Here is a 57,671-nt window from a genome sequence, read left to right as displayed (position 1 = left end):
GCGGGCATCATCGCCTTCCTCGCCGGCTTCTTCATCCTCGCGCAGTATCCGACCTCGGGCCTCTGGGTCCCCGGCACGCTGGCTGGCATCTCGCTGATCTTCACGGGCTGGAGCTACATCGCCCTCGCACTGGCCGCGAAGCGCACGCTTGCATGAACGAGGCCGAGTGGCGTTCGCGCTACGGGGTGAGCGGCGGCACGAAGCTGCCGCTCGTCTCGATCATCCTGATCAACTGGAACTACGTCTCCTATCTGCAGACCGCCCTCGATTCGGCGGCAGCGCAAGATTATCCAGCGCTGGAAATCATCACGCTCGACAATGCTTCGGACGATGGCAGCGCTGATCTGATGGAAGCTTTCAGCGCGAGCCATCCCGAGGTCCGCTTCATCAGTCTGCCCGACAATCTGGGCCAGCTTGGCGCGGCGCATCACGTCTTCACCCAGCATCAAGTCGCTGGAGACTTCATTTGCATTCTCGATGCCGATGATGTGCTTTTTCCGAATTTCGTCAGCCATCACGTTCGCGCCCATCTGGCGCTCGGCGGCGAACTCGGCGTATCGAGCAGCGAAGCCATCCAGATTGGCACCGACGGCGCCGTCATTGCATCCGGCATCCCGCATATTCGCCTCACCATGACCGAGTCCTGGCCGAGAATCCCGATCGCGAAGGAAACAGCCGACGAACCGCCCACGACGGCCATCCGAGTGCCGGCCGACGTCGAGGGCTGGATCTGGAGCCCCGGCACATCCAACGTGATCCGACGCAAGACAATTGACGCTTTCATCGCTGCCATGCCGCGGAACATATTGCCCGCCTACTGTTTCGACACCGTAGCGCTGCCCTTCGCCCATGAAGATGCAGGCAGCCTCCTCATCGAGGTGCCGCTCTCGGCTTACAGAACCCATGGCAGCAATGCGAGTTCATCCATGCCGCGGCTGCAGCACTTCAACCCCCATCGGCCCACATCATCCGCGGGCTCCGAGATCCAGCATGCATGGTTCCAGTCCGGCCAACGGAGTATGCCTGGCCGGGCCAAAGTCCGAGTGTAGCGCCGGAAATCCGGCGAGCGTTCATTCGCCCTAGATTGCGCCGTTTTCCTACTCACCACTTTTCAGGGCACCCAAGTGACAGCCACCTTCACCGGCGACACGTCGGCGCAATTCACATTGGGGGGGATTCCATCGACGCGGCTTGCGGCCCCAGGCGAACTGAAGCTTCCCCTCGTCTCGTTCATCGTCCGAAACTGGAACTATGCGGGCTTCATCGACGCAACGCTTCAGTCGATCCAGGGCCAGGACTATCCCCGCTTCGAGGCGATCGTCGTCGACAATGCCTCCACCGATTCAAGTCGGGACGTCATCCGGAAGACCGTCGGCGACGACCCTCGCTTCACGGTCATCCACTCGCAAACCAACCTCGGACCACTCGGCGGCGCGCTGCGCGGCTTGGAGGCGGCCCGGGGCGAGTTTGTCGTGTTCGTCGATTCCGACGATACCTTGCTGTCAAACTTCGCCTCCATGCATGTCCAGGTTCATCTCGCTGGCCGCCTGAACATCGCGTTCACCTCCTGCTGCGCCCTCGAAACGACCCGCGACGGCGTGATGGTCAACGGCCACCGCGAGCGGACCATGCTAGCACGACCGGAAGCCCAACAGGATCTCAGACCAGCGGCATTCGTCCCGCGCCTGGCAACGATCGACGACGCCACCTACGCGCAGCTCGCGCGCGGCACGACCATTCTCGATCCCCGCATTTCGATCTGGCACTGGCCCTGGTCGCCTGGCACGTCGAACATGTACCGACGCTTCATGGTCGACCTCGTCGCGCCGGTCTGCGACGATCCCGATCGGTTGCGGCGGCTGGCGGCCGATGGGCACTACAATCGGCTGTGCCACTTGCTCGGCGGCTCTGCCATCATCGACGTGCCGCTTTCGACCTATCGGGTTCACGACCAAAATTTCTACGCTTCCGCACCCAGCCTCCGCTACATGGGCACGAATGGCGGTCCGGCGTCGAATTTCGGCGGACTTCGTATCCGCGAGTTGATCCGGGTCCTAGTGACGCATGCGGAGGATTTCTCGTGGCGGATCGGCGCCGACCGCTACTGGAATGCGCTCGGGATGCTGCTCCAATATCCCCGCCATACGAGCGACCCGGACGATGGCACCAAGGCCACGGCGTTCCTCGCAGAGCAGTTGCCGCGACTGAACGCCGTCTTCGGCGAAAAGCAAACCCTGCGCCAGTTGGCGAAGCGCACGTCGCCCCGCCTGCTCGGCGCCGCACTCCGACAATGCCATGGCAGCAACATGCCGTTCGGAACCCGCCGGGAGCTTCCGTTCCTTGGTCTCAGGCGGCTCAAGGGTCGGATCCGCGAAAAGCTCCGGAAGTGGCGCGGGCGTGGAGGCAATGCCACTCATTCGTAACGCTCCTTCCCGGGCTTCCCGCCTTTGCGGGGTTTGAGCGCGATGCTATAGGGGTGCCCGCACCATCCTTCGGCGCTGTCCTGCCGCACGCGGCCTTGCCGCCGGCAGCCAGGGTCGTCCAACCCAGAAGCGAGGCCTTCCTCCATGGCGAAGATCAAGGTAGCCAATCCCGTCGTTGAACTCGACGGCGACGAGATGACCCGGATCATCTGGCAGAACATCAAGGACAAGTTGATCCACCCCTACCTCGATCTCGACCTCCAGTATTTCGATCTGGGCATCGAGCATCGTGACGCCACCAACGACCAGGTGACGATCGAGGCAGCCGAGGCGATCAAGAAGGTCGGCGTCGGCGTCAAGTGCGCCACCATCACGCCGGACGAAGCCCGCGTGAAAGAGTTCAACCTCAAGGAGATGTGGAAGTCGCCGAACGGCACCATCCGCAATATCCTCGGCGGCGTGATCTTCCGCGAGCCGATCATCTGCCAGAATGTGCCGCGCCTGGTGCCGGGCTGGACGCAGCCGATCATCGTCGGCCGTCATGCCTTCGGCGACCAGTACAAGGCGACGGACTTCCTCGTCCCCGGCAAGGGCCGGATGACGATCAAGTTCGAAGGCGAGGACGGCACCGTCATCGAGAAGGAAGTCTTCAAGTTCCCGGGCGCCGGCGTCGCCATGGCGATGTACAACCTCGACGAGTCGATCCGCGAGTTCGCCCGCGCCTCGCTGAACTACGGCCTGATGCGCAAGTACCCGGTCTACCTGTCGACCAAGAACACCATCCTCAAGGCCTATGACGGCCGCTTCAAGGACCTGTTCCAGGAAGTGTTCGATGCCGAGTTCGCCGCCGCCTTCAAGGCAGCCGGCATCACCTATGAGCATCGCCTGATCGACGACATGGTCGCCTCGGCCCTGAAGTGGTCCGGCGGCTATGTCTGGGCCTGCAAGAACTATGACGGCGACGTGCAGTCCGACACCGTCGCCCAGGGCTTCGGTTCGCTCGGCCTGATGACCTCCGTGCTGCTGACGCCCGACGGCAAGACCGTCGAAGCGGAAGCCGCCCACGGCACCGTGACGCGCCACTACCGCCAGCACCAGCAGGGCAAGGAGACGTCGACCAACTCCATCGCCTCGATCTTCGCCTGGACGCGTGGCCTCGCCCATCGCGCCAAGCTCGACGACAATGCCGAACTGGCCAAGTTCGCGCTGACGCTCGAGAAGGTCTGCGTCGACACCGTCGAAGCTGGCGACATGACCAAGGATCTGGCGCTGCTCGTCGGCCCCGACCAGAAGTGGCTGTCGACCACCGGCTTCCTCGACAAGGTCAGCGAGAACCTGACCAAGGCGATGGCATAAGCCAAGGCCCGTTCGGGGAGCCCAGCTCCCCGATCAAGCTCAGGACAAGGGCGGCGCTCCGCCCTTGTCCCCTTCCTTGCCGATTGCCTTCCCCGGTCCTGAATAGGATGTCCGCATGCGTGTCGTGATCCGCCCACTCGCCAGCACCGACCGCGAGGCGTGGCGGCCGCTCTGGCAGGGCTATCTCGATTTCTACCAGCGGCCGCTGGCGCCCGAGATCTCCGATCTCACCTGGGCCCGCCTGAACGATCCGGCCGAGCCGATGTTCGCCCTCGGCGCCGAGATCGACGGCGACCTCGTCGGCTTCGCCCATGCCGTGATCCATCGATCGACCTGGCTGGCCGGCCATTCCTGCTATCTCGAAGACCTGTTCGTCAGCCCCGCCAGCCGCAGCGGCGGCGTCGGCCGAGCGCTGATCGAGGCCGTGGCTCAGGAGGCCGGCGTGCGCGGCTGCGACCGGCTGCACTGGCTGACCCACACCGACAACGCCACAGCGAGACACCTCTACGACAAGGTCGCCGCGCATCTCGGCTTCGTCAGCTACCGCCGCAGCCTGCTCGACAGCTGACCTGCGCCTCGCCGAAGCCGCCAGCGGCCGGGTGCTACAGGCGGGACAAGACGACGATCGAATTGCCTCGCCCGTCGAGCAGGATCAGCTTGCCGCGAGCCGGATCGACGCGCCAGCGACGCACATCCTCCAGTGCAGCGATGAATTTCCGTTCCTGGTTCATGGCAGCCGGCGTGCAGGCCATCCGCGTGCTGGCGATCGCGCCAAACCGGATCGTGTCGCCGGCGATCTTCGCCTGGCCCGACATGCGATTGCAGCCGCCAGTGCCGCTGACCCGGCCATTCGGGCCGATTTCAAGCACGGTCTGCAGATAATCGATGACGCCGCCCCGGCGGATATCCTCGGCGAGCCAGCGCCCGGCCGGGCTGCCGGCGGGACGCGGGGCCGCCTGGCCACCGAGGCGCTGGACGGGAATATCGATCCGGTCCGGCCCGCCGATCTCGACCGAATGGCGGCTGGTCGAGGTGAACCACAGCCTGTCGCCGACCGAGATCGTCGCCCGCAACCCATAGCTGTGACGCGGCTTCAGCCTGGCCTCGTCGAAACGGAGGCGGTAGGGAATCGGCACCGGGCCGCGCGGCCGGAAGCTCGTCCGGGCGATGGTTCGCGACGGCGCGTCGGCCAGGGAGACATCCAGCAACTGGACCTCGACCCGCGCGTCCGGGGGCAACGCCATCCGTTCGCGATCGATGACGGAGCCATGCAGGGTCCGCGTCGCGGCAACGGCAGCGACCGCGTTCGCCCCGACGAGAAGCAATGCGACGGCGATCGCCGCCAAACGGAAGCCGATCTGGCGCATGACGCTTTCTCCCGACACAGTCCCCATCCGACTACCTGACACGAAAGCGCCGCCGAACCACAAGCCCTCTTCGGCTCAGGCTTCCTGCGGTATCGCTCCGGGAACGGACGCCGACCGGCCATCGCGGTGGTCGACACGCGCGGATGCGATCGCGATATCGAAGCGATCGACGAGCGGGAAGACGTCAAAGAAAGTCAGGGCGAGGATCGATAACACGATTACCCTTTACGCGAACGTCAGCACGTACGTGGCGGACGAAATCTACGAGCGATCGATCCAATATGTCAAAATATCGATAGTTTACCATCGCAACGCGGGCAAAAAATGAACAAATCAATTTCCATATTGCATCGCAACAAATGCACAGTCTCACACGTTATTTGAAACAGACAGTTGGCCCGATGTTGACCGGAGAGAAGAACTTTGCGTAGGATCCAGTGGACTGTGCGGCATACCACTTGGTCAGGCAGAGGGAGAGACTGTCTAGGATGCGTTGCCGGAGCTCACGCCAGGGTGTGAGCGGTGGAGGATGGCTATCTCTGGAGCGGTATTTGCCACGACGACGCATGGAGGTGCGCGTTGTCCGTGAGCCCATCGGCAAGCCTTGCGACGCGACTGGATCAGCCCGAAGTGGCTGGGCGTTCGTTGCGGCCAAGCCTGAGTTTTCTCCTGCTACTCACAACCACCGCGGGTTGAGACTGGCGCCACCAGACGTCCCGCGAGCTTTTCGCAGGCGAATACTGGCGGCCGGCATGAAGACACCGTCACCAAGCGTGACACGCATTCGATGCCTGCAGGACATCCATCTCGGCGCCGCGTTTTCTCGGCGCATGACGTCCATGCAGCGCATCAATCGCCGCCGGATTCCATCCGAAGGCGGCATCGGATCTAAGTTCTGGGAGGACGTGTATGGCGTCAGTAGAATTCGTTAACGTGAAGAAGTCGTTCGGCGCACAACCGATCATCAAGGGCGTCGACGTCCAGATCGATGACGGCGAATTCGTCATCCTCGTCGGCCCGTCCGGCTGCGGAAAATCGACCCTGCTGCGCATGCTCGCCGGGCTCGAGAACATCACTGCCGGCGAAATCCGCATTGGCGACAAAGTCGTCAACCAGATGCCGCCGAAGGAACGCGACATCGCGATGGTGTTCCAGAACTATGCGCTCTATCCGCATATGACGGTCGCCGACAACATGGCCTTCTCGCTCAAGCTGAAGGGCGCCAGCCAGGCGACGATCGACGAGCGCGTGCGGCCCGCGGCCGAGATCCTCGGCCTTACCCATCTGCTCCAGCGCTTTCCCCGGCAGCTCTCGGGCGGCCAGCGCCAGCGCGTCGCCATGGGCCGCGCCATCGTGCGCGATCCGCAGGTCTTCCTGTTCGACGAACCGCTCTCCAACCTCGACGCCAAGCTGCGCGTGGCGATGCGGGCCGAGATCAAGGAGTTGCACCAGCGGCTGAAGACCACCACGGTCTACGTCACGCACGACCAGATCGAGGCCATGACCATGGCCGACAAGATCGTCGTCATGCATGACGGCATCGTCGAGCAGATCGGCGCGCCGCTCGAACTCTATGACCAGCCGGTCAACCTGTTCGTCGCCGGCTTCATCGGCTCCCCGTCCATGAACATGATCAAGGGACGGGTCGACACCGCCGACGCATCCCGCTTCATTGCCCAGGATGGCACGGTCCTGCCGGTCCGCAATCCGGCCGACAGCATGAAGGGCCGGGATCTCGTCTACGGCGTCCGCCCGGAGGCCATGCGGCTCGATCCGGCCGGCGTTCCCCTGCAGGTCCTGGTCGTCGAGCCGACCGGCTCGGAGACCCAGATCATGGCCAAGCTGGCCGGCGCCGACGTCACCTGCGTCTTCCATGACCGCGTCGCAGCCAGGCCAGGCGACACGCTGCATGTCGCGATCGACACCAATTCGACGCACATTTTCGATGCCGCAAGCGGACTTCGGCTCTAGGACGCCGCCGGACTCATCGGCGTAGCGATCCCGGCTGCATCCGCCGAGATCGCAGTTGTAAAAAAAGAAAATCGCGAGTTAGCAGGAGGAAACAATGACCCTGAATAGACGAGACCTTTTCGTAACGACCGCCGGCCTGGTGGCCGCGGCTGGCTTCGGCAAGCTCGGCATGTCGCCGGCCTTTGCCCAGGCCGCTGCGCCGGTCTACACGCCGGAAGCCGGCGCCACGCTCCGCCTTCTGCGCTGGGTGCCGTTCGTGGCGTCGGAAGAAGCCGCCTGGCTCGAGAACACCAAGAAGTTCACCGAAGCGACCGGCGTCGAAGTCCGTATCGACAAGGAAAGCTGGGAGGACATCCGTCCGAAAGCCGCCGTCGCCGCCAATGTCGGCTCAGGCCCCGACATGGTGATGAGCTGGTTCGACGATCCGCAGCAGTATCCGGACAAGCTGGTTGACGTGACCGAGCTCGGCGAATATCTCGGCGCTACCCATGGCGGCTGGTATCCGGGCCTGGAAGGCTATGCCAAGCGCGACGGCAAGTTCATCGCCCTGCCGCTCTGCGCCATCGGCAACGCGATCGTCTATCGCGACAGCCATATGAAGGCAGCCGGCTTCAACGAGTTCCCGACCGACACCGCTGGTTTCCTGGAGCTCTGCAAGGCGCTGCAGGCCAAGGGCACGCCCGCCGGCTTCCCGCATGGCAAGGCCGTCGGTGACGGCAACAACTACGCCCATTGGCTGCTCTGGAGCCATGGCGGCCAGATGATCGACGACAAGGGCGCCGTCGTACTCAACAGCCCGGAGACGCTCGCCTCCGTCAAATACGCCCAGGAACTCTACAAGACCTTCATTCCGGGCACGGAAAGCTGGCAGGACGTCAACAACAACCGTGCCTTCCTGGCCGGCCAGGTATCGCTGACCGCCAATGGCGTGTCGGTCTACTACGCTGCCATCAAGGATCCGAAGATGAAGGAGATCGCCGAGGACATGCGATCGACGAACCTGCCGATCGGTCCCGTCGGCAAGTCGATCGAACTGCACCAGGCGTCGACGCTTTCGATCTTCCAGCACACGAAGTACCCGGAAGCCGCGAAGGCCTATCTGCAGTTCATGTATCAGGCCGATAGCATGAACCGCTGGATCGAGGGCGCCAGCGCCTATTGCTGCCAGCCGCTCAAGGCATTCGCCGCCAACCCGGTCTGGACCAGCAACCCGATCCACGAAGCCTATGCCAGGGCTTCGGAGTCGCTCCGTCCGAACGGCTATGCCGGTCCGCTCGGCAGTGCTTCGGCGGCAACCATGGCGGACTACGTCCTCGTCGACATGTACGCCACTGCGGTCACCGGTCAGATGTCGCCGGAAGACGCCATCGCCCAGGCCCAGCGCCGCGCCGAGCGCTACTACCGCGCCTAAGTCGATACCGATGTCACCCGCCGCTCCGGCGGCGGGTGACATCGGGCCAAAGCCCGGATGCGGAGACGTCCATGAGTACTGCCCCTATCGCAAAACCGCAGACATTCGCCGGCGCATTCTTCCAGAGCAAGAATGCGCTCGGGTTGATGTTCATGCTGCCTGCCGCGGTTTTCCTTCTCTGTTTCCTGACTTACCCGCTCGGTCTCGGCGTGTGGCTGGGTTTCACCGATACGAAGATCGGCCGCGACGGCATCTTCATCGGCCTCGAGAACTACGCTTTCCTCTGGGATGACCCCGTCTTCTGGACCGCGGTCTTCAATACCGTCCTCTACACGTTCATCGCCTCGGTGCTGAAGTTCGTGCTGGGCCTCTGGCTCGCGCTGCTGCTCAACGAGAAACTGCCCTGCAAGTCCTTCTTCCGCGCCATCATCCTGCTCCCCTGGGTGGTGCCAACGGTTCTTTCGGCGCTCGCCTTCTGGTGGATCTTCGACGCCCAGTTCTCGATCATTTCCTGGTCGCTGATGAAGATGGGCTGGATCGATCAGCCGATCAATTTCCTCGGCGATCCGACCAATGCGCGCGCTTCGGTGATCGCCGCCAATGTCTGGCGCGGCATTCCCTTCGTCGCCATCTCGCTCCTGGCCGGATTGCAGACGATCCCCGCCTCGCTGCAGGAGGCCGCCTCGATCGACGGCGCCACCAGCTGGCAGCGCTTCCGTCTCGTGACCCTGCCGATGCTGACCCCGATCATCGCCGTGGTCATGACTTTCTCGGTGCTGTTCACCTTCACCGACTTCCAGCTGATCTACGTGCTCACCAAGGGCGGTCCCGTGAACGCGACCCATCTGATGGCAACGCTGTCGTTCCAGCGCGGCATTCCCGGCGGACAGCTCGGCGAAGGTGCCGCCATCGCAGTCGCCATGATCCCCTTCCTGCTCGCGGCGATCATGTTCAGCTTCTTCGGCCTGCAAAGGCGGAAGTGGCAGCAGGGTGGTCAGGACTAAGGAAAAAAACATGGCCGCTACCGCGCGCAACACGACACAAGCCAACGCACCGCTCGTCGACGACGTCGAGGGCATGAGCTATCTAAGCAGCCTGCCTCGGCGGGTCGTGACGATCTATCTGCCGCTCGCCGTCTTCGTCTTCGTCCTGCTCTTCCCGTTCTACTGGATGGGCATCACGGCGGTGAAGCCGAACGAGCAGCTCACCGACTACGACCAGTACAGCCCGTTCTGGGTCGTCTCGCCGACGCTCGACCACATCAAGTACTTGCTGTTCGAAACCTCCTACCCGGGCTGGCTCTGGAACACGGTCCTGGTCGCTTTCGGCTCGACCATCCTCTCGCTGGCAGCGGCGGTCTTTGCCGCCTACGCCATCGAGCGGCTGCGGTTCACCGGATCGCGTCCAGTGGGATTGCTGATCTTCCTCGCCTATCTCGTGCCGCCATCGATCCTGTTCATCCCGCTCGCCGTCATCGTGTTCAATTTCGGCATCTATGACAGCAAGCTGGCTCTGATCTTCACCTACCCGACCTTCCTGATCCCGTTCTGCACCTGGCTGCTGATGAGCTACTTCCGCTCGATCCCCTACGAGCTGGAGGAAAGTGCCTTGGTCGACGGCGCCTCGCGCTGGCAGATCCTCAGCAAGGTCATCCTGCCGCTGGCGGTTCCGGGATTGATTTCGGCCGGCATCTTCGCCTTCACCCTGTCCTGGAACGAGTTCATCTACGCGCTGACCTTCATCCAGTCCTCGGAGAACAAGACCGTGCCGGTCGGCGTGCTGACGGAGCTGGTTCGCGGCGACGTGTTCGAGTGGGGATCGCTGATGGCGGGCGCCCTGTTCGGCTCGCTGCCGGTCGTCATCCTCTACTCGTTCTTCGTCGATTATTACGTATCGTCGATGACGGGTGCCGTGAAGGAATGACGGCGAGCCCGTTGCACTGTCGGCCTGGCCCCGTTCTCCGCTAGAACCAGCCCCGCCGACAAGAAGCCGCCCTGCCCGGGCGCCGCAGCCTTCCGCCGCGGCGCCCGTTTGCCTTTCACGACGCTCGCGGACTCGCAGAACGGCGTGCCGGACGCTACGCTTCCTCGACAGTCGAGGGAGGAATCATGTCTGAGTTCACGGGTAAGCGCATTCTGGTAACCGGCGCCGGCAAGGGCATCGGCCGCGCCACAGCCGAACTGCTGGCCGAGTATGGCGCGACGGTCGTGGCGCTCTCGCGCGATCCGAGAGATCTGGAAAGTCTCGCCGCGGCGATTGGCTGCGAAACCATCGCCGTCGATCTCGCCGACCCGGTCGCAACCCGGATCGCCGCGCGCTCGGCACAGCCGATCGACCTGCTGGTCAACTGCGCCGGCACGACCATTCTGGAACCGTTTCTCGAGACCAGCGTCGAGAGCTTCAACCACCTCTATACGGTCAACGTCATCGCCGCGGCGATCATCGCCCAGGAAACGGCGCGCAGCATGATCGATCGCGGCGTCAAGGGCGCGATCGTCAATGTCTCGTCGCTGTCATCCTGGATCGGCTTCGCCGACCACGCCGCCTATTGCGCGTCAAAGGGCGGTCTCGACGGCTTGACCACCGTGATGGCGAACGAACTGGGCCGCCAGGGCATTCGCGTCAACGCGGTCAATCCCTGCGTGACGCTGACGCCGATGGCGGTGAAGGCCTGGAGTGATCCCGCCAAGGCGGACCCGATGCTGTCGCGCATCCCGCTCGGCCGCTTCATCGAACCGCGCGAGGTAGCGGAGACAATCGCCTTCCTGCTCTCGGACCGCGCCTCGATGGTGAACGGCGTGACCCTGCCGGTCGATGGCGGCTTCTTGATCAACTAGTCCGAGTCGGGGCTGCTGTCGGGCGGCAGGTTCGGCCCGATCGCATCGGGATCGTCGCCGCAGCGAAGCCTGGCGTGGACGATCTCGCGCGCCATCGCCAGCCGCTGTTCCACCGCGTCGCCCGGCAATCCCATCGTCGCGAGCAGGTCGCCGGCCAGCTGTAGACTGGCCTCCAGAGCCTCGGGCACCACGTGGGTGGCACCGAGATCCAGCAATTGACGAGCGTGGCCCACACTGCGGGCGCGCGCGTGCACCACCGCCTGCGGCCAGTTCTCCAGCACTACACTGATCATGGTTTCAGCCACCTTGCCGGCGTCCGGGGTCACGACGAAGGCAACTGCCCGATCGCCGCCGACCTTGGCGAGGATCTCCGGCCGCGTCGCATCGCCGAAGAAGACTGGTTGCCCCTCCTTCTTGCCCCGCTCGACATTCGCGACATTGAGATCGAGAGCGACGAAGGGAATGTCTTCCGCCTGGAGCAGGCCGCCGACCATGCTGCCGAAGCGGCCAAACCCGCCGATGATGACGTGTCCGGAATATTCCGCGTCGGCATGGACACCGTGCAAAAGGGAATGGCGGCGGTGGTCCAGCTGTCGACCGATGCGGGCGCCGATGACGCCGAGCATGGGCGTGAACAGCATGGAAAGCGCCGCCACTGTCGTAGCAAAATGCGCGACGTCACCGTCGATGACGTGTTCGCGATAGGCAAGCGCGAACATCACGAAGGCGAACTCGCCGGCGCCCGCCAGCAGGAAGGCCAGCTCGATTGCGACCGGGACCTCGACCCGATTGAGGCGGGCCGCGACATAGGCCGTCACCATCTTTACGGCGAACAGGACCGCCAGCGCGGCGAGGACCATCGCCCCGTGATCGATGACCATCACCAGATCTATGGTCATGCCGACTGTCATGAAGAACAGCCCGAGCAGCAGGTCCTTGAACGGCTCGACCTCGACATCGAGCTGATGGCGATATTCGCTTTCGCTCAACAACAGGCCGGCGAGGAAGGCACCAAGAGCCGAGGACAACCCGGCCGCGGATGTCAGCGCGCCGGACCCGACGATGATCAACAGGGCGATGGCGATCAGCAGCGTCCGGTTGCCCGTCGCGCCTGCCAGCCGCATCAGCGGCCTGACCAGGAAGCGCCCGAGCGCCAGAACGGCGACGACGACGGCGATGGCAATGCCGATACCCTGTATCAGGGCAAGACCGACGCTGGCACCCTCCGTCGCCCCGGCGTTGCCGAGGATGCCGACGACGATGACGATCGGCACAACCGTCAGGTCCTGCAGGATCAAAACACCCAGCGTCGTACGGCCTGCCGCAGCGCCGAGCCGCTTATGTTCCACCAGCGACTGGGTGACGATGGCCGTCGACGACAACGCCAGCGCCATACCGAGAACGAGCGCATCGTCGAACTGATAGCCGGCGAGCGCCGCCAGACCGTAGATGACGGCGGTGGCGAGGATGACCTGCAGGCCGCCGACACCGACCATCAGTCGTCCGATCGCCCGCAGGCGAGTGAACGACAGCTCTAGCCCGATGGTGAAGAGCAGGAAGAGCACGCCGAGGTCGCCCAGCATCTGCAGGCGCGAGACGTCGGAGATCGCCGCATAGCCGAAGATCGGCCAAGTCGCGGCCAAGTGGCCGAAGCCACCGGGACCGACCGCGACGCCGGCGATCAGGAAGCCCAAGACGACGCCGAGCTTCATATACTGGAACAACGGGACAATGACCCCCGCGGCGACCAGGAAGACCAGAAGTTCCCTGCCCGCCGCGACCTGTTCCACAGCGTCGTCCTTTTCCGGGGGCGCTGCCCCCTCAGCTGTTAACCGGCCAGAACGGCCTCGATCGCCGCGAGCGCGTCGTCCGCCTTGGCGCCATCCGGACCGCCGGCCTGCGCCATGTCCGGCCGGCCGCCGCCGCCCTTGCCGCCGAGCGCGTCCGACCCGGCGCGAACCAGGTCGATCGCGCTGTAGGTACCGACCAGATCCTCGCTGACGCCGACGACCAGACCGGCCTTGCCGTCATCCGAGACGCCGACGATCGCCACGATGCCAGAGCCTACCGCCTTCTTGGCGTCGTCGACGAGCCCCTTCAGATCCTTCGGCGCGATGCCCGAGACGACGCGGCCGAGATAGCGGACCGAGCCGACTTCGCGCACACCGTCGCCGGCCGCCTGGCCCGCTCCGCCGCCGCCGAGCGCCAGCTTCTTCTTCGCCTCGGCCAGTTCGCGCTCGAGCCGGCGCTTGTCCTCGACGAGCGCTTGAACACGATCGGCCGCCTCGTCCGGACGCACCTTCAGCGCCGCGGCGACCGCCTTCAGGCGCTTGTCCTGCAGCTCGAGATGATCCCGCGCCGCCTTGCCGGTCAGCGCCTCGACGCGCCGCACGCCGGCCGCCACCGCGCTCTCGCCGATCAGCGTCACCAGGCCGATCTCGCCGGTGCGGCCGACATGGGTGCCGCCGCAGAGCTCGACCGAATAGGCCTTGTTGCCGTCCTCGCCCATCGAGACGACGCGAACCTCGTCGCCATACTTCTCACCAAACAGCGCCATGGCGCCGGAATGCATCGCCTCGTCGCGATCCATCAGACGGGTGACCACGGGCGCATCCTGCAGCACCACCGCGTTGGCGATGTCCTCGATCGAAGCGAGCTCGCTCTCGTCGATCGGCTTCGGATGGCTGAAGTCGAAGCGCAACCGCTCCGGCGCGACCAGCGAACCCTTCTGGGCGACGTGATCGCCGAGCACGCGGCGGAGCGCGGCATGCAGCAGATGGGTCGCCGAATGGTTCGAGCGGATCGTGCCGCGGCGGTCATGATCGACGATCAGGCGCACTGCATCGTCCGTCTTGACGGTACCGCTCTCGACCTGGCCGATATGCACGAACAGGCCGTCGGCCCGCTTCTGCGTGTCGGAGACGCGTACCACGGCGCCGCCCTCGGTCTCGATCCGGCCGGCATCGCCGACCTGGCCGCCCGATTCGGCGTAGAACGGCGTCTGGTTGACGACGATCGACACCGGCTCGCCGGCCTTTGCCTCGCCGATCTCGGCGCCGTCGCGCACCAGCGCCAGCACCTTGCCCTCGGCGGCCTCCGCCGAATAGCCGAGGAACTCGGTGGCACCGAGCTTGTCGCGCAGCGAGAACCAGACCGTCTCGGTCGCCGTGTCGCCAGAGCCCGCCCAATTGGCACGAGCCTCGGCCTTCTGCCGCTCCATCGCCGTCTGGAACGCGTCGGTATCGACCGCGATACCGCGGGCGCGCAGCGCGTCCTGCGTCAAGTCGAGCGGGAAGCCATAGGTGTCGTAGAGCTTGAACGCCGTCTCGCCGTCGAGCGTGGCGCCGCTGGTCAGCGTACCCGTCGCGTCATCGAGCAGCGTCAGCCCGCGCGCCAGCGTGCGGCGGAAGCGGATTTCTTCCAGCCGCAGCGTCTCGGTGATCAGGGCCTCGGCGCGCAGCAGTTCCAGATAGGCCTGGCCCATCTCGCGGATCAGCGCCGGCACCAGGCGCCACATCAGCGGCTCGGCCGCGCCGAGCAGATGCGCATGCCGCATGGCGCGGCGCATGATGCGACGCAGCACATAGCCGCGGCCTTCGTTCGACGGCAGCACGCCGTCGGCGATCAGGAAGCTGGTCGCGCGGAGGTGGTCGGCGATGATGCGGTGGCTGGCGCGGTTGGCGCCTTCCGCCGGCACGCCGGTGGCCTCGACCGAGGCGCGGATCAGCGCCTTGAACAGGTCGATGTCATAGTTGTCGTGCACGCCCTGCATGACGGCGGCGACGCGCTCAAGGCCCATGCCGGTGTCGATCGACGGGCGGGGCAGCGGCACGCGGTTGCCCGGCGCGATCTGCTCGAACTGCATGAAAACGAGATTCCAGATCTCGATGAAGCGGTCACCGTCCTCGTCCGGGCTGCCCGGAGGGCCGCCGGGGATGTGATCGCCGTGGTCGAAGAAGATTTCCGAGCACGGGCCGCACGGACCGGTATCGCCCATCTGCCAGAAATTGTCGGAGGTGGCGATGCGGATGATCTTGTCTTCCGACAGGCCGGCGATCTTCTTCCAGAGGCCGAAGGCCTCCTCGTCATCATGGTAGACGGTGACGCAGAGCTTCTCCTTGGCGAGGCCGAACTCCTTGGTGACCAGCGTCCAGGCGAGCTCGATCGCCCGCTCCTTGAAATAATCGCCGAAGGAGAAATTGCCGAGCATCTCGAAGAAGGTGTGATGCCGGGCGGTGTAGCCGACATTGTCGAGATCATTGTGCTTGCCGCCGGCGCGCACGCATTTCTGCGAGGTCGTGGCGCGCGGATAGGGCGCGGCCGAGCGGCCGGTGAAATAGTCCTTGAACTGGACCATGCCGGCATTGGTGAACATCAACGTCGGATCATTGCGCGGCACGAGCGGGCTCGACGCGACGATCTCGTGACCGTTCTTCTGATAGAAGCCGAGATACGCCGACCGGATGTCGTTGACGCTGCTCATGAACTGACCCGCCTGCTACAGAGGGCAGCGCGCGTGGTTCCGCGCCCTGCCGAAGGAATTGTGCGGGCGTTTGTAGCGATCGCTAAGCGGACTGTCCAGAAAGCGCGTGAGCCGTGCTTAACGCCGCGCCGGCCGGGCTGGATCAGACGCTGCGACCGTCGAACGGAGTGACCGTCACCGTCGAAAGATCGATGTCATCGAGACAGCGGACATTGACCGCCACCATCGCGGAACCGTCCGGAGCGGTGCCCCGCCCGAAGGAGCCGACGCCGCAGCGTGAACAGAAGAAATGGTGGATGCGGCGATGGTTGAACTGGTAGTCGGAGATAGACTCGGCGCCCGTCTCCAGGTCAAAATCCGAGGCCGGCACGAAGGCGAGCCAATGGCCGCGTTTCTGGCAGATCGAGCAATTGCAGCTGATGGCGGCATCAAAGGCGCCGCGCGCCGTGAAGCGGACATCGCCGCAATGACAACCGCCGCTCCGGATCTCGCGCTCCGCCATCCCTGCCATCCTCTGTCGGCCGCCGCGTGTCCGGTGAAGGGATCGCTACGCGCATAGAGATTGCCTGAAGACCGGGGAGCGCGCCGCCCTCCCCGGTCGATTTCCGTCTACGCCTCGAGCGCGTCGTCGCCGTCGCTGTCGTCCTCGGGGCCACCCTTGGTCAGCTGCTCGGAGATCAGACCGGCATTCTGCCGGATCGCCAGCTCGATCGTCGCCGCAACCTTCGGATTGTCGCGCAGGAAGCCCTTGGCGTTCTCGCGGCCCTGGCCGAGGCGCTGGCTGTCATAGGAGAACCAGGCGCCCGATTTCTCGACGATGCCGGCCTTGACGCCGAGATCGACGAGCTCGCCCATCTTCGAGACGCCTTCGCCATACATGATGTCGAATTCGACCTGCTTGAACGGCGGCGCCAGCTTGTTCTTGACCACCTTGACGCGGGTCTGGTTGCCGACAACCTCGTCGCGCTCCTTGATCGCGCCGATGCGGCGGATGTCGAGGCGGACCGAAGCGTAGAACTTCAGCGCATTGCCGCCCGTCGTCGTCTCGGGATTGCCGAACATGACGCCGATCTTCATGCGGATCTGGTTGATGAAGATCACCATGGTGTTCGACTTCGAGATCGACGCGGTGAGCTTGCGCAGCGCCTGGCTCATCAGACGAGCCTGCAGGCCCGGCAGGCTGTCGCCCATCTCGCCTTCGATTTCAGCGCGCGGCGTCAACGCCGCGACCGAATCGACGACGAGGACGTCGACGGCGCCGGAGCGGACCAGCGTATCGGTGATCTCCAGCGCCTGCTCGCCCGTATCCGGCTGCGAGATCAGCAGATCATCGAGATTGACGCCAAGCTTGCGGGCATAGATCGGATCAAGCGCGTGCTCGGCATCGACGAAGGCGCAGATGCCGCCATTCTTCTGGGCCTCCGCGATGGTGTGGAGCGCCAGAGTGGTCTTGCCCGACGATTCCGGTCCATAGACCTCGATGATACGCCCGCGCGGCAGGCCACCGATTCCAAGCGCGATATCGAGACCGATGGAACCGGTCGAAACCGTGCCGATCTCGACGGCCTTGTTCTGGCCGAGGCGCATGATCGAACCCTTGCCAAAGGCTCGCTCGATCTGGGAGAGCGCTGCATCCAGCGCCTTCGACTTGTCCATTGTGGCCCCTTCGACGAGACGGAGAGAAGATTGAGACATTCCGGCGCTCCTTATTCCACACCGCTCGGACGTGAGCAAACACGGACAATGTACACGTTTTGTTCTCATTCGCAAGGCCCACATTGTCGTGTCGCTCGCGGGCAATCGCCAGTGGCGACAAGCCCGGTTTGGGGGCTAGTATGAGACCTCCGACGTAACGCCCTTCCGGAGACGCGCCATGCCGCGACATGCAATCAGGCCCCGGTCCGGGCGAACCTGCCGCCGGATCGTGGGCATCGCCGCCCTCCTGGCAGCCATGATGCTGCCGGCCGCGGCGCAGGAGGAAAAACCGATGACCGCAGCCGAATCGGACCCCGTCGCGCTCGGCTGGATGGTCGGGGCGCCGCCGCCCGCCGACAAGATCATCCGCTTCACCGATCCCGACTATTTCAGCTTTCCGAAGCTCCGCTGGACGGTCTGCCATTTCCGCCAGCTGATGCCGACGATCGGGGTCGGGCGCGGGCTCGGCCCGCTGCGCTTTTTCGAACGCCGCCTCGACGACAGCATCGACGCGCTGACCTTCACGCCGCTTGGCAGCGACAAGCCGATGCGCTTTTCCGATTCGCTCGCCGCCAACTACACGGACGGCATCGCCATCCTGCATGACGGCAAGCTCATCTATGAGCGCTATTTCGGCTGCCTCGACGACACCGGCAAGCATGGAGCGATGTCGGTGACCAAGTCGCTGACCGGGCTGCTCGGCGAGATGCTGGTGGCGGAAGGCGGGATCGACGACAAGGCCAAGGTGGCGACGCTGGTGCCAGAGCTGGCGCAGAGCGCCTTCGGGGACGCAACGGTGCGCCAGGTCCTCGACATGACCACCGGCCTTCACTACAGCGAGGATTATTCCGACCCGGATGCGGATGTCTGGACCTATTCTGCCGCCGGCAACCCGCTACCCAAACCGGCCGACTATACCGGCCCGCGCACCTATTTCGACTATCTGAAGACGGTTCGGAAGGAGGGTGAGCACGGCGCCGCCTTCGGCTACAAGACGATCAATTCCGACGCACTCGGCTGGATCATCGCCCGCGTCACCGGCAAATCGGTGGCGACGCTGCTGTCCGAGCGGATCTGGAGCCGGATGGGCGCGGAGCAGGACGCCTATTACACCGTCGATTCGATCGGCACGCCGTTTGCCGGCGGCGGGCTCAATGCCGGCCTTCGCGACATGGCGCGGATCGGCCAGTTGATGCTGGACGACGGCAAGCAGGACGGCGAGCAGATCATCCCAGCGGCGGCGATCGCCCATATCCGCGCCGGCGGCGACAAGGCGGCCTTCGCCAAGGGCGGCTATCCGCTTCTGAAGGGCTGGAGCTACACCGGCATGTGGTGGATTTCGCACAATCCGAACGGCGCCTTCATGGCGCGCGGCGTGCACGGCCAGGCGATCTATGTCGACCCGGCCGCGCGCATGGTGATCGCCCGTTTCGCCTCGAACCCGCAGGCCAGCAATGCGGCCAATGATCCGACCAGCCTGCCGGCCTACGCGGCGGTTGCGAAATATCTGATGGCGAAATGAGGCTCAGGCGGTCAGTGCGCCGTCGATGGCAATGGTCTGGCCGGTAACGTAGCGCGCCTCGGGCGATGCCAGATAGGCGACCGCCGCGGCGACTTCCGCCACCTCGCCATAGCGGCCAGCCGGAATGCGGGCAATCCGCTCCGGCGTGCTCGGCAGCGAATCGACGAAGCCCGGCGCCACCGCGTTGATGCTGATGCCGTCCTTGGCAAGGAGCCTCGCCGCGACGCCGACATAGGCCGAGAGACCGGCGCGCAGCACCGAGGACGAGGCGAAATCGGGATCGGTCCGCTTGGCGGCGAAGCTCGAAATAGCGACAACGGCGCCCTTCGAACGCTCGAGATCGGCGCGCGCGGCGCGCAGCAGCCGCACCGTCGGCATCACGAAGATGTCGAGCGCGGCGTGCCAGTCGGCATCGTCGAGCTCGAGCAGCTTCTTCTTGGCCGCATGGCCGGTGCTGGCAACGATGACGTCGATCTGCCCCGTCTCGGCCCGGGCACGCTCGACCAGCGCGACGAGATCGTCGCCGTTCGTCACATCGCCGCGCACCGCGAAACCACCCAGTTCGCTGGCCAGGGCCTCGACGCCCTCCGAACGGCCGAGCAGACCGACGCGATAGCCATCCGCGGCCAGTCGGCGCGCGACGGCGGCGCCGATGCCCTTGCTGGCGGCCGTGATGAGTGCGGTCTTCGTCATGCTTCAAGCCCTTTGCTGCTCCGGAACGGCATCGCCGTCCGGTTCGATCGACAGGGCGTCGATATGATCTGCTTCCGGCCGGAAAGAAAAGACAAGGACGTTCCGAAACTGGCCCGTCGGCGCGATGCCCATGCTGCCATGTACGCCGAGCATGGCACCCGCGCGGCAGCAAACACTTGCCTGGGACGCGAGGGATCGGCATGGTCCGCCTTTTCGCGGTCGCTCCGCGCCCCCGTCGGGGGCGCCGGCCCGCGCCTCTTAGAACGGTAACACTCGATGTCCGATCAAGACCTCATCATCCTTTCCGAGGAAGTCGCCGCCGCCCAGGCGGATGGCAAGCCGCTGGTGGCGCTCGAAACCACCATCGTCACCCATGGCATGCCCTATCCAGACAACATCGCCACGGCGCGCGCGGTCGAGGACATCGTCCGTGAAAACGGTGCGGTCCCGGCGACGATCGCGATCATGGACGGCAAGATCCGCGTCGGCCTGACCGCCGACGAGCTGGAGCGCCTCGCCGGCCTCAAGGATGTCATGAAGGTGTCGCGCGCCGATCTCGCCTTCGCGCTGTCGACCGGCCGCCCCGGCGCCACCACGGTCGCGGCGACGATGATCACGGCCCATCTCGCCGGCATCAAGATGTTCGCGACCGGCGGCATCGGCGGCGTGCATCGCGGCGCCGAGACGAGCTACGACGTTTCCGCCGATCTCTACGAGTTCGCCAAGACTCCGGTGACGGTCGTCTGCGCTGGCGCCAAGGCGCTACTCGACATCCCGAAGACGCTGGAAGTGCTGGAGACGCTCGGCGTGCCCGTCGTCACCGTCGGCCAGGATGCGCTGCCGGCCTTCTGGTCGCGCGATAGCGGCCTGCCCTCGCCGCTCCGCCTGGACGCTGCCCGCGACATCGCGGCGTTCATCGCCAAGCGCGCCGAAATCGGACTGGAAGGCGGCATGCTGATCGCCAATCCCGTGCCGATCGCGAGCGAGATCCCGGCGGATGAGATGCGCGGCTACATCGAGACGGCGATCCTCGACGCCGAGCGTGACGGCATCCGCGCCAAGAGCGTGACCCCCTACGTACTCGGCCGCATACTGGAACTGACGTCTGGCCGCAGCCTCGTCACCAACATCGCGCTGGTGAAGAACAACGCCAAGCTCGCCGCCGGCATCGCGGCAGCCCTGGTCTAGGAACCCGAACGCGCCCGGGCCCCGAGGCCCGGGCGTGACGAAACGGCGCCCTTGTCGGCATACGGCCGGAAGCCGTGGTCTACGCCAGCGAAGGCGCCAACCCCGGGACGGCGCGCCAGATCTCGTCGCGAACGACCGACGGCCCGAAGCGCCGGACGGCGTGCGCGATCAGGCCTCGCATGAGATTGTCGCGGTGCTCCTGCCGGCGGTAGAGCCTGGCGAAGATGTAGTAGAGATAGGTCACCAGCCGTTCGGCGCGCTGGAAATCGAACTGCTCGAACATGGCGCGCACATCCGGCGCCAGCGCATCCGCCTCCGGCAAGGTCACGAACATGCCGATCTGCAGGCGCGTGATCGGCTTCACCGCATAGAGCCTGGCACAGGTGGCTTCGAGCCGTTCGCGATCCCCCGCGGCCAGCAGCGCGCTCGCCCGCAGCACCAGAAGATAGACTTCGAACTGCGAGCCCGGCTCCGCCATCTCCAGCCCGTGGTCGTAGAGCTCCACCGCCTGTTCGGCGGCGCCAGCCCCCATCCGGATCTGGCCAAGAATGGCGAAGGAGGCGGCGAAGGCGGTGCTGGCGGCAAAGGCCTGTTCGGCCAGTTGCTCCGCCAGCCCCTCATGGCCGCGACCGGTGAAGAACAGCAGTTTCGCTGCCGCGAGCATCAGAATCGGATTGTCGTCGAGACGCGGCAGGACCGCGAACACCAGCGATTCGATCTCGGTCTCGACGCCGTTGCGCGCCTCCGGCGTCAGATCGGCGCTGGTTGCGCCGAGCAGCAGCCTGGAATGCAGGTAGAGCCCCCACATAAGCTGGATCGTCGGGTCGTCCGGCTGGGCGGCGCGGGCGACGGCGAGCTGGGCGCCCATTTCGATCCAGCTCTCGTCGCTGCGGGCCAGCAAGAGCGACGCATCATGCATGCGAAGTTCGAGCGGCATATCGGAGGGCGCGGCGATGCCGATCGAGCGGCGGGTCAGCTGCTGCCAGAGCGCCGCCTGGATGCGCCCGGCCAAGGCGTCGGCGTCATCGCGGGCGGATGGCTCCCCATCAATCATCAGTCTGTCGGTTGCGAGGATTTTCCGGTTCGGCCCGTCGCGAAGCACGGCCGCGCAGTGTAACGCATCCGTCGCCTGGTAGAAGCTGACATCGAGCGAATAGCGGGCGGTCGCACTGGCAGCGCCTGGCCGCCAGTCGTGGATCTCGACGATCGCCTGGTCCGCGGCAGTGCGCCGATCGAGCCCGTGCCGCACATGCTCGAGGAATTGCCGGGCCGGCCCGGCCGGCGGCAGCCGCTCAAGCCCGTGTACGGGCCCGATCACCAGAAACGCATCGACCGGCGTTTCCGACCGGACGGGATCGGCGATCCAGACATAGCCTTCGCCGTACTGCGTCGCGATCATCGCCGGATGACTAGCCGGATCGCCGAGCTTGGCGCGAAGCCGGTTGATCAGGAAATCGATGCTGCGATCCGTCGTGTCGGAGCCGGTGCCGGCGACCGCGTCCAGCAGCTGGTTACGCGACAGCACGATGCGCGGGTGACGTGTGAACAGGAGCAGTAGGGCCCGCTCCGAGCGGGTGAAGCGGAGTTCCGCCTGCGACCGGTCGCGGGCGAACAGGAAGGTGGCGTCGAATGTGACATCGCCATAGCGGACAAAGCCGACCATCTCCCCCTCCCCGGCTCGATCAAACAATCATGCAACAATCCTTGCGTAGCGTCGATGCTCCGGGCTCGTCGCTGCGACGGGGCTGGCTTCTATTGCCCCGATCCGAGAACTCCGAGACGGAAATGCCTTCAGGATCCATCGCCTATCGCCTCGTCGTGTTGCCGGCCCTGCTGCTGGCGATCTTCCTGGCGGAACGAATTCCCTCCGCATCGGCACAGGGAACGATACCGGTCGACGTCGAGATCGTCATCGCCGTCGACGTCTCGGTTTCGATGGATCGGGAGGAACGACGTCTTCAACAAGTCGGCTTCGCCACGGCGTTTCGCGACCCGGCGATCATCGCGGCCATCCGCGCCGGTGAGACAGGACGGATCGCCGTGACCGTCATGGAATGGGCGGGCGAGGTTCGCCAGTCCGTGATCGTGCCGTGGACGGTGATCGACGACGAGACCAGCGCCTATGCCTTTGCCGATCAGTTGGAGCGCCGGGTTCCCGGACGCATGTCGAATGGAACCGCGATCGGCAGCGCGCTCCTGAAAGCCGCTTCGCTGTTCGGGACGGGCAGCGCGATCGGTGCCCGCCGCGTTATCAACATTTCCAGTGACGGCATCAACAATCGCGGCCCCGATCCGGCGGCGACGCGGGACTTTCTGGTGGCTCGCGGCATCACCATCAACGCCCTTCCGATCGTCTATCGCGGCTTGCTCCTTGGTGTCGTCGATGACGATACCGACGATCTGCCACCGAGCCACCTGATCGGCTATTTCACCCGCAAGGTGATAGGCGGTCCGGGCGCCTTCCTCGAGGCGGTCAGTAACGTCCAGGATTTTGAGCTGGCCATCCACCGGAAGCTATTGCGCGAGATCGAGGGGCAAGTGGACATCGCGCAGCGCCCGTCCGGGCCGGCGCGACGTCTTCGGGATCAGGCGGCGGTCGCGGGTTCGTCGAGCTCTGCAGTGGCGGTGGCCGCCGTCTTGATCGCCGCCACGACATGGCCGATGGCGGCCCGATCGAGCGCCGAGGCGCCACCCAGATAGATCTGGCCGAGATCGGGACCAGTACGATCCTCGATCGACGAGAAGCCGAGCGCAGCCAAGCGCCCGGCGAGGTCGTCGGGGCGGAAGAAGGTGACGAATGGCTCGCCGAGGCTGGCGGTACGGCCAGCCAGCGTCGTGAAGGCAAGGCGCTGCAACAGCGTGAGCTTCTCAGGCGATTCGGCATAGTCGAACACGACCTCGCCACCGCCCGGTCGCGCCGCGATGATGCCAAGCGTCGACAGGATCGCCGCTTCGGTCAGATAGGGGGCGACGCCGAGCCAGGAGAAGAACGCCGGCACGCCCGGATCGAGGCCGGCCTCCAGAAGCTTCTGATCGAGATGCTCGGTGGCGAAATCGACCGGGACGAACGTCACGTTGTCAGGCACTGCGATGCCGGTGGCGGCGAGCCGCTCGCGCTTCCAGGCCTGGGTCGCCGGATGGTCAACCTCGAAGACGACGACGCCCTTGTCGGCGAACGGATTACGATAGGCGAAAGTCTCAAGGCCGGCGCCGAGCAGGACGACGTGGCGGACGCCGCGCGCTACGGCAGCCGCCAGGCGGTCCTCGGCGAACCGGCTGCGCGCCGCGAGAAAGGCGCGAATGGTCTCGCCACCTGGCGAATCGGCACGCGATAGTTCATCCCGCGCCAGCACGGATCCGCGGTCACCCCCCACGATGGTGAGGGCCAACGGATCCTCGAAAATCAGGGGCTTGTCGAGAAGCTGATGCGCGGCACGACGCATGGCAACGCGAAAAGCGGTGGCACTGGGCTGTCCTTCAATCATCGTGCCTTCTACTCCAGACAGCCGAAATTGGTAAGCAGCCGGGTCGCGGTTTCCCTGCCCTCGGCATTGCCGGGCTTGGCGTAGTCGGACAGGAGCAGCAGCGATGGCTGGCCGTTTTCCTCGATGATCGCGTGGAACGGCACGAATTCGGCCCCCGTGGCCATTGCCACTTCGCCGCAATAGCCACGGCCGTTCCGCGCCTTGGAAAGGTGGAGCTTGCGGAACTGCGCCTCGGCCGGAGCGGTGACATCGCGCGTCACCAGGACCTGGATCGCCTGGACCAGGGCGGGATCGAGGCTGGCGGCGGAGCCGTCCACCACCGTCTGCGCGCCGGCCTGCGCCGACATCAGCAACGCCGTCGCCAGCGTCGTGGCGCCACAAGCCAACCCGGTTGTCATACGCCGCATCAAACGTCCCATGCCAGGTTCAGGCCATCGAGGCCGTGGAAATGATAGGTATCGCGATAGTTCGGCGCGCCGGCGAAGCGGAGGCCCGGCAGGCGCTCGAACAGGATCGGCATCGCCACCTGCATTTCCAGCCGCGCCAGCGGCGCGCCAATGCAGAAGTGAATGCCGAGCCCGAAGGAAACATGCGGCTTCGGTTCGCGCGTCGCGTCGAAGCGATCGGCGTCGCCGTAGCGGGCGGGATCGCGATTGGCGGCGCCGAGCAGCAGGCCGACCTGCTGGCCCTTCTTGAGCTGGATGCCGCCGAACTCCAGATCCTCCAGCGCATAGCGCATGAACATGTGCAGCGGCGGATCGTAGCGCAGGCACTCCTCGACCGTGGCTGCCGTCGTCTCGTCGGATGCGAACAGCGCCTTCGGATCCGCGCCGGAACGCAGGATCGCCCGCACGCCATTGCCGATCGCGTGCACGGTGGCTTCGTGGCCGGCGTTCAGGAGCAGGATGCAGGTAGTGATCAGCTCGTCCTCGGAGAGCTTCTCGCCCTTCTCTTCGGCGGCAATCAGCTGGCTGATCAGATCGTCGCCCGGCTTGCCCCGTCGCTCCTGCACGTACGCACGCAGGAACGCGGAGAATGCGAGCGTGGCCTCGACGGCAGCGTCCTCCATCGCCCGGGTACGGCCGAGCTGGTACATGCCGACCATCGCATGCGACCAGGCAAGCAGATCCGGCGCGCGCTCGACCGGCACGCCGAGGATTTCGGCGATGACGGTGATCGGAATTGGCGTCGCATAGGCGTCGATCAGCTCGACCTCGCCCTTCGCCTGGAAACCGTCGATCAGTTCGTGACAGAGCGCCTCGATGCGAGGCCGGAGCCGCTCGATCTGGCGCGAGACGAAGGCGCGGTTGACCAGCGTCCGGAGGCGGGTGTGGACCGGCGGCTCGCGCTCCAGCATCGACAGATTATCGACATCGTAGAACGGCTTCAGATGTGCCGGGATCTCGGGAATGCCGAGTTCCTCGCGGGTCGCCACATGCAGGATCTCGCGGCCGAATCGGCGATCGCGATAGAGCGCATTGACGTCATCGGCGCCAAGGAAACACCAGACGCCCTGCTCCTCCCAGAAGAAGGCCGGCGTGACCGCGCGGACCGCCTCGAAGACCGGATAGGGATCCTGGAAGAAGGCGGGATCCTTGGCGTCGATCGAAACGCGGCGCGTGACCGGATCGATCCGGACCGGCAAGGCCTGCGCCACTGCCGCTTGGGTGAGCGCGCTTCCAACGTTCATGAACATCATTCCGAGTTTAGGATCTGAACCGCCATTTTCGGCGGCCGGCCACGCCTTGGCAAGCGTGGCGTTTGGCTGCTGCCGCGTGCCGGGCCAGCGCGGACGGCGAACCGCTGGCACCCGCGCCTACTGGCCGAGCGTCTCCTTGACGGCCGTCGCCAATTGCTTGAGCGAGAACGGCTTCGGCAGGAAATTGAAGGTCTCGCCGTCCGGAAGATTGCGGGCGAAGGCGTCCTCCGCATAGCCGGAAACGAAGATGATCTTCAGATCCGGCCGCTCCTTGCGCAATTCGCGCAGCAGCGACGGGCCGTCGAGTTCCGGCATGACGACGTCGGAGACGACCAGATCGATCGTGCCGCCGGTCTCGCGCATGATCTCCAGCGCCTCGACCCCGGAGGTCGCCTCATGCACCGTGTAACCGCGCGAGGTGAGCGCGCGGGCGGCGAAGCTCCGGACCGCCTCCTCGTCCTCGACCAGCAGGATGCTGGCGCTGCCGGTCAGATCGGCGATCTCCGGCGCCTTCTCGGCAACGACCTCGGGCTTGGCCGAGACAACCGGCACATGGCGCGGCACGAAGATGCGGAACGTCGTGCCGACATCGGTCTCGCTGTCGAAGAAGATATGGGCGCCGGTCTGCTTGACGATGCCGTAGACCGTCGACAGGCCGAGGCCCGTGCCCTTGCCGACATCCTTGGTCGAGAAGAACGGCTCGAAGATCTTCGACTGCACCTCGGGCGGAATGCCGGTGCCGGTGTCGGAGACTTCGATCAGGACATAGTCGGCCGGCGGCAGCGGCTTGTAGTTGAACTCGGCCACCTCGTCCGGGGTCACGTTGCGTGTCCGGATGGTCAGCGTGCCGCCCTTCGGCATGGCGTCGCGCGCGTTGACGGCGAGGTTGATCACCACCTGCTCGAACTGGTTCAGATCGGCCTTGATCGGCCAGACGTCGCGGCCATGCACCAGCGCCAGCTTGACCTTTTCGCCGAGCAGCCGCTCCAGCAGGATCGAGAGATCGGACAGCACGTCGCCCATCGCCAGCACCTGCGGGCGCAAAGTCTGGCGACGCGAGAACGCCAGCAGCTGCCGCACGAGGCCGGCGGCGCGGTTGGCGTTCTGCTTGATGTTCATGATGTCCTGGAAGGACGGGTCGCTCGGACGATGATTGGCGAGCAGGAGGTCGGAGAAGCCGATGATCGCCGTCAGCACGTTGTTGAAGTCATGCGCGACGCCGCCGGCGAGCTGGCCGATCGCCTGCATCTTCTGGCTCTGGGCGAATTGCAGTTCGAGCGCCCGCTGCTCCGTCGTCTCCAGCGCATAAACGGTGGCGATCTCGCGATCATTGGCGTCCTCGTCGACCGCTGAGACGTAGAAGCGGACGCTGCGTTCGCCATGGCCGGGAATCGTGGTGTCGACGGGCGCGATCTCGCTGCGGCCGCCGGCCGCCGTCTCGAGCGCCGCTTCAAGCGCCGGACGCTCCGCCTCCGCGACAAGGTCGATGAGGCGCGAACGGCTGCCGCCATCCGACTTGATCGGCCCGAACAGGCGCGCGAACGGCGCATTGGTGCGGCCAATGCGGCCCGACTTGTCGATCGAGGCAATCGCGAAGGGCGTATGGTTGAAAAATCGGGTGAAGCGCACTTCCGCCGCCCTCAGCGCTTCCGACAGTTCCTCGCCGGGACCGCGGTTGAGCACGACGGTGCGTGTCGCGCCCGGCGCGCCGTCGCCGGCGAAGGGAACCCGGTGCAGCAAGCGGACCGGCAGGCTCTGGCCGTTCTGCTTGACGAGGTCGAGATCGATCGTTTCGGTCCGCGTCTCGCCGGTATTCTCGCGCCCGACCGACAGCAGCGCCGCGCCGTCGCCGCGCACGATATCGGCCAGCATCAGCTGGCCGGACTTGAAGAAGGTCAGGTCGATGCCGAGCCAATCGGCCAGCGTCGCGTTCAGATAGACGATGCGGCCGTCCGGCTCGGCCGAGAAGAAGCCGGCCGGCGCGTGATCGAGATAGTCGATCGCATGCTGCAGGTCCTGGAACACCGTTTCCTGCTGGGCGCGGTCATGCGTGACGTCGGCGACCTGCCATGCGGTCAGCTGGCGGTCATCATCCGCGGCCGTGCGGACGGGACGCACGCGGATGCGATACCAGCGTGGCGGTCCGGAGACGGGCCCGGCCAACGGGCTCGGCATCCGCACTTCCTCGACGGCCGGACGACCCTGCCGGATCGATTGCGACAGGCGATAGATCGCCTCGCTCGCTGCCTGGTCGGCCGAGAACACCCGCTCGACGACGCGAACATCCTTGCCATCGTCGGCGCCGATCAGATCGGCATAGGCGGCATTGGCATAGAGAATGCGGCTGTCGCGATCGGTGATGATCAGCCCTTCAGCCATGGAATCGATGAAACCGCGCGCCAGCTCGTCACGCGGAGACTTGCCGCTGAAGCGCATCAACCCTATCGCTGCGGCGAAGAGGGTGAACACGCCGACGACGGCGAGCAGGCCGAGCAGCGCGAAAATGAACGGCTCTGCGGCGGCAGGCGGCAACAGGGCGAACGCCAGCGCGGCGGCGACGAGGCAGAAGGCAAGCACGAGCAGCCGGCCGATACCGGTCGGCCGATCGGACCGATCGACCAACGCGCTGCGCGACGGCTTCTGATTTCTGCTTTCGGTCATGCCGTCACGCGGCCCGACATGTGCGGCATGAACCCCTGCACCCCGGTCTGCCCCATCTTGTTCTCGGTCCTGGCGAATTCTTGTTGGTGGCGAAGAATCGCTGATCGCCGCATGTAACAGGCAGAATGCGGAGGATCACTCCCGAATTCAACGCGAGCCGCTGAAATCGACACCGGCGCCCCGCGCCGGGAGGCGCTCATCTCGCCGGAAAAGCGTCGCACTTGCCATGGAATCGGCCAGCTCGCCGCCTAACCAGCCCCCCGGCGACATGAAACTCGTGGCCCCAAAGCCGCGAATTGCATGCAACGGGAAGGCGAATCCACTGGATTCTGCCAAACTCATGGTCAATGAATTCTTAACGCCACCAGGGGATTGATGGATCAGATCCGCGCTGCGGGGTTGCCAAGGCCTAGCGCACGCACGAAAAACGTCGAATAAGCAGGGAGTCGAGCTTTTCAGGCACGGAGAGTGCCAGGCTCGATCCGTTTCGACGCCTCGTTACGGGCTGAACCGGAATCGGAAGTCGGGAGAATAAGATGCACGATTATCTGGCGCCAATGTTCGGCGACACAGGCGCGACCATTGCCCAGTTCGTGATCACGCTCGTCGTGGTTCTTCTGGCCATATTGCTGGTCTTCTGGCTGATCCGCCTGTTCACGAACGGCCGACTCGGCAGCGGGCCGCAACGCGGCCGGCAGCCGCGCCTCGCCGTGCTCGACGCGCTGCCGCTCGATCCGCGCCGCCGGCTCGTTCTGGTGCGCCGTGACAATGTCGAACACCTGATTCTGATCGGCGGACCTTCGGATCTCGTCGTCGAGCCCGGCATCCAGCGCGTTCCGCAGACGCGCCGGCTCGAGCCGCTGCGGGCGGAGCCTGTGGCGCGCTCGTCACAGCCGACGCAGAACGGCCGCGTCATGGCAGCTCCCGAAGCGCCGCGCCAGCCGCAGCCGTCCGAGCCGCGCCGTCCCGAGCCCGCGCCGATCGCCGAAGCACAGTCCTACGAGGCGCCGGCACAGCCGGAACCGGCTTCGCGCCAGCTGGGCGAGGCAGAACCGGCGCCAGAGGTTGCGAGCGAGCCGGCCGCCAACGCCCGCTACGCCCAGCCCGAAGCCGAGCCCGCCTTCGAGCCGGCCCCGCAGCGCCCGACGCCGGCGCCTCAACGCCAGGCGCCCGAACCGCGCACCGGCCGGGGCTTCCCGAGCTTCCTGTCCGGCAACCGACCGCGGCACACGCCGACGACGGCCGACGTGCCGCCCCAGCCGATCCCCCCGCCGCGTCCCGCCCCGCCGACGGAACCGATCGAAGGCCGGCCGATCGGACAGCGCCCCCGTCCCTATGACCCGCGCCCGCTGCTCGGCTCGCAGCAGACGCCCGTCGCACCAGGCGCCATAGCGGCCGTCGCGCCCGCGCCGGAACAGACGTCCTTCGCCGCTTCGGATCTCGACAGCCCGCGCGCCGTTCCGCGCCGGGGCGCCATTCCGCCGGCCCCGCCGGTCGAGAGCGCCGACCCGTTCGCCGGTCTGGACGACGAGGCCGAGCGTCTCGCCCGCTTCGAGCCGATCTTCGATGTCGGTCCGGAAAACACCCGCTCCGACGATGGCGATCAGTTCGACGCGCCCCACCGTTCCGCCGCCCCGGCCGTCGAGCCGCCGCAGCCGGAGGACGAGCCGGTTGCGATCGCCGAGGACTTCATCGAGGAAGAGCCGCTTCCCGGCGAGCAGGCCGCTGACGCGCCCTCGCCCGTCGGCGATCTTGAGAAGGAAATGGCCCGCCTGCTTGGCGAGATCTCTGGCTCACGCAAGAGCTGATCGCTCAAACGATCATCCATGAAGAAGGGCGCGGAACCGACGGTTCCGCGCCCTTCTTCATTTTGAGATATTGGCCGGACTTTATTCGTCGCGGTAGACGCGCTCGCGCCGTTCGTGGCGCTCTTGCGCCTCGATCGAAAGGGTTGCGATCGGCCGCGCGTCTAGACGCTTGAGGCTGATCGGCTCCCCCGTTTCCTCACAGTAGCCGTAGCTGCCATCCTCGATGCGCTGCAGGGCAGCATCGATCTTGGCGATCAGCTTGCGCTGGCGATCCCGCGCCCGCAATTCGATCGCCCGGTCGGTCTCCGACGACGCACGGTCGGCCAGATCGGGATGGTTGACGTTCTCGTCCTGGAGGTGCTGGAGCGTTTCCCGGGACTCCCGGAGAATATCGTCTTTCCAGGCAAGGAGCTTCTTGCGGAAGTACTCCCTTTGCCGCTCGTTCATGAAGGGCTCGGCTTCCGTAGGCCGATACGCTTCAAGGGTATCTAACGTCATGAATGACCCCTGCTCGATGGCATTTCGGCGCGGAATATAGCGATGCGACACCCTTAGGACAACTGGTCGCGGACGTCTTTGTGAGAGAGCCGAAATAACCGCATTTCGGGCTCTTGACGGCACCCGATTTTGTACAGCCGATTCCGCCAAGATTTTGATATTTCTAGATTTCCTAACGGGGCTTCGGATATCGCCGAAGCCCGGCGCGGCAACGGAATACCGCGTGCCCGCCGTGGCATTAACGCAACGGAAGGTAAAACTTCGTTAATCTTAACGATGATTGAATGAGCGGGCTGTTTTGGCGCCGCTGCCATCGGCGACGCCTGAGACCGATCCGCGCGTCCGCGCGGCTGACCGAGGAAGCCGTCCGTGAGCCAGCCCCTTCTCCAGCCTGCCCTGCGTCAGCAAGACCGGGAAGCCGATTCGTCATCGATTCCCGCAGTCCTCAGTTTCGACGACGCGGTCCGGGTCTGCGCCCGGATCGAGGCGACGATGGAGGCGCTGCTGCAAATGATCGAGGCGGAGACGATGCTGCTTCGCAAGGGCCATTTCGTCGCCGCGGCCGAGCTGGAGATGCGCCAGGGCGACTATGCCCGCCGCTATATCGACGAACTCGGGCGCATCGGCGCGATCGGCGATCGTCTCGATCATTTCGCCCCCGGCTCCGTGGCCAGGCTCCGCCGACTGCACGAGCAGTTCTGCGCCGTGCTACGGATCGACATGGCCGCGCTGGCCACCGCGCGCGCCGCATCCGCCCCGGCGCCCGCCCCCCTGCCGCAACCGCCGGCGCGGCCCGTCATCGTCGCGCAGGCGGCACCGATCCGCGACCCCAGACTCGCCCGGGCCGCCGCCGGCTGAGAGCACGCAAGCACCTCCCCGCCCAAGGCACGGAACGGATTGAAGTCGACCCGCAGCCGTGTCAGCGTATCGCATCGACCGCCGCGCCGGCTTGGTTCCGGCGAGCCGGCCGCCCCCGGAACAGGAAACGATCCGATCGCCATGCGCCTTCTTCTGCTCCGTCACGCGAAATCGGCCTGGGACGTGGCCGGGCTTGCCGATTTCGACCGGCCGCTGGCGCCGCGGGGCCGGCGAGCGGCGACGATGATCGGCGAGCATCTGGCGACCCATCGGCTCGTCCCCGACCGCATCCTCTGCTCCTCGGCTCGCCGCACGCGCGAAACGCTGATGGGGCTGATGCCGATGATCCCAAGCGATCTCGACATCCGCATCACGCGCGATCTCTACGACGTCGGTGCCGACGCCTATCTCGACTGCATCGGCGCACTCGGCGGCAATGCCCGTCATCTGATGCTGATCGGGCACAACCCGTCCATCCAGGACACAGCCCTCGAACTGATCGGCAATGGCAATCCGGCGCTGCGCGAGGAAATCGCCGCCAAATTCCCGACGGCCGGCCTCGCCGTCATCGATTTCGACATCCACAAATGGTCGGAACTCCGGCCGCGTACCGGACGGATCGTCGCCTTCTTCCGCCCTAGGGAACTGGAACTGGTCGGCGGCGAGCCCGTCATCGACGACGAATAGGTCTTTTGTCGTCCGCGCGCTGTGCCTACATGGGACGCGGCCGGCTCATCGGCCAGATCGAGCGGCCAGGAACGGGTACCCTTGAAACTGACCACGCTGACCGACGAAGCGCGCCTTGCCCTGTCGACCCTGGGCGACCGCGCCGCGGATTTCGTCTCGCCGACCGTTCGGCTGGGCGTAACCGGGCTGGCCCGCGCCGGCAAGACCGTCTTCATCACCGCCCTCGTCCACAATCTCGTCCACGGCGGCCGCTTGCCGCTGTTCCGCTCCTATGCGTCGGGCCGCGTCACCGGCGCTCGCCTGGAGCCGCAGCCGGACGACGACGTGCCGCGCTTCGACTACGAAGACCATGTCCGCGCGTTGGTCAACCAGCGCATCTGGCCGGATTCGACCTATCGGATCAGCGAGCTCCGGCTGACGATCGCCTATGAATCCGCCTCCTATTTCAAGCAGCGCTTCGGGCCTGGAAAGCTGCATCTCGACATCGTCGACTATCCGGGCGAATGGCTGCTCGACCTGCCGCTGCTCGCCAAGGACTACGCGCAATGGTCGCGCGAGGCGCTGGAGCTGGCAAGGAGCCCGTCCCGGCGCATCGCTGCGGCGCCCTGGCTGGCCAGACTCGAAACGATCGATCCGGCGGCGCCGGAAGAGGAAGGCGTGGCCCGCGAGCTGGCGGCACTGTTCACCGACTATCTGCGCGCCTGCCGCGCCGACGAGAACGCCCTCTCGACGCTACCGCCCGGCCGCTTCCTGATGCCGGGCGACCTCGAGGGCTCACCCGCCCTCACCTTCGCACCCTTGCCGGAGGGCGCCTCGGGCAGCCCTGCTGGCTCGCTCGGGCGCATGATGGCGCGGCGCTACGAAGCCTATAAGTCGGTGGTGGTGAAACCGTTCTTCCGCGATCATTTCGCCAGGCTCGATCGCCAGATCGTCCTCGTCGATGCGCTGAACGCCCTCAACGCTGGCCCCGCCGCCGTCGCGGATCTCGGCGCCGCGCTGACCGAGATCCTCGGCTGTTATCGCCCCGGCTCCGGCTCCTGGCTCGGCAGCCTGCTCACCCGCCGCATCGACCGGATCCTGATCGGCGCCACCAAGGCGGATCACCTGCACCATGCCGATCATGACCGGCTGGAGGCGATCCTCGCCCGGCTGCTGGCGCCGGCCATCGAGCGCGCCTCGGCTGCCGGGGCCCGCGTCGAGGTCGCCGCGCTCGCCTCGGTCCGGGCGACGCGCGAAGGCGTCGTCGTGCAGGACTCGGAAAAGTTGCCGTCGATCATCGGAACGCCGCTGGCGGGCGAAACGATCGACGGTGAGACCTTCGATGGCAAAACCGAAATCGCCTTCTTTCCCGGTGACTTGCCGAACGATCCTGAATCAATTCTTGCAGGCGCTGACTCAACTTCTGAAGTCAGCCAGACGGCGTTGCGCTTCGTCCGCTTCCGCCCGCCGGCACTGGAGCGAACGGCCGAGGGCATCACGCTGTCGCTGCCGCATATCCGCCTCGACCGGGCGCTCGAGTTCCTGATCGGAGACCGGCTGGCATGAGCGACGCACCGCGCAAACCGACCGCTTTCCGGCTCGATCGGATCCGTGTCGTCGACGATCCCGACATCGCCCATCGTCCCGGCGACCGCCCCGTGGTCATCGCCGAGCCGGAGAATATCGATCTGCCGGTGGTGACGCCGAAGCCGCCGCGTCGGACACGCTGGGCCAACATCCTCGCCTCGGCGCTGGGCATCCTGCTGTCGCTCGGCATAGGGCTTGCCGTCGACCAGTTGATCCGCGACCTGTTCCAGCGCGCCGAATGGCTCGGCTGGTTCGCCGTCGCCGTGGCCGCCGTGGCCCTCGTCGCCCTCGCCGCGCTGGTGGTCCGCGAGGTCGGCGGTCTGCTGCGCCTGCGCCGGATCACGCGGATCCGCGAAGCGGCGGAGGACGCCGCCCGCCGCGACGACCGCATCGCCGCACGGTCTTCCGTCCGCGACCTGACCGCCCTCTACAGCGAGCGGCCCGACACGGCACATGGGCGCGCGGCGCTCGAATTGCACGCGACGGAAATCATCGACGGGCGCGACCTGATCGGCCTGTCGGAGCATGAATTGTTGCGGCCGCTCGATGCCGCCGCGCAGACGCTGGTGCTCTCGGCCGCAACGCGGGTGACGCTGGTAACGGCGATATCGCCGCGCGCCGCGGTCGACCTGCTGTTCGTGTTGTTCACGGCGCTGCGGCTGATCCGCCAGCTCGGCCAGCTCTATGGTGGACGGCCGGGAACGCTCGGCTTCCTGCGCCTCGCCCGCACCGTCATCGCCCACCTCGCCGTCACCGGCGGCATGGCGGCCGGCGATTCCGTCGTCCAGCAGATCCTCGGCCACGGCATCGCCGCCCGGCTATCGGCCCGGCTCGGCGAGGGCGTGATCAACGGCATCCTAACGGCGCGGGTCGGCATCGCCGCCATCGACGTGTGCCGCCCCCTGCCCTTCGTCGCCGAGAAGCCGCCGGCCATGGCCGATTTCATGGCCGAACTCACCAAGCTGAACACCGGCAAGGCGACCAAGAAGCCGGAGTGAGCGCCGCTCAGGCGGCCCAGAGGGCCAGCAAGGGGCCCTCGACGCCGGTGATCGGGTCGCCGGCCGGCATGCCGACGGCGCGAATGCGAGCACGGACAGCGGCCTTGTCGACGACATCGTCGGCCCGGATCAGATCCCAGCGCTGGCCGACCGGATAGGCCCCGACCACCAGGAGATCCGGGCTGGAGTGCAGCCGCTTGTGGCCGACGCCGGCGGGAATGAGGACCGCATCGCCGGCGACCAAGTCGACCGGCGTTCCGCTCTCGCCGCCGAGTTGCACCGTCACGGTGCCCGTCGCGATGCCGAGCACCTCATGCGCGGTCGAATGATAGTGATGGAACGGATACATGCCGTTGCGCCATGTGCCGCCCCAGCCATGCGAGACGAACAGGCGCTCGAAGGCAGAGCTCCGATCCGTACCATCCTCGGCCAAAGCCTGCCGGTAGAGGATCAGAGGAAGATTCGGGTTGTTGGGAACATCGCCGCCATCGGCGAAAAGGTGCGCGCTGGGGATCATCATCGACTCCGGCAAAGGGCATGCGGCAAACGGCGATCGCCGGCATGCGGTTCCCGTCCGGTACAGCGCGCCGGCCAGATCGGGAACCCGTGGGAAAAGGCGCCGCGCGATGCGGCGCCGACGTCAGGTGACGCCGAGCTTCTTCTGCAGGCTCGTCGACGACGTGGTGTACTGGAACAGGATCTTCTTGTCCGGGAAGACGATCCGGCTCGCCGCCTGCGCCATCAGCGCCGCCTCGTGGAAGCCCGACAGGATCAGCTTGAGCTTGCCGGGATACCAGTTGATGTCACCGATCGAGAAGATGCCGGGCTCGGAGGTCTGGAACTTCTCGGTGTCGACCTTGATCAGGTTCTCATGCAGGTTGAGGCCCCAATTGGCGATCGGGCCGAGCTTCATGGTCAGGCCGAAGAACGGCAGCATCCGCGTGGTCGGCAGGCGATGCTCCTGGTCGTCATTGTCGGTGATCACCGCATGCGAGACGTGGCCATTTGCACCCTCGAGGCCGGTCACCTGGCCGAAGACGAGCTTCATCTCGCCGGCTTCGACAAGCGCCCGCATCTTGTTGACGCTGTCGGGAGCGGCGCGGAAGGCATCGCGGCGATGCATCAGTGTGACGCTCCGAGCGATCGGCTGCAGGTTCAGCGTCCAGTCGAGCGCGGAATCGCCGCCGCCGACGACCAGAATGTCGTGATCGCGGAACGCTTCCATCTTGCGGACGGAGTAGAAGACCGACTTGCCTTCGAAATCCTCGATGCCCGGCACCGGCGGGCGCTTCGGCTGGAACGAGCCGCCGCCAGCTGCGATGACGACGACCTTGGTCAGGAACACCTTGTCGGCATCGGTGGTTACGCGGAACGATCCGTCCTCGAGACGCTCGATGCCGTTGACCTGCTCGCCGAGATGGAAGGTTGGATCGAACGGCTTGATCTGCGCCATCAGGTTTTCCGTCAGCCCGTCACCGGTGATGATCGGAAAGGCGGGAATGTCGTAGATCGGCTTTTCCGGATAGAGCTCGGCGCACTGGCCGCCCGGCTTGTCGAGAATGTCGATCAGATGACAGCGAACGTCGAGAAGACCGAGTTCGAAAACGGCAAACAGCCCGACCGGGCCCGCACCGACGATCACGACATCGGCTTCGATCGTTTCGCTCATGATCATTCCGTTGCAAGTGAAAACGCGCGAATGAACGCGGGCGACGTTTAGCGACTGACGCCGCCGCTGCAAAGCATCAAAGTTCTGCCGTCTGGCGCCAGCCTAGCAAAACGTTCCGCTCGGGACTGAATCAGCCCTGGCGCTCGGGAATGCGTACGATCAGGCCGTCGAGTTCCGGCCTAACGCGGATCTGGCAGGACAGGCGCGAATTCGGCTGCACGTCCTGCGCGAAGTCCAGCATGTCCTCTTCCATGGCCTCCGGCTCGCCCGTCGCGGCGACCCAGGCCTCGTCGACATAGACGTGGCAGGTTGCACAGGCGCAGGCGCCGCCGCATTCCGCCTCGATGCCCGGAATGGCATTGCGAACGGCATTTTCCATGACGGTGGTGCCGTCGCGGGCTTCGATGTCATAGGGCGTGCCATCGAAGGCAATATAAGTGATCTTGGCCATGGGATCCGGAACGCTGGAAAAGACCGCCCCCTATAGGCGAAATGAGCCACATGTGCCAAGGGCCACGACCGACAAGGGCCGCGACGGATCGCCCATCCGGCGCCACTCGTGCCTCCCGCTTGCTTCGTACCGATCGCGGCGCGCAACCATCTCCGTCGCCACTCGGCAAGCCATGAAGAAGCTCGTCGCTTGAAAAGCTGCTGCTATCGTTAACAAAAGCCAGCGCCCGCAGGGCCCGGAATCCTTCCACTTTCGAACGATCTCTGCCACGACGGCACCGCGCCTCGCCAGACCCGGCGAATGCCGGATCCAGTCCAACGGCAGACCATCTACACAAAATGACTCGAAAGAGAGGAACGACCTACGGGCGCGCAAGATCAGAACGATAGATGTTTCAGAAAAATCGGAAGCGGAGAGCCTGAGGCCAGCTTTTCAACACAATGAATGCTACGCACGACTTGATGGCACGGCAACTGACTCAACGAAAGCTTCGATCAACTCGAAGAGCTGAGTCGGACAGCGTTTGCGGGAGGCGTCGCTGTTTGTAAATACCTTGTTAACAAATCGCGGCCGAAAGCCATGCTTTCTTGTACCCCTGCGCTGAATGTGCCAAAAGGTGGGGCTACGGGCAAGGGTGTGAAGGCCGACCCGGCATCGCGTAGTATTGCGATTTCGGGAGACGGGCTGATCTACGGGGTGTAGCGACTTCGGCGCACGTATAAAGCGCCAGCTGTGTCCTGGAAGCATCCTCGTGCTTTTGGCGGGTCAAACCGTCGAAGCGGCCGACAGAGTATCGAGTACGGACGCGAGGCTAAAAAATGGCGAATACCCCGAAGTCCAAGGACCCGGCGGATGCAGCGCTCACCGCCGTGGAGGAAGCGCTCCGCATCGATTTCAACGCTCCGGCCGGCGGGCCCAATTCAAGGGCGGCGGCGGCAACCGTTCCCCGGGATCGTCGTCTAGAACCCCCTCGCCTGCAGGACGCGCCGCGCAAGGGCGATGCTCCCCGCAAGGGTGACGCGCCGCGCAAGCCCGAGGCAGGACCTTCCGCCGCGCCGAACCGTGCCATCCCGTCGCCCGCTCGCGATGACGCCAATGCCGCCCCGCGCGGACGACAGCCTGGTCGCGGCCGCATGCCGGCCAATGACGACCGCCGCGTCGCCGGCGCCGCGGCTCCCGCCCCCCGCCCGTCGCGCCTGATCTATCCGCTCGCCACGCTGCTTTCCGTCGCGTGGGCCGGTGCCATCGCCGCTTATGTGACGTCCGCCGACATTAGCCTCTTCTCCGGCGACACCGCCGTCGGCTCGGCCCAGTTCACTAATATCGCCCTCGCCTTCGTGCTGCCGATCGGCATCATCTGGGGCATTGCGATGATGATCGCCCGCGCTCAGGAAATGCGCATCGCCGCGCGCTCCATCTCGGATGTCGCCGCCCGCCTTTCCGAGCCCGAAGACGCCGCCTCCGAGGCAGTGGTTACCGTCAGCCAGGCCATCCGCCGCGAAGTCGCCGCCATGGGTGACGGCATTGAACGCGCTCTCGCCCGCGCCAGCGAGCTTGAGCTCCTCGTCCACAACGAGGTCGCCGCCCTCGAGCGCTCCTATTCCGACAATGAAGTCCGCATGCGCGGCTTGATCGACGACCTCGCCAACCAGCGCGAGGCGATCGTCATCAATTCCGAGCGCGTGCGCACCTCGATCGTCTCGGCGCAGGAATCCCTTTCCAAGGATCTTGGCGAGGCGAGCGAGCAGATCGCCGCCAACATCATCGGCTCGGGCGATCGGATCACCCAGGCGCTTGCCGGCCGCGGCGAGAGCATCACCTCCGCCCTCGGCAGCGCAGGTGATGAGATGATCAGCAAGCTGTCCGTGCGCGGCGAGGATCTCGTCAACCGCCTGTCGAGCGCCGCCACCGACGTCACCGAATCGCTCTCACGCACCAGTGTCGAAGTCACCGACGTGCTGCTTGCCCGCAGCGCCGACATCAACGACACGCTCGAGACGACCGGCCGTGCCATGGCCGAGAACGTCGCGGAGCGCGGCCGCGAGGTCAACGAAACGCTGGCCCGTGTCACCGAGGAGCTGACCAACGGCCTCGACCGTCGCACCGCCGACATGACCCGTTCGATCTCGGTCACCGGCAACCAGGTTGCCGAGACCATCTCGCTGCATACCCGCGAAGTGAATGCCGCGCTGAAATCCAACGCCGACAGCCTGATCGTCGATCTGGCGCTGCGCGGCCAGGAGATCAACGAAAAGCTGGACGAGACCGGCACCCGCATCGCCGACACCATTACCGCGCGCGGTGGCGATCTCGCCGACCGTCTGTCGCTGACCGGCGACCGGATCCAAGACGCGATCGCGATCGACGGCAGCGGCCTCGCAGACCGCCTGACCGCCGCCGGCGACATCATGGCCAACCTGATCGAAGCCCGCACGGCCGCGCTGCGCGATACCATCGACGGCGCTTCCAACGCGGTCAACGAGACCTTCGACGCCCGTTCGGCCGAACTGACAGAGCGTCTCGCCACGGTCGGCGGCGAAGTCGCCAAGGCGATCGCCGTGCGCGGTCTCAAGGTCAACGAGACCATCATCGCCTCCGGCAACGAGATCTCCGAGACGATCGCGGCGCGCGCCGGCCTGCTGCATGAGCGAATCGTCGATTCAGGTCGGCAGGTCGCCGACAATATGGAGAGCCGCGGCACGGCCGTTTACGACCTGATCATCGAATCGAGCCAGCAGCTCGCCGATGCGATCGAGACGCGTGGCACCGCCGTGCACCAGAAGATCCTCGCCTCGGGCAACGAGATTGCCTCGACGATCGAGAGCCGTGGCACGGATATCCATGAGCGCATCGTCGCTTCGGGCAGCCGCTTCGCCGACGAAATCGCCAGCCGTGCCGACAGCGCGCACCAGCAGATCCTCGCCTCCGGCAACCAGCTGGCCGACGAGATCGAAAGCCGCGCCGGCGCCGTGCACCAGCGCATTATCGCCTCGGGCACCAACCTGTCGGGCGAAATCGAGCGCCGCGCCGAGGCCGCTCACCAGCTGATCGCCGCATCCGGCGCCAATCTCGCCAACGAGATCGAGAACGTCCACGGACGCATCCTCTCCTCGGGCAGCGAACTGGCTAAGGACATCACCGATCGCGCCGATGCCGTCCACCAGAGCATCATCGCATCCGGCACCGAGCTGTCGGCCGAGATCGAGCGTCGCGCCATCGAAGCGCAGGAGCGCATCCTGGCCTCGGGCACCGACGTCGCCGGCGTGATCGAGAATCGCGGCGCCGCCGTGCATCAGCGCATCGTCGCCTCCGGCACAGGCCTGGTCGACGAGATCGCCAGCCGCGCCGATGCTGTGCACCAGCAGATCCTTGCCTCCGGCACCGAGATCGCCGACCAGATCGAGACCCGCGGCTCGGCGGTGCATCAGCGCATCGTCGCTTCCGGTACGGGCCTGGTTGACGAGATCGCCAACCGCGCCGATGCCGTGCATCAGCAGATCATCGCCTCCGGCACCGAGCTCGCCGACGAGATCGAGAGCCGGGCGACGACCGTCCATCAGCGCATCGTCACGTCGGGCACGGATCTGGCCGACGCCATCGAGAACCGCGCCACCGCCGTGCACCAGCGCATCGTCGCCTCGGGAACCGAGTTGGCCGACGAAATCGAAAGCCGTGCCTCGACCGTCCACCAGCGGGTCATCGACGCCGGCTCGGGCCTGATCAACCAGATCGAGAGCCGCACCGGCGCCGTGCATGACCGCCTCGTCGCGGCCGGCTCAGCCCTGGTCGGCGACATCGCCAGCCAGGCCAATCTGGCCCATGAGCAGGTGATTGAATCCGGTTCGACGCTCGCCGACCTGATCGCCAGCCAGACGCTCTCCGCCCACCAGCAGTTCCTGTCGTCCGGCAACACTCTGATCGGCGAACTGTCCAGCCAGGCGCGCGCCGCCCATGACGAGATCCTCTCGTCCGGTTCCGGCCTCGTCGACCAGATCGCAAGCCAGGCCCGTGCCGCGCATGAGCAGATCATGGCCTCGGGTTCGACGCTCGCCGACGAAATCGCCACCCAGGCGCTGACCGCGCATGACCGGATCCTGACGACCGGCTCCGATATCGCCAACGAGATCGAAGGCCGGGCCAACGCGGTGCATGACCGCATCGTCTCCTCGAGTTCGACCCTGATCGGCGACATCGAGAACCAGGCGCTGCAGGCGCATGAGCGCATCGCGGCCTCGGGTTCGAGCCTCGCCAGCGAGATCGAGAACCGCGCCGTCAACATCCACGACAAGATCGTCGACACGTCGAGCCGCTTCGGCGACCTGATCAACGATCGCGGCCTGGCCATCGCCACCGGCCTAGACGAGCGCTTCGCCGCGCTGCGCGACATCATCGAGGTCCGCGGTCCGGAGCTCGTCACCCGCTTCGCCGACCGCGCCAATCTGATGGACACGACGCTGGCCGATCGCCTGACCGGCTTCGGCGACGCCATCGAGGCCAAGATCGGCACGGTTGCCGACACGCTCGACAGCAACACCCGTCGCATCGACGAGGCGCTCGACACCCGTTCGCGCCAGATCAACCAGACCCTGATCGAGCGGACGCGCGACATCGCGGAGGCGTTCACCACCGGCCAGTCCGAGATCGGCACGATCATCGACGACCGACTGTCGGACGTGACCAACCGCCTGTCCGACCGGACTCAGGCGCTGTCGGACATGCTGTCCGAGCGCTGGCACACGATCAACGAGACGCTGGGCGAGAAGGCGGTCGAGGCTGCGAACAGCTTTGACGCGCGCGCTACCCAGATGGACCAGATCCTTTCGACCCGCCTTGGCGACATCACCTCGACGCTCGGCCGTGAATCGGTCCGTGTCGCCGAGCAGATCGTTGGCTCGCTGTCGCAGGCGACCGAGCATCTTGTCTCGGCCTCGACCAGCACCAGCGAAGCGCTGCGCTTGTCGGCCAGCGATGCCTCGCAGACGCTGACCCAGTCGGCCGATGTAGCGGCGCAGGCCTTCTCGCAATCGGCGGCGCACGCAACCCACGCCCTGTCGCAGTCGCTCGACGACGTCTCGCAGACGCTCGCCCGTTCGGCCGCCGGCGCTTCCGAGGCCGTGACCCTTTCCGCCGCCCAGGCTTCCGAACGCCTGTCGCAGGTGGCGACGTCGACGGTCGACCTGCTGGCGTCCTCGAGCGCCGAAGCCGCCGGCCATCTGTCGCGCGTCTCCTCCGAGGCAGCCGAGCAGATCTCGCGCGTTTCGCTCGAGATCGAGCAGAGCCTCGGCGGCCGTGCCATGAACACGGCCAGCGCGCTGGAGGAGCGGACCCGCGCCTTCAACGAAGTGCTGGAAACCCGCAGCGCCGAGCTGGCCCAGTTGCTGGATGGCGAAGGCAACCGCCTGGTCGCCACCATCGACCGCCGCGGCCATGACCTGACCAGCAGCGTCGCCAACGCCGGCGACACCATTGTCGACCTGCTGTCCTCGAAGGGCTCCGAGATCGTCTCGATGGTGCTGTCGCGCACCGACGAAGCCGCCCGCGCCCTGCTTGAGAGCGGCGAGACGGTGTCGCAGAACTTCAGCTCGACCAATGAGCGTCTGCGCACCGACGTCGCCGGCATCGTCGAGCGTCTGGCGCAGTCGAACGACATGCTGAATGCGCTGCTGACCCGCACGACCGACAATCTCAACCAGATCGAGACCGGCCTTGCGACCCGCACCGGCGAGTTCGCCCAGGCGATCGAGCAGGCCATCGGCGGCACGCAGAACTCCTCGAATGTCCTCGCCTCGCAGGTCGCGATGCTCCGGGACGTTTCCAAGGACGTGCTCGAGAATGTCGGCGCCATCGCCGGCCGCTTCGAGGACCAGGGCCGTTCGCTCAGCGAGGCTGCTCGCAGCCTGACGTCCGCCAATACGGACATCGAGGGCTCGATCGAACAGCGCCGCGTCGCGCTCGACCAGCTCGCTGCGACGCTGGCCGCCCGCTCGACCGAGCTGGACGGCATGATGCGCAACTTCACGGAAACCGTCAGCGCCTCGCTGAAGGATGCCGAGGAACGCGCCGGCGAAGTCGCCAAGATGCTTGCCCGTTCGAGCGAGACCGCTGCCAAGGGCGTGCTCGAGAACCTCGAAGGCATGCAGGCCACCGCCAGCAACGAGAGCCTCAAGGCCGCCAATGTGGTGCGCGAGGCGAACCGTGCGCTGATGGACGACATGGCCGCCGTCGTGGCCCAGGCGACGAAGCAGTTCTCGGCCGCCACCGACGAGATGCGCTCCGCCGCCAAGGAGATGCAGCAGGACCTCGAGGTCACGCGCAACGAGCTGAAGCGCGGCGTGCTCGAGCTCCCAACCGAAACGCGCGAGAGCGCCGACGCCATGCGCCGCGTCGTCACCGACCAGCTGAAGGCGCTGACCGAGCTTTCCGACATCGTCGGCAAGCACGGCAAGTCGCTCGACGTCTCGGTCCCCGGCACCCCGACGCCGGCCCCGCGCGGTCGCGTCTCCGAGGCTTCGGCCGCGGCGACCGCCTTCGCCCGGCCGCAGCCGGTGCGCCAGGCGGCGCCCGAGCCGATCCGCAGCGCGGCTCCCGCCGCAGCGGTCCAGGTAGCCCAGCGTCCGGCTACGGCACGGCCGGCCGTCGCGGAGCAGCCGCGTCCGACCGTGCAGCCGGCCGCCCCGGCACGCCAGCCGGCCGCGCCCGCCCCGGCCCGCGCCGAGGCCAAGCCCGCCCCGGCGACCGAGGATGCCGAGCCGCGTGGCTGGGTATCGGATCTGCTGCGTCGTGCCTCGCGTGACGAGGACCACAACACGGCTCCGGTCGAGCGGCGCGAAGAAGCGCCCGCCGCCCGCAACGGCAGCAATGGCAGCGGTTCGCTCGGCAATTTGTCGACCGACATCGCGCGCGCCATCGATCCCCGCGCGGCGGCTGACCTCTGGGAGCGTCACCATCGCGGCGAGAAGAACGTCTTCACCCGCCGCCTGTACACGCTGGCGGGCCAGCAGACCTTCGACGAGATCCGCCGCAAGTATCAGCGCGAGGCGGAGTTCAAGGCAGCGGTCGATCGCTATGTCGGCGATTTTGAGCGCCTGCTGAACGAAGTCGCGCGCGGCGGCCAGGATCCGGCGGCCAGCAACGCCTACCTCGTCTCCGACACGGGCAAGGTCTACACCATGCTCGCCCATGCGAGCGGCCGCTTCGACTGATCGGATCGATCTCGGAAATAGCGAAAGGGCGCGGCCAAGGCCGTGCCCTTTTTTGTGCGCTTCAGCCGGCTGACGTTGCGGCGAGAAGGTCACACGAGCCCCACTCCGGTCGCTCCGGCGAAGTTCGCGATTGTCGCGGCTGGTTGCAAGGCGATAGACAGGCGACGCAGTTTGCGCAGCGCCCTTCCCCTTGCTCGCGCAGCAGAGGTCCGGACCTCCTTTACATGCCCGATACATCGACCGCGCATCAGCGTCACAGCTTCGGAGCCTTCCAGCACCGCGGCTTCTTGTATTATTGGCTGTCCCGCCTTTGCGCGACCTTCGCCGTCAACATCGTCAGCGTCTCGGTCGGCTGGCAGGTCTACGACATGACCCGCGATCCGTTCGATCTCGGCCTGATCGGTCTGGTGCAGTTCCTGCCGGCGCTGCTGCTGGTGCTGGTCACCGGTTCGGTCGCCGATCGCTTCAACCGGCGCATGATCATGGCGCTCTGCCTCGCCGGCGAAGCACTCTGCGTGTTGGGTCTTCTGCTGTTCACGATTTCGGGCAGCCAGGCCGTTTGGATCGTCTTCGCCGTGCTGCTGTTCTTCGGCGTCGTCCGCGCCTTCATGGGGCCAGCCTCGCAGTCTCTGGCGCCCAATCTGGTGCCGCCGAAGGATCTCGCCAGCGCCATTGCCTGGAACTCCTCCGCCTGGCAGATCGCCACCATCGTCGGCCCCGTCACTGGCGGCCTGCTCTATGGCGCGGCGTCGGAGGCCTCCTATGCCGTCGCCCTGATCCTGATGGCGATCGGCGCGGTGCTGATCCTGATGGTGCCGAAGCCCGCCCAGAAGATCCTCAACGACAAGGCGAGCTGGGAAACGGTTATTGCCGGCTTCCGCTATGTCTGGAAGGAAAAGATCGTGCTGGGCGCGATATCGCTTGACCTGTTCGCCGTCCTGCTCGGCGGCGCGACGGCGCTGATGCCGATTTTCGCGCGCGATATCCTCGAGGTCGGACCTTGGGGCCTCGGCCTGCTGCGGGCAGCGCCGGCCGTCGGCGCGCTGACGGTCGCCGCCTGGCTCGCCTTCAACCCGATCCGCAACCATGCCGGCCTGCTGCTGTTCGGTTTCGTCACCGTGTTCGGCCTCTCCACCATCGTCTTCGGCCTGTCGACGCTGGTCTGGCTTTCGGTGGTGGCGCTGGTGGTGATGGGCGCCAGCGACATGGTCAGCGTCTATATCCGCGAAACGCTGATCCAGCTCTGGACGCCGGATGCGGTGCGTGGCCGCGTCAACGCGGTCAACATGGTTTTCGTCGGCGCCTCGAATGAGCTGGGTGAATTCCGCGCCGGCATGTCGGCGGCGGTGTTCGGCGCCGTCACCGCCGTCGTCATCGGCGGCGCCGGCACGGTTGCGATCGCCGCGATCTGGTCGCGTTATTTCCCGGATCTCCGCCGCGCCCGCCATCTCGACGGTCGCGCCTGAAATGCTCGGCCGGCTTCCCATGTCTGGAACCGAATGGCGGCTCAACGCATTGAACTGAGCCAGCAAATTCGGGGCAAATCATTCGGGGAGCCGTCATGAGTACCATTCTTCTGATCGTGGTCGTGATCCTTCTGATCGCCGCGCTGCCGAGTTGGCCCTACAGCTCGGGCTGGGGCTATTATCCGAGCGGCGGACTGGGGCTGATCCTGATCATCCTGCTCATCCTGCTGCTGATGGGCCGCCTGTAGCGCCCGCATCGTCCAGCTTTTCGACCCAGAGAGGCGGCTGCCGGCCACGGCGGCCGCCTCGTTCGCGATTCGGCGGGCCGCGATGACATTCCTGCACTATCGCCGGCCGGACACATGCGGTAGCAGACGCGTCCCCTTTTGCCTTTGGATGCGTCAGCCATGCCTCGCCCCGATTCGATCGCGGACGAAAACCGTACCTCCCGCGAGCGCATGCTCGCCTGTCTTGTCCTCGTCGTCGGCACGCTGGCGACCATGGTGTCGATCGATCTGGTCCTGCCGGCGATTCCCGCCCTGCCCTCGCTGCTCGGCGGCGACGCGCAAGCGGCGCAATACGTGCTGGCGACCTATATGGGCGGCTCCAGCATCGGCCTCATCCTGTTCGGCAGTATCGCGCAGCGCTTCGACGCGCGCCTGCTGCTCGGCGGCTCCCTCGTCGCCTATGCCATCGTCTCGGCGCTGGCGGCGTTCGCGACCGACATCTGGACGCTGAACGCCATCCGCGTGGTGCAGGGCGCCACTTCGGCCGGCGCGGCGGTGCTTCCCGCGCCGATGCTGCGCCGCCTGTTCAGCGAGACGGGCGCCGTCCGCGCCATCTCGGTCATCGGCAGCATCCAGTCGCTGGTGCCGGGTCTGGCACCGTTGATCGGCGCCTGGTTGCTGCATGTTTCCGGCTGGCAGGCCGCGTTCATCGTGCCTGCCATTCTCGGCGCCGCCGTCGGCGCGGTCATCCTGGCCAAGCCGTCGCTGTTGCCCGCCAACCCGCCGATTGCCGCCGACCAGAAGCGCGGCAGCTATCTCGCCTTGCTGCGCAACGGTCCCTATCTGCGCTACGCGCTCAGCCATGCGCTGATTCTGGGCGGGCTGATCACCTTCGTATTCAGTGCTCCCTATGTGATGGTCGAGACGATGGGCAGCTCGGTCAACGCCTTCGTCATCCTGCAATTGCTGACGGTGGCGATGTTCGTGGTGACGTCGAACCTCGCCGGCCTGTTCGCCCATCGCTGGGGACCGGAACGGCTGGTGACGATCGGCACGCTGATGGTGGGCGGCTCGGCGCTGGCGATGCTGGCCTATGCCTTCGCCGGCGGCTCCAGCGTCGTCGTGCTGCTGTTCATCATGCTGCCGGTCTCGGGCGGGCTCGGCCTGCGCGGCGGCGTCGGCTTCGTCAAATCCCTCGCCGCTTCCGCGCCGGACGAAGCGCGCGGCTCCGCTGCCCTGATGCTGGCAATCACGCTGCTGCCGACCATCGGCACCGCCCTGGTGGCGCCGTTCATCCAGTTCGGCCTGCCGGCGCTCGCCGTCGCCTTTGCCGTAATAACGCTGCCGGCGGTCGCCTGCATCTACCTGTTGCCGCGCTTCGAGGGCACCACCAATCTGAGCACGACAGCAGTGCATCTCGGCTGATCGCGCAAGGCCCGGCCTCCCAGCCTTACGCGACGTGACCCTCGTCACATCCAGTCGCCGGCATTTCCTCTATCAAGCATCACCGGACGAATTCGACCGGAGTCTTGGAGGAGATGACGATGACCAGGAACACGCTGAACCTCACCCGCTGGCTGCGCCACCGTCGCGCCCGCCACACCCTGCTGGCGATGGACGATCGCATGCTCTCCGATCTCGGTGTCAGCCGCTCGGAGATCGATCTGTATGTCAGCGGCGCGCGCCTGCGCTGATGGGCCGCCCCCTCAGTCGCCGGATCAAAATCCGCCGGAGGCGAGCGCGCGCCCGGCGTCCAGAATGGCAGCGTCGGTCCCGAGCGCCGTCGTGACGCTGCCGCCCTTCTCGCTATAGGGCGCGCCCTTGTAGCGAGGGTCACGCCACGGTCCCGTCGTGATCGTGATGCCGCGAAACACCAGCTCGCCATTGACGCGCGAGAGGTGCATGCCACCCGACGAAGCTCCGGTCGCATCGCAATCGGTGCGGAAGAACGATGTCGCCGCCGCCGAGCGCGACTTGTCGATCGCCCGCCGCACGCGGCAACCCTGCGCCACCGGAATATCGCGATCAACCTCGCGCTCCATTTCCGCCGGATGCGCGGAGATGACGACCAGCTTGTCGCCGGACTTGACCGGCACGTCGGGCGCGACCGGAAACGGCACCGCCCCCTGCACCGGCTCGACCAGTCGCACGATCGCAAAATCGTTGTTCGAGCCCGGCTTCGGCTTCTTCGAGCCGAAATGCGTGTTGCCGTCGACCACGAGATCGATCATCGGACCGCCAGGGCTCTGAGGCCGGAAGAAGCATTTCCAGCGCCGCTTGCCCGAAGGCTCGAAGAATACGTGCGCCGCCGTCAGGATCTGCTGGTTGGTGAGGAACAGCGCCGCCGATCCGACCGAGGGCGACGGCGACAGGCAGCCGACATAGCCGGAAACCTGGCGGATACGACTGATCTCGCCGCGCGACAGGCCAAGCGACGGCCCGATCGCCAGCAGCGAATCGCGATCATCCTCGCCATCGATGATGTTGACGCGCTGAAGATGCGACGGCCCCGCCATGAGACCGGAGCCTGTCGGCCATGCCTGTCCCGCGGGAAGGGCGAGATCGAAAGCCTGCGATGCGGCGGGAAAACAGAGAAAGAGGCAGAGGATGAGGGTGCGCATGGCGTGAACCATGCCACGCGTCTGCCGATGCGTCACCTGCCTCCCACCCCTCGTTGCATAGAGTTCAACATATTTGACGGACGCGACAGTTCGACACTTGTAGTTCAGGCCCTAAGCTGGCTCAATTCACGAGCGCGCTCATCCTGACGTTGACCGAGACTAGGTTGTCAAAATGCAGTTGAGACCGGTCACCTATTATTCCGACTTCATCGTCTACCCGGCCACGCTCGCGGCGCTGATCTTGGCAGCCATCCTGTGGCATGGCCCCCTCAACCCACTTCTATGGATCGTCGCCTATGGCGTGGGGCTGTTCGTCTGGACACTGGCCGAATATCTGATCCACCGCGGCATCCTGCACAATATGGTCTACTTCCGCGACCTGCATGAGAAGCACCATGCCAGGCCGACGGACCTGATCGGAACGCCGGTCTGGTTGAGCTTTCTGGTCATCGCGGCGGCCGTATTCTGGCCGAGCTGGCGCCTGTTCGGCCTCGGCATTGCCAGCGGCTTCACCGCCGGCGTCGTGACCGGCTATGTCGGCTACAGTTTCGTCCACCATGTGCTGCACCACTGGCGCATGCCGCATGACAGCTACCTGTACAAGGTGAAACGGCGGCACGCCCTGCACCACCACAGCGAGCTTGAAGGCAATTTCGGCGTGACCACCCTGTTCTGGGATCACGTCTTCGGCACCGCCCTGCCGGAGCATCCCGGCCAGCCCAAGCCTTCCGACCGGACCTGACGGGCAGGGCGACGGAAGTCCGATATCCGGCTAGTCGTCGTTGGCGGAGCTCAGTTCCTCGGGGCGCTTGCCCTCGTCCGTCTGCGCCCGGCCAAGCCGTACGCCCGGCCCGCCGTCGACCGACTGGCCCTCGTCCTCGAAGATCACCCCCGCCCCCTCCAGCGCGCTGCGAAGGAGAGGGTCGATCCGCGGCGTCAGCGCCTCCCCGTTCTCGAAGTGCGCGATCAGATCGATGGGGACGCCCGATCGGCCGGCCAGATCTTCAAGGCTCCAGCCAAGACCGGCTCGCGCCATCCTGCATTGAACGCCATTCATGCCTGCACACCATGTTGGATCTCATCACCTGGGCAGTAGAGCATCAGCCTGCGGCGACGGCAATCAGAGGCCGCTCGCCGTACGGCGACAGTTTGTCTGGCGCGGTACGGCGGAGCGGGACTTGCGAGCCCCGGCCGCTCGTCCCATGATTGTGGCCAGCCCGAAGGAGACAGCATGTTCGAGCCCCCGTTCCTGACCGGACGCCTGATCGCCGCGGCGCGCGCGCTGACCGGCATCAGCCTCGACGACCTGGCCAGGACCACCCGCCTGGAGGCGGAAAAGATGCGGCTGGCCGAGGATAGCGGCAGCGCCTGCCTGTCGTCGGCCGAGGATTCGGAGGCGATCATCCGGGCGCTCGAGCATTTCGGCGCCGTATTCCTCGCCGAGGGCGGCGGTCTCGGCGCGGGTGTACGGCTGAAATTCACCCGCCTCGACGTCAAGCAGATTACCCGTATGGAAGGTGAAGGCGGCCCGGCTGGCGACGACGACGTTCCCTGAGTTCGCACCCGCCTCGCCCCAATTCTCGCCTCAATGGCGACAAAGCATGACAACGCCTGCGATGGATCCAGCCGGCTCCAATTGCAAACAAGAGGTGTAGAATGCTCGAGAACATCGGGACCGAAGGCTACATGACGATCTCAAAGCCGGTGGCCGAGGTGGCCCTGGTGCTGGATTGGATCCTTGCCGACAACAGATCCCCCGTGGTCGCCGAGATCGGGACGGGGGTCGGCGCCACGACCAAGACGATCGTCGAAAAGCTCGACAATCGCGGGCGACTGCTGATCTTCGACTATCAGGACAGGGTGGATGGGCTGACCGCGGACTTCCGCGACCTCGGCTATTCGAACATCGAGCCATTCGGCAATACCAGGCTGCGCTTCGACAGCTACAACTGGAACCTCGCCAAACTTGCTCTTAAAGCGCGCGAGACCGGGCCGTGCCTCGACTTCGCGTTCCTGGACGGCGCCCACACCTTCACAGTCGACGCGCCGGCCACCCTCGTCCTCAAGGAGCTGGTGAAGCCCGGCGGCTATCTTCTGCTGGATGACCTGCTCTGGACGATGGCGACGTCGCCGACCATGAAAAACATCGCCGCCGACCTCTACACCAGTGAACAGATGGAGACGCCGCACATCAGGATGATCTGCGAGCTGTTCATGGCAAACGATCCCGCCTTCCAGCGGGTGACGGAAGGGATCTCGACGAGCCGGGCGCTCTACCGAAAAAAGGCCTGAAATCGGGGATCAGCGCCGCATCCCGAGGCTATAGCCACCAAAGCAAAAAGGCCACCAATCGGAGATTGGCGGCCTTTTCGAAAGTGGTGGGTGCACTAGGGATCGAACCTAGGACAAGCTGATTAAGAGTCAGCTGCTCTACCAACTGAGCTATGCACCCATTCCTTGGCGGCGTCGAAGCCTGCGCTGCGACGCCCGGAACGAGGCGGTATGTAGCAAAGCGCTTCCGGCCTGTCCAGCCGCGCTTTCAACGGACTGTGGAAATCTTCGCGCCGGCTGTCCAGAGCGGCACAGAACCGTCACCGGACTGTCATCGGCACGTCATCCGTCGCCGCTCTATTGCGCCGCAATCCTGGGCGTCAGCGCCACGGACAGCCATGAAATGATTGGGGAATTCATGTTCAAGCCGATCCTGCGCGGCGCCCTCGCCGCGACCCTTCTCGCCGGCACCGCCCTCGCTTCGAACGCTGCGGAAAACTTCAACCGCATCAGCACGTTCCACGTCATCGACAATCTGCCTGGGGATGCCGATGCCAAGGAGAGCACCGTCGCCGAAATCATCACGGCGACGGAAGACGGCAACACGCTGGTCTATACAGATAGCCCCGGCAAGCGGATCGGCCTGATCGACATCACAGATACGAAGGCGCCGAAGCCGGCCGGAACCGTCGCGCTTGAAGGCGAACCGACCTCGACGGTCGTCGCAAACGGCATTGCGCTGGTCGGCGTCGTCACCTCGAAATCGAAGAGCGAGCCCTCGGGCCATCTCGCCATCGTCGATCTCGCCACCAAGACCGTGAAGGCGACCTGCGACCTCGGCGGCCAGCCCGATTCGCTCGCCAAGAGCCCGGACGGCAAGTTCCTCGCCATCGCGATCGAGAACGAGCGAGACGAGGAGATCAACGAAGGCGCCATCCCGCAGCTTCCGGGCGGCGCGCTGGTCAGCTTCGCGATTCAGCCCGACGGCTCCGTCGACTGCGCCAGCAAGACGGTCATCGACGTCACCGGCCTTGCGGAGATCGCCCTGACCGATCCCGAGCCCGAATTCGTCGATATCAACGACAAGAACCAGGTCGTTCTCACCCTGCAGGAGAACAACTACATCGTCATCGCCGACCTCGGCACCGGCAAGGTCGTGAACCACTTCCCAGCCGGAACCGTCGACCTCGACGGCATCGACGTCAAGAAGGACGGCGTGATCGACCTCTCCGGCAGACTGGAGAAGGTCGCCCGCGAGCCGGACGGCGTGCAGTGGATCGACGCGACGCGCTTCTTCACCTCGAACGAGGGCGACTGGAAGGGCGGTTCGCGCGGCTTCTCCATCTTCAACATCGACGGGACGCTCGAATATGACTCGGGCACATCGCTCGAATACGAGACCGTCCGCCTCGGCCACTATCCGGAAAAGCGCAACAAGAAGGGCAACGAGCCGGAAGGGGCCGAGTTCGCGACCTTCGGTTCCGACAATCTGATCTTCGTCGGCTCCGAGCGCGCGTCCCTCGTCGGCGTCTACAAGGACGAGGGCGCCGGCAAGGCTCCAACCTTCCTGCAGGCGCTGCCGGGCGGCATCGGCCCTGAGGGTCTGCTGGCCATCCCGGCCCGCAACCTCTTCGTGACGGCGGCCGAGAACGACCTGCGCGAGGACGGCCTGATCGGTTCGGTCGTGACGATCTATGAGCGCAGCGACGCGCCGGCCGCCTACCCGACCATCGTTTCGGCCGACAAGAACAGCAAGCCGATCGGCTGGGCCGCCCTGTCCGGTACGGTCGCCGACGCGAAGGAGCCCAGCAAGCTCTACGCCGTCATTGACAGCGCCCAGTCGATCGGCCGCATCCTGACGATCGACGCGACCAAGACCCCGGCCGTGATCACCGACGAGATGACTGTGACCAAGGACGGCAAGCCGGTCGAGAATCTCGACCTCGAAGGCATCGCACTTGCGAGCGATGGCGGCTTCTGGCTCGCTTCGGAAGGCAATCCCGAGCGCGAGAAGAACAAGACGCAGTCGTCGCTGGTCCGCGTCGACGCCAAGGGCGTCGTGCAGGAAGAGATCGCCCTGCCGGAAGCGCTGGCGGCGCATGCCACCCGCTTCGGCTTCGAGGGCGTGACGGTTACCGGCTCCGGGGCCGACGAGACGGTCTGGGTCGCCGTGCAGCGCGAGTGGAAGGACGATCCGAAGGGCTTCACCAAGCTCCTCGCCTACAAGCCGGCGTCGAAGGAATGGGGCGCCGTGCACTACCCGCTCGACAAGGCCGCAAAGGGCTGGGTCGGCCTCTCCGAGCTGACCGCGGTTCCGGGTGGCCTCGTCGCCATTGAGCGCGACAACCAGATCGGTCGGGACGCCAAAATCAAGAAGCTGACCTTCATCTCGCTCGACGGCGTTACGCCGGCCCCGCTCGGCGGCGACCTGCCGAAGGTCGCGAAGCAGGACCTCTACGACCTGCTGCCGGCCCTGCAGGCGACGAACGGCTACGTCCTCGACAAGATCGAGAGCTTCGCCCTCGACGTCGCCGGCAATGGCTACGCGATCACCGACAATGACGGCGTCGACGACCATTCCGGAGAGACGCAGTTCCTCCGCCTGGACTTCGATCTGCCCAAGTAAGACGGTCTCCCGGCCGACGATCGGCGGCGTCCTGTGAGAGCGGGGCGCCGCTCCGCTTGAACCCTCCCCTTGAGGGAGGGGCAGAACCGCAATGCGGTTTGGGAGAGGGGCCGCGACAGGACTACAGAGCCGACACATCGAGACAAGGCGCCGGACTGATCGGCCGGCTCCCCCTCCCCGAAAATGCCAAGGCATTTTCGACCCTCCCGCAAGGGGAGGATTCAAACGGAGCCAAAAAACAAGAACGGCCGCGTCATCGACGCGGCCGTTTTGATTCAATCGAACTAATTGATCAGGCGTTGACGGCCTGGGCGTGCTGGCGCTGGCGCTTCACCATCAACTTGTTCAACGACGACAGATACGCCTTGGCCGAGGCGACCATGGTGTCCGGATCGGCGCCCTTGCCGGTGACCGACTTGCCGTCTTCCTCGAGCCGGACCGAGACCTCGGCCTGCGCGTCGGTGCCCTCGGTGACCGCATGCACCTGGTAGAGCGACAAAGTCGCCTCGTGCGGCACGATCGCCTTGATGGCGTTGAAGATCGCGTCGACCGGGCCGTTACCGGAGACTTCCTTGGTGACGTGCGAGCCTTCGACATCGAGGCTGATGATTGCCTTCGCGGCGCCGCCGGTACCGGCGATGACCGTCAACGACAGGAGGCGGATCGACTCGGCGGCGGTGGCCACCTCGTCGCCGATCAGCGCCTCGATGTCCTCGTCATAGACATGCTTCTTGCGGTCGGCCAGATCCTTGAAGCGCTTGAAGGCGTCTTCCAGGGCGTTCTCGCCGACCTCGTAGCCGAGATCCTTCAGCTTCGAGCGGAAGGCGTGGCGACCGGAATGCTTGCCCATGACGAGCGAGGTCGCCTTCACGCCGACGCTCTCCGGCGTCATGATCTCGTAGGTCTCGGCGTTCTTCAGCATGCCGTCCTGGTGGATGCCGCTCTCATGCGCGAAGGCGTTCCGGCCGACGATCGCCTTGTTGTACTGGACCGGGAAGGCCGAGACGTTGGAAACCAGCTTGGAGGCGCGGGTCAGCATGGTGGCGTCGATGCGCGTGTCGTAGGGCATGACATCGCGACGGGTGCGGATCGCCATGACGATCTCTTCCAGCGCGGCGTTGCCGGCACGCTCGCCCAAGCCATTGATCGTGCACTCGATCTGGCGCGCGCCACCTTGGATGCCTGCCAGCGAATTGGCGACCGCGAGGCCCAGATCGTTGTGGCAATGGGTCGAGAAGATGGCCTTGTCGGAATCCGGCACCCGCTCGATCACTTCGCGGAACATCGCCGCATATTCTTCCGGCACGGCATAGCCGACCGTATCGGGCAGGTTGATCGTCGTGGCGCCGGCCTTGATGGCGGCATCGACGGTACGGACCAGATATTCGATCGGCGTGCGGGTGGCGTCCATCGCCGACCATTCGACGTCCTCGACCAGATTGCGCGCCTGCGCGACGGTGGCCGAGATGATGTCGAGCACCTGCTCCTCCGTCTTGCGCATCTGGTGCGCCAGATGGATCGGCGAGGTCGAGACGAAGGTGTGGATGCGCGAGCGCTTGGCGACGCGGACGGCTTCGCCGGCCCGGGCGATGTCGCCCGAAATGGCGCGGGCGAGGCCGGCGATGGTGACATTGTCACCGGCGCGCTTGGCGATCTCGTGCACGGCCTCGAAATCGCCCTGGCTGGCGATCGGGAAGCCGGCCTCGATGATGTCGACGCCCATTTCCTCCAGCAGTTCGGCGACCTCGAGCTTCTCCTCGAAGGTCATCGACGCGCCGGGGCACTGTTCACCATCGCGCAGCGTGGTGTCGAAAATGACGATCCGGTCCTTGTCGGAGGACGAATTCGTGGTCGCGGTCATGTTGGTCTTCCTTGTCGGCGGCCCGGCACACGAATGGCGCTCAGGGCATGAATGGCGGAGGTCTTCGCGTTCATTCCCCTGAGTGCCCGCCCGTCACGGGGCAGCCGACGCTCAGGGGCGTCTAAGGAGAAGAAGACCACGAAGAGCGGACATGGCGCGGCCGGTCGCGGCGAACGCAACCCGGTCATCAGCACCATTTGTCGTAAAGAGCAGCACGCTCTCGCCCTCGTCTACAATCCGCGGACGGCTCGGCATCGCGCCAGCGTCCAGACTGGAAGACCTTTAGCAAAGGATTCCCGTCCCGCGCAAGGCGGCAATCAAGCCGCAGCCGTTTCAGTTGCGCGGAGTTTTGGCGGATTGCTATAGAGCGCGGGAACCAGAGGACCATGCGACCATGACCGTCGATCCAGCACGAACGAAGGACGGCGGCGGCAAGCTGCGCATTCTCGAGGTCAACGCCCACCTTTTCCGGATAGCGGCGCCGGATCAGACCGATTTCTTCTGGGCCGGCCGCAAGCCGGAAGGCCAGATCAGCGCCCTGTTCGGGCCGTCGGCATTCTTCCGCACCCTCAAAGCCCTGCGCGGCGGGGAGTACGACCTCGTCGTCGTCGACGGACCGCCGCTACCTGCCTGGCATCCGCGCACGTGGCTGACCGCGTTGCGCGACTATCACGTCCGCGCCCCGAAGGCGCTGTTCGCCATCGCCGCGTCCCGGCTGATGCACCATTTCCACGCCGTGCCGGTCGCCGTTATCGACGTCAACGATTCCTTCGGCATCGGGCGGCACAATTTCGGCCTGATCGATCGCTGCCACAGCTATTTCAAGCGCGAGCTGACCGCCGACCGCTGGCAGGTGTTCTTCAAGTCGAGCCATTGGGACCTGCCCGGCCGCCGCTGGCGTTCCATGAAGAGCTCGCAACGCCGGATCAAGAAGCTGCGGCCGATCCATCTTGGCTATCCGTCGCAGCCGATGGTCGAGCCGACGACGCAGAAGACCTCGGACGTGTTTTTCGCCGGCGACATCTCGCCGAACAGCACTGTCCGCACCGACGGCATAAAGGAGCTGCTGGCGCTGCGCGACGAGGGCTATGTCATCGACGTGCCGGACAAGCCCCTCGACCGCAAGACGTTCCACCAGCGCCTCGCAAGCGCCCGCCTCGCCTGGTCGCCGATGGGCTATGGCTGGGATTGCTACCGCCACTACGAGGCAAGCGAGCTCGGCACCGTGCCGCTGATGAACTATCCGACCATCCTGCAGCACCGGCCGTTCCGCGAGAGCGAGCACTGCTTCTACTATTCGGTAGAGCCCGGCGGCCTCTCCCGCGCCATCCGAGCCGCGCTCAAGGATCCCGCCCGCCTCGCCGACATGGCGGTGGAAGCCCGCACCTATACGCTGCAGCACCACACGGCCCGTGCCCGTGCGGAGTATGTCGTCGCGACGGTGCTGGGGAGAAAGCTGGACGGGAGCCGGGTCGTACGCGGTGACGGGGCTCACGCTCAGTGATCGCGGACGAGCGGAATGCATGAGACTCGGCATGAGAGCACTACGTTGACATCGTAGGTTGCCTTGGTGCGATGCTCGCCCGAGGCGGGGCCCCTCACATTGCGCGTTGAACGAGGTGAGGCGCCCAGCCCAGCCTCGCCCCCCCGTCATCTGCGAAAGCAGAGATCCATCCATCCGCGCCAGAGGCGCGTTTCACGCGGCCAACAACCTGGCTGAATGGATCCCGGGCCAAGCCCGGGATTGTCTGTTTGGAATTTGCTAGATGGTTTGGGCCGGTTGCGGGTTTCGAAACGGCCATCCCGAAACCCGCGTCCATGGCCGAGACCGTCCCGGGATCGGGCGCCTGCCCGTCGTCATCTGGGTCCGGCGGTGGACCGGCTTCGCTTGCTTGTTGACTTGATGGGGCCGCGTTCCCGCGAGCCCGCAGACAATCCGAAGCCAGGACAAACCATGCCATCACCCAGCCCAGCCGTCGAGACGGTGCCGCGCATCCTCGGCATCGACGTCGCCAAGGAAACGGTCGTCCTGCACGACAGCACCTCCGGCCAAACCCTTGTCCTCTCCAAC

The 57,671-nt window shown here is 65.7% G+C and carries 47 protein-coding genes and 1 tRNA gene (1 of these 48 running past the window's edge); 28 read left to right on the top strand and 20 right to left on the bottom strand.

The features are described 5' to 3' along the window. The 5 genes from G342_RS0120750 to G342_RS0120730 all read left to right on the top strand — a co-directional run. Nucleotides 1-156, top strand: partial view of an HdeD family acid-resistance protein gene (locus G342_RS0120750; protein ID WP_018185094.1) — the final stretch only. Its footprint begins 408 nt before the window's first position; only the last 156 of its 564 coding nucleotides appear in the window; its start codon lies beyond the left edge, outside the window; it ends in the stop codon at nucleotides 154-156. Then, complete coding sequence (locus G342_RS0120745; protein WP_018185093.1) at nucleotides 153-1,049, top strand: glycosyltransferase family 2 protein; 897 nt, start codon at nucleotides 153-155, stop codon at nucleotides 1,047-1,049. The genes G342_RS0120750 and G342_RS0120745 overlap by 4 nt, the downstream gene beginning before the upstream one ends. Nucleotides 1,050-1,124: 75 nt before the next feature. Beyond that, a complete protein-coding gene (locus G342_RS0120740) occupies nucleotides 1,125-2,423 on the top strand; it encodes a glycosyltransferase family 2 protein (protein WP_083931308.1) in 1,299 nt (432 codons plus the stop codon). Between the two features lie 144 nt (nucleotides 2,424-2,567). Beyond that, a complete protein-coding gene (locus tag G342_RS0120735) occupies nucleotides 2,568-3,779 on the top strand; it encodes an NADP-dependent isocitrate dehydrogenase (RefSeq protein WP_018185091.1) in 1,212 nt (403 codons plus the stop codon). Nucleotides 3,780-3,894: 115 nt separating this feature from the next. Beyond that, a complete protein-coding gene (locus G342_RS0120730) occupies nucleotides 3,895-4,347 on the top strand; it encodes a GNAT family N-acetyltransferase (RefSeq protein ID WP_018185090.1) in 453 nt (150 codons plus the stop codon). 34 nt (nucleotides 4,348-4,381) lie between these two features. Here the strand turns inward: G342_RS0120730 and G342_RS0120725 are convergent, their stop codons facing one another. Beyond that, complete coding sequence (locus tag G342_RS0120725) at nucleotides 4,382-5,146, bottom strand: YbaY family lipoprotein (RefSeq protein ID WP_018185089.1); 765 nt, start codon at nucleotides 5,144-5,146, stop codon at nucleotides 4,382-4,384. 909 nt (nucleotides 5,147-6,055) lie between these two features. On the opposite strand from G342_RS0120725, the gene G342_RS0120715 reads away from it, so the two are divergent. The 5 genes from G342_RS0120715 (at nucleotide 6,056) to G342_RS0120695 (ending at nucleotide 11,365) form a co-directional block, all read left to right on the top strand. Further along, nucleotides 6,056-7,117, top strand: coding sequence for an ABC transporter ATP-binding protein (locus tag G342_RS0120715; RefSeq protein WP_026304657.1), 1,062 nt, complete (start codon nucleotides 6,056-6,058; stop codon nucleotides 7,115-7,117). Between the two features lie 94 nt (nucleotides 7,118-7,211). Beyond that, nucleotides 7,212-8,528, top strand: a complete 1,317-nt coding sequence (locus tag G342_RS0120710) for an ABC transporter substrate-binding protein (RefSeq protein WP_018185087.1) — start codon at nucleotides 7,212-7,214, stop codon at nucleotides 8,526-8,528. 71 nt (nucleotides 8,529-8,599) lie between these two features. Further along, nucleotides 8,600-9,532 (top strand): carbohydrate ABC transporter permease, encoded by a 933-nt coding sequence (locus G342_RS0120705; protein ID WP_026304656.1) that lies wholly within the window; start codon nucleotides 8,600-8,602, stop codon nucleotides 9,530-9,532. 10 nt (nucleotides 9,533-9,542) lie between these two features. After that, entirely contained in the window at nucleotides 9,543-10,451 is a 909-nt protein-coding gene (locus G342_RS0120700; protein WP_018185085.1) for a carbohydrate ABC transporter permease, read from the top strand. 185 nt (nucleotides 10,452-10,636) lie between these two features. Beyond that, nucleotides 10,637-11,365, top strand: a complete 729-nt coding sequence (locus G342_RS0120695; RefSeq protein WP_018185084.1) for an SDR family oxidoreductase — start codon at nucleotides 10,637-10,639, stop codon at nucleotides 11,363-11,365. On the opposite strand, the gene G342_RS24865 is transcribed toward G342_RS0120695, so the two are convergent. The 4 genes from G342_RS24865 to recA form a co-directional block, all read right to left on the bottom strand. Beyond that, the gene (locus G342_RS24865) at nucleotides 11,362-13,155 is read right to left on the bottom strand and encodes a cation:proton antiporter domain-containing protein (protein WP_018185083.1); all 1,794 of its coding nucleotides are present in this window, start codon (nucleotides 13,153-13,155) and stop codon (nucleotides 11,362-11,364) included. The two genes, G342_RS0120695 and G342_RS24865, sit on opposite strands and share 4 nt — an antisense overlap. A gap of 38 nt (nucleotides 13,156-13,193) precedes the next feature. Next, the gene (alaS, locus tag G342_RS0120685; protein ID WP_018185082.1) at nucleotides 13,194-15,848 is read right to left on the bottom strand and encodes an alanine--tRNA ligase; all 2,655 of its coding nucleotides are present in this window, start codon (nucleotides 15,846-15,848) and stop codon (nucleotides 13,194-13,196) included. Between the two features lie 142 nt (nucleotides 15,849-15,990). Continuing rightward, on the bottom strand, nucleotides 15,991-16,350 hold the full coding sequence (locus G342_RS0120680) for a GFA family protein (protein ID WP_018185081.1): 360 nt from the start codon (nucleotides 16,348-16,350) through the stop codon (nucleotides 15,991-15,993). 107 nt (nucleotides 16,351-16,457) lie between these two features. Beyond that, nucleotides 16,458-17,543: a recombinase RecA gene (gene recA / locus G342_RS0120675; protein ID WP_026304655.1), complete on the bottom strand. Its 1,086-nt coding sequence runs from the start codon at nucleotides 17,541-17,543 to the stop codon at nucleotides 16,458-16,460. A gap of 292 nt (nucleotides 17,544-17,835) precedes the next feature. Here recA and G342_RS0120670 point away from each other — a divergent pair, with 292 nt between their 5' ends. Beyond that, complete coding sequence (locus G342_RS0120670) at nucleotides 17,836-19,065, top strand: serine hydrolase domain-containing protein (RefSeq protein WP_156831044.1); 1,230 nt, start codon at nucleotides 17,836-17,838, stop codon at nucleotides 19,063-19,065. 3 nt (nucleotides 19,066-19,068) lie between these two features. Here G342_RS0120670 and G342_RS0120665 read toward each other — a convergent pair whose 3' ends face one another. Continuing rightward, nucleotides 19,069-19,758 carry an SDR family oxidoreductase gene (locus G342_RS0120665; RefSeq protein WP_018185078.1) on the bottom strand — a complete coding sequence of 230 codons (690 nt, stop codon included), beginning with the start codon at nucleotides 19,756-19,758 and terminating at the stop codon, nucleotides 19,069-19,071. Between the two features lie 3 nt (nucleotides 19,759-19,761). Then, a complete protein-coding gene (locus tag G342_RS26175; RefSeq protein ID WP_018185077.1) occupies nucleotides 19,762-19,911 on the bottom strand; it encodes a hypothetical protein in 150 nt (49 codons plus the stop codon). Between the two features lie 123 nt (nucleotides 19,912-20,034). On the opposite strand from G342_RS26175, the gene G342_RS0120655 reads away from it, so the two are divergent. Further along, a complete protein-coding gene (locus tag G342_RS0120655) occupies nucleotides 20,035-20,946 on the top strand; it encodes a pseudouridine-5'-phosphate glycosidase (RefSeq protein ID WP_018185076.1) in 912 nt (303 codons plus the stop codon). A gap of 79 nt (nucleotides 20,947-21,025) precedes the next feature. Here the strand turns inward: G342_RS0120655 and G342_RS24860 are convergent, their stop codons facing one another. Continuing rightward, nucleotides 21,026-22,609, bottom strand: coding sequence for a winged helix-turn-helix domain-containing protein (locus G342_RS24860; RefSeq protein WP_018185075.1), 1,584 nt, complete (start codon nucleotides 22,607-22,609; stop codon nucleotides 21,026-21,028). 122 nt (nucleotides 22,610-22,731) lie between these two features. Here G342_RS24860 and G342_RS25820 point away from each other — a divergent pair, with 122 nt between their 5' ends. Next, nucleotides 22,732-23,646 carry a DUF1194 domain-containing protein gene (locus tag G342_RS25820; RefSeq protein WP_198010846.1) on the top strand — a complete coding sequence of 305 codons (915 nt, stop codon included), beginning with the start codon at nucleotides 22,732-22,734 and terminating at the stop codon, nucleotides 23,644-23,646. On the opposite strand, the gene G342_RS24855 is transcribed toward G342_RS25820, so the two are convergent. From G342_RS24855 to cckA, 4 genes are all read right to left on the bottom strand, one after another. Then, nucleotides 23,532-24,431: a class I SAM-dependent methyltransferase gene (locus G342_RS24855; RefSeq protein WP_083931305.1), complete on the bottom strand. Its 900-nt coding sequence runs from the start codon at nucleotides 24,429-24,431 to the stop codon at nucleotides 23,532-23,534. The two genes, G342_RS25820 and G342_RS24855, sit on opposite strands and share 115 nt — an antisense overlap. Nucleotides 24,432-24,439: 8 nt before the next feature. Next, entirely contained in the window at nucleotides 24,440-24,838 is a 399-nt protein-coding gene (locus tag G342_RS0120635; protein WP_156831043.1) for a hypothetical protein, read from the bottom strand. After that, complete coding sequence (locus tag G342_RS0120630; protein WP_026304654.1) at nucleotides 24,838-26,088, bottom strand: cytochrome P450; 1,251 nt, start codon at nucleotides 26,086-26,088, stop codon at nucleotides 24,838-24,840. The genes G342_RS0120635 and G342_RS0120630 overlap by 1 nt, the downstream gene beginning before the upstream one ends. 159 nt (nucleotides 26,089-26,247) lie before the next feature. Then, on the bottom strand, nucleotides 26,248-28,791 hold the full coding sequence (gene cckA, locus G342_RS0120625; protein ID WP_026304653.1) for a cell cycle histidine kinase CckA: 2,544 nt from the start codon (nucleotides 28,789-28,791) through the stop codon (nucleotides 26,248-26,250). Nucleotides 28,792-29,327: 536 nt separating this feature from the next. Here cckA and G342_RS25485 point away from each other — a divergent pair. Further along, entirely contained in the window at nucleotides 29,328-30,599 is a 1,272-nt protein-coding gene (locus G342_RS25485) for a flagellar biosynthetic protein FliO (RefSeq protein WP_018185069.1), read from the top strand. A gap of 81 nt (nucleotides 30,600-30,680) precedes the next feature. Here the strand turns inward: G342_RS25485 and dksA are convergent, their stop codons facing one another. Further along, nucleotides 30,681-31,097, bottom strand: a complete 417-nt coding sequence (gene dksA, locus G342_RS0120615; RefSeq protein ID WP_026304652.1) for an RNA polymerase-binding protein DksA — start codon at nucleotides 31,095-31,097, stop codon at nucleotides 30,681-30,683. A 369-nt stretch (nucleotides 31,098-31,466) separates the two neighbouring features. Here dksA and G342_RS0120610 point away from each other — a divergent pair, with 369 nt between their 5' ends. The 4 genes from G342_RS0120610 to G342_RS0120595 all read left to right on the top strand — a co-directional run bounded on the left by G342_RS0120610 (nucleotide 31,467) and on the right by G342_RS0120595 (nucleotide 35,206). Next, nucleotides 31,467-31,955, top strand: coding sequence for a hypothetical protein (locus G342_RS0120610; protein ID WP_018185067.1), 489 nt, complete (start codon nucleotides 31,467-31,469; stop codon nucleotides 31,953-31,955). Between the two features lie 141 nt (nucleotides 31,956-32,096). Continuing rightward, nucleotides 32,097-32,642 (top strand): SixA phosphatase family protein, encoded by a 546-nt coding sequence (locus G342_RS0120605; RefSeq protein WP_018185066.1) that lies wholly within the window; start codon nucleotides 32,097-32,099, stop codon nucleotides 32,640-32,642. 81 nt (nucleotides 32,643-32,723) lie between these two features. Next, nucleotides 32,724-34,187 carry a YcjX family GTP-binding protein gene (locus tag G342_RS0120600; protein WP_018185065.1) on the top strand — a complete coding sequence of 488 codons (1,464 nt, stop codon included), beginning with the start codon at nucleotides 32,724-32,726 and terminating at the stop codon, nucleotides 34,185-34,187. After that, nucleotides 34,184-35,206, top strand: coding sequence for a YcjF family protein (locus tag G342_RS0120595; protein ID WP_018185064.1), 1,023 nt, complete (start codon nucleotides 34,184-34,186; stop codon nucleotides 35,204-35,206). The genes G342_RS0120600 and G342_RS0120595 overlap by 4 nt, the downstream gene beginning before the upstream one ends. A gap of 7 nt (nucleotides 35,207-35,213) precedes the next feature. Here G342_RS0120595 and G342_RS0120590 read toward each other — a convergent pair whose 3' ends face one another. The 3 genes from G342_RS0120590 to G342_RS0120580 all read right to left on the bottom strand — a co-directional run bounded on the left by G342_RS0120590 (nucleotide 35,214) and on the right by G342_RS0120580 (nucleotide 37,326). Beyond that, the gene (locus G342_RS0120590; protein ID WP_156831041.1) at nucleotides 35,214-35,726 is read right to left on the bottom strand and encodes a cupin domain-containing protein; all 513 of its coding nucleotides are present in this window, start codon (nucleotides 35,724-35,726) and stop codon (nucleotides 35,214-35,216) included. 120 nt (nucleotides 35,727-35,846) lie between these two features. Next, nucleotides 35,847-36,875, bottom strand: coding sequence for an NAD(P)/FAD-dependent oxidoreductase (locus G342_RS0120585; RefSeq protein ID WP_018185062.1), 1,029 nt, complete (start codon nucleotides 36,873-36,875; stop codon nucleotides 35,847-35,849). 130 nt (nucleotides 36,876-37,005) lie between these two features. Beyond that, nucleotides 37,006-37,326: a 2Fe-2S iron-sulfur cluster-binding protein gene (locus G342_RS0120580; protein WP_018185061.1), complete on the bottom strand. Its 321-nt coding sequence runs from the start codon at nucleotides 37,324-37,326 to the stop codon at nucleotides 37,006-37,008. 818 nt (nucleotides 37,327-38,144) lie between these two features. On the opposite strand from G342_RS0120580, the gene G342_RS0120575 reads away from it, so the two are divergent. The 5 genes from G342_RS0120575 (at nucleotide 38,145) to G342_RS25810 (ending at nucleotide 47,915) form a co-directional block, all read left to right on the top strand. Next, nucleotides 38,145-44,528 carry an apolipoprotein A-IV repeat region-like domain-containing protein gene (locus G342_RS0120575; RefSeq protein WP_018185060.1) on the top strand — a complete coding sequence of 2,128 codons (6,384 nt, stop codon included), beginning with the start codon at nucleotides 38,145-38,147 and terminating at the stop codon, nucleotides 44,526-44,528. A gap of 224 nt (nucleotides 44,529-44,752) precedes the next feature. Beyond that, nucleotides 44,753-45,994, top strand: coding sequence for an MFS transporter (locus G342_RS0120570; RefSeq protein WP_018185059.1), 1,242 nt, complete (start codon nucleotides 44,753-44,755; stop codon nucleotides 45,992-45,994). Between the two features lie 95 nt (nucleotides 45,995-46,089). Then, nucleotides 46,090-46,242, top strand: a complete 153-nt coding sequence (locus tag G342_RS25815) for a DUF3309 family protein (RefSeq protein WP_018185058.1) — start codon at nucleotides 46,090-46,092, stop codon at nucleotides 46,240-46,242. Between the two features lie 159 nt (nucleotides 46,243-46,401). Next, nucleotides 46,402-47,646: an MFS transporter gene (locus G342_RS24845; protein ID WP_018185057.1), complete on the top strand. Its 1,245-nt coding sequence runs from the start codon at nucleotides 46,402-46,404 to the stop codon at nucleotides 47,644-47,646. Nucleotides 47,647-47,765: 119 nt separating this feature from the next. After that, nucleotides 47,766-47,915: a DUF1127 domain-containing protein gene (locus G342_RS25810; protein ID WP_198010845.1), complete on the top strand. Its 150-nt coding sequence runs from the start codon at nucleotides 47,766-47,768 to the stop codon at nucleotides 47,913-47,915. Nucleotides 47,916-47,939: 24 nt separating this feature from the next. Here the strand turns inward: G342_RS25810 and G342_RS0120550 are convergent, their stop codons facing one another. Next, on the bottom strand, nucleotides 47,940-48,842 hold the full coding sequence (locus tag G342_RS0120550; RefSeq protein WP_198010844.1) for a trypsin-like serine peptidase: 903 nt from the start codon (nucleotides 48,840-48,842) through the stop codon (nucleotides 47,940-47,942). 172 nt (nucleotides 48,843-49,014) lie between these two features. Between G342_RS0120550 and G342_RS0120545 the strand changes: the two genes are divergently transcribed. After that, on the top strand, nucleotides 49,015-49,584 hold the full coding sequence (locus G342_RS0120545; protein WP_018185054.1) for a sterol desaturase family protein: 570 nt from the start codon (nucleotides 49,015-49,017) through the stop codon (nucleotides 49,582-49,584). 30 nt (nucleotides 49,585-49,614) lie between these two features. Here G342_RS0120545 and G342_RS0120540 read toward each other — a convergent pair whose 3' ends face one another. Then, nucleotides 49,615-49,899, bottom strand: coding sequence for a helix-turn-helix domain-containing protein (locus G342_RS0120540; protein ID WP_026304651.1), 285 nt, complete (start codon nucleotides 49,897-49,899; stop codon nucleotides 49,615-49,617). A gap of 174 nt (nucleotides 49,900-50,073) precedes the next feature. On the opposite strand from G342_RS0120540, the gene G342_RS0120535 reads away from it, so the two are divergent. Together G342_RS0120535 and G342_RS0120530 are read left to right on the top strand one after the other, a co-directional pair. After that, the gene (locus G342_RS0120535; RefSeq protein WP_018185052.1) at nucleotides 50,074-50,397 is read left to right on the top strand and encodes a hypothetical protein; all 324 of its coding nucleotides are present in this window, start codon (nucleotides 50,074-50,076) and stop codon (nucleotides 50,395-50,397) included. 101 nt (nucleotides 50,398-50,498) lie between these two features. Next, on the top strand, nucleotides 50,499-51,134 hold the full coding sequence (locus tag G342_RS0120530; RefSeq protein WP_018185051.1) for a class I SAM-dependent methyltransferase: 636 nt from the start codon (nucleotides 50,499-50,501) through the stop codon (nucleotides 51,132-51,134). An 84-nt stretch (nucleotides 51,135-51,218) separates the two neighbouring features. Here G342_RS0120530 and G342_RS0120525 read toward each other — a convergent pair. Further along, nucleotides 51,219-51,294: transfer RNA gene (locus tag G342_RS0120525), tRNA-Lys, on the bottom strand. Nucleotides 51,295-51,531: 237 nt separating this feature from the next. Between G342_RS0120525 and G342_RS0120520 the strand changes: the two genes are divergently transcribed. Further along, complete coding sequence (locus G342_RS0120520) at nucleotides 51,532-53,739, top strand: esterase-like activity of phytase family protein (RefSeq protein ID WP_018185050.1); 2,208 nt, start codon at nucleotides 51,532-51,534, stop codon at nucleotides 53,737-53,739. A 292-nt stretch (nucleotides 53,740-54,031) separates the two neighbouring features. Here the strand turns inward: G342_RS0120520 and G342_RS0120515 are convergent, their stop codons facing one another. Continuing rightward, nucleotides 54,032-55,600, bottom strand: a complete 1,569-nt coding sequence (locus tag G342_RS0120515; protein ID WP_018185049.1) for a 2-isopropylmalate synthase — start codon at nucleotides 55,598-55,600, stop codon at nucleotides 54,032-54,034. Nucleotides 55,601-55,994: 394 nt separating this feature from the next. Here G342_RS0120515 and G342_RS24840 point away from each other — a divergent pair, with 394 nt between their 5' ends. Further along, nucleotides 55,995-57,104 carry a glycosyltransferase gene (locus G342_RS24840; RefSeq protein ID WP_018185048.1) on the top strand — a complete coding sequence of 370 codons (1,110 nt, stop codon included), beginning with the start codon at nucleotides 55,995-55,997 and terminating at the stop codon, nucleotides 57,102-57,104. Nucleotides 57,105-57,671 lie beyond the last annotated feature (567 nt).

This window comes from Kaistia granuli DSM 23481, assembly GCF_000380505.1.
Lineage (GTDB): Bacteria > Pseudomonadota > Alphaproteobacteria > Rhizobiales > Kaistiaceae > Kaistia > Kaistia granuli.
This window is presented reverse-complemented; position numbering and strand designations above follow the sequence as displayed.

Bases quoted from the DNA above. Each gene is read 5' to 3' on its own strand.
- G342_RS0120745 (WP_018185093.1), top strand. From the start codon at position 153: ATGAACGAGGCCGAGTGGCGTTCGCGCTACGGGGTGAGCGGCGGCACG.
- G342_RS0120735 (WP_018185091.1), top strand. From the start codon at position 2,568: ATGGCGAAGATCAAGGTAGCCAATCCCGTCGTTGAACTCGACGGCGAC.
- G342_RS0120730 (WP_018185090.1), top strand. From the start codon at position 3,895: ATGCGTGTCGTGATCCGCCCACTCGCCAGCACCGACCGCGAGGCGTGG.
- G342_RS0120725 (WP_018185089.1), bottom strand. From the start codon at position 5,146: ATGCGCCAGATCGGCTTCCGTTTGGCGGCGATCGCCGTCGCATTGCTT.
- G342_RS0120715 (WP_026304657.1), top strand. From the start codon at position 6,056: ATGGCGTCAGTAGAATTCGTTAACGTGAAGAAGTCGTTCGGCGCACAA.
- G342_RS0120710 (WP_018185087.1), top strand. From the start codon at position 7,212: ATGACCCTGAATAGACGAGACCTTTTCGTAACGACCGCCGGCCTGGTG.
- G342_RS0120705 (WP_026304656.1), top strand. From the start codon at position 8,600: ATGAGTACTGCCCCTATCGCAAAACCGCAGACATTCGCCGGCGCATTC.
- G342_RS0120700 (WP_018185085.1), top strand. From the start codon at position 9,543: ATGGCCGCTACCGCGCGCAACACGACACAAGCCAACGCACCGCTCGTC.
- G342_RS0120695 (WP_018185084.1), top strand. From the start codon at position 10,637: ATGTCTGAGTTCACGGGTAAGCGCATTCTGGTAACCGGCGCCGGCAAG.
- alaS (WP_018185082.1), bottom strand. From the start codon at position 15,848: ATGAGCAGCGTCAACGACATCCGGTCGGCGTATCTCGGCTTCTATCAG.
- G342_RS0120680 (WP_018185081.1), bottom strand. From the start codon at position 16,350: ATGGCGGAGCGCGAGATCCGGAGCGGCGGTTGTCATTGCGGCGATGTC.
- recA (WP_026304655.1), bottom strand. From the start codon at position 17,543: ATGTCTCAATCTTCTCTCCGTCTCGTCGAAGGGGCCACAATGGACAAG.
- G342_RS0120670 (WP_156831044.1), top strand. From the start codon at position 17,836: ATGACCGCAGCCGAATCGGACCCCGTCGCGCTCGGCTGGATGGTCGGG.
- G342_RS0120665 (WP_018185078.1), bottom strand. From the start codon at position 19,758: ATGACGAAGACCGCACTCATCACGGCCGCCAGCAAGGGCATCGGCGCC.
- G342_RS26175 (WP_018185077.1), bottom strand. From the start codon at position 19,911: ATGCTCGGCGTACATGGCAGCATGGGCATCGCGCCGACGGGCCAGTTT.
- G342_RS0120655 (WP_018185076.1), top strand. From the start codon at position 20,035: ATGTCCGATCAAGACCTCATCATCCTTTCCGAGGAAGTCGCCGCCGCC.
- G342_RS24860 (WP_018185075.1), bottom strand. From the start codon at position 22,609: ATGGTCGGCTTTGTCCGCTATGGCGATGTCACATTCGACGCCACCTTC.
- G342_RS25820 (WP_198010846.1), top strand. From the start codon at position 22,732: ATGCCTTCAGGATCCATCGCCTATCGCCTCGTCGTGTTGCCGGCCCTG.
- G342_RS24855 (WP_083931305.1), bottom strand. From the start codon at position 24,431: ATGATTGAAGGACAGCCCAGTGCCACCGCTTTTCGCGTTGCCATGCGT.
- G342_RS0120635 (WP_156831043.1), bottom strand. From the start codon at position 24,838: ATGCGGCGTATGACAACCGGGTTGGCTTGTGGCGCCACGACGCTGGCG.
- cckA (WP_026304653.1), bottom strand. From the start codon at position 28,791: ATGACCGAAAGCAGAAATCAGAAGCCGTCGCGCAGCGCGTTGGTCGAT.
- G342_RS25485 (WP_018185069.1), top strand. From the start codon at position 29,328: ATGCACGATTATCTGGCGCCAATGTTCGGCGACACAGGCGCGACCATT.
- dksA (WP_026304652.1), bottom strand. From the start codon at position 31,097: ATGACGTTAGATACCCTTGAAGCGTATCGGCCTACGGAAGCCGAGCCC.
- G342_RS0120605 (WP_018185066.1), top strand. From the start codon at position 32,097: ATGCGCCTTCTTCTGCTCCGTCACGCGAAATCGGCCTGGGACGTGGCC.
- G342_RS0120595 (WP_018185064.1), top strand. From the start codon at position 34,184: ATGAGCGACGCACCGCGCAAACCGACCGCTTTCCGGCTCGATCGGATC.
- G342_RS0120590 (WP_156831041.1), bottom strand. From the start codon at position 35,726: ATGATGATCCCCAGCGCGCACCTTTTCGCCGATGGCGGCGATGTTCCC.
- G342_RS0120585 (WP_018185062.1), bottom strand. From the start codon at position 36,875: ATGAGCGAAACGATCGAAGCCGATGTCGTGATCGTCGGTGCGGGCCCG.
- G342_RS0120580 (WP_018185061.1), bottom strand. From the start codon at position 37,326: ATGGCCAAGATCACTTATATTGCCTTCGATGGCACGCCCTATGACATC.
- G342_RS0120575 (WP_018185060.1), top strand. From the start codon at position 38,145: ATGGCGAATACCCCGAAGTCCAAGGACCCGGCGGATGCAGCGCTCACC.
- G342_RS0120570 (WP_018185059.1), top strand. From the start codon at position 44,753: ATGCCCGATACATCGACCGCGCATCAGCGTCACAGCTTCGGAGCCTTC.
- G342_RS25815 (WP_018185058.1), top strand. From the start codon at position 46,090: ATGAGTACCATTCTTCTGATCGTGGTCGTGATCCTTCTGATCGCCGCG.
- G342_RS24845 (WP_018185057.1), top strand. From the start codon at position 46,402: ATGCCTCGCCCCGATTCGATCGCGGACGAAAACCGTACCTCCCGCGAG.
- G342_RS25810 (WP_198010845.1), top strand. From the start codon at position 47,766: ATGACCAGGAACACGCTGAACCTCACCCGCTGGCTGCGCCACCGTCGC.
- G342_RS0120550 (WP_198010844.1), bottom strand. From the start codon at position 48,842: ATGCGCACCCTCATCCTCTGCCTCTTTCTCTGTTTTCCCGCCGCATCG.
- G342_RS0120545 (WP_018185054.1), top strand. From the start codon at position 49,015: ATGCAGTTGAGACCGGTCACCTATTATTCCGACTTCATCGTCTACCCG.
- G342_RS0120540 (WP_026304651.1), bottom strand. From the start codon at position 49,899: ATGAATGGCGTTCAATGCAGGATGGCGCGAGCCGGTCTTGGCTGGAGC.
- G342_RS0120535 (WP_018185052.1), top strand. From the start codon at position 50,074: ATGTTCGAGCCCCCGTTCCTGACCGGACGCCTGATCGCCGCGGCGCGC.
- G342_RS0120530 (WP_018185051.1), top strand. From the start codon at position 50,499: ATGCTCGAGAACATCGGGACCGAAGGCTACATGACGATCTCAAAGCCG.
- G342_RS0120520 (WP_018185050.1), top strand. From the start codon at position 51,532: ATGTTCAAGCCGATCCTGCGCGGCGCCCTCGCCGCGACCCTTCTCGCC.
- G342_RS0120515 (WP_018185049.1), bottom strand. From the start codon at position 55,600: ATGACCGCGACCACGAATTCGTCCTCCGACAAGGACCGGATCGTCATT.
- G342_RS24840 (WP_018185048.1), top strand. From the start codon at position 55,995: ATGACCGTCGATCCAGCACGAACGAAGGACGGCGGCGGCAAGCTGCGC.